Origin of the sequence: Aestuariivivens insulae (genome assembly GCF_022662195.1) — a bacterium.
Lineage (GTDB): Bacteria > Bacteroidota > Bacteroidia > Flavobacteriales > Flavobacteriaceae > Aestuariivivens > Aestuariivivens insulae.
In genome coordinates this window covers 115344-173014 of record NZ_JAKMCS010000001.1, presented here as the reverse complement: position 1 = coordinate 173014, position 57671 = coordinate 115344, and the positions used below count along the sequence as shown (strand labels likewise).

At 36.1% G+C, this 57671-nt stretch carries 47 protein-coding genes, 1 tRNA gene and 1 pseudogene (2 of these 49 cut by a window edge); 18 read left to right on the top strand and 31 right to left on the bottom strand.

Annotation, left to right across the window (positions count from 1 at the left end):
- The 5 genes from MR062_RS00655 to MR062_RS00635 form a co-directional block, all read right to left on the bottom strand.
- Nucleotides 1–1314: the 5' portion of an arylsulfatase gene (locus MR062_RS00655; RefSeq protein WP_242202122.1), read on the bottom strand. 276 nt of this gene lie to the left of the window's left edge; 1314 of the gene's 1590 nt are visible here — the first part of the coding sequence; the start codon lies at nt 1312–1314; its stop codon lies off the left edge, out of view.
- 285 nt (nt 1315–1599) lie between these two features.
- Nucleotides 1600–2583 (bottom strand): LamG-like jellyroll fold domain-containing protein, encoded by a 984-nt coding sequence (locus MR062_RS00650; RefSeq protein WP_242202121.1) that lies wholly within the window; start codon nt 2581–2583, stop codon nt 1600–1602.
- A gap of 28 nt (nt 2584–2611) precedes the next feature.
- Complete coding sequence (locus MR062_RS00645; protein WP_242202120.1) at nt 2612–4420, bottom strand: RagB/SusD family nutrient uptake outer membrane protein; 1809 nt, start codon at nt 4418–4420, stop codon at nt 2612–2614.
- Between the two features lie 12 nt (nt 4421–4432).
- Nucleotides 4433–7666, bottom strand: a complete 3234-nt coding sequence (locus tag MR062_RS00640) for a SusC/RagA family TonB-linked outer membrane protein (RefSeq protein ID WP_242202119.1) — start codon at nt 7664–7666, stop codon at nt 4433–4435.
- A gap of 49 nt (nt 7667–7715) precedes the next feature.
- Nucleotides 7716–9071, bottom strand: coding sequence for a Gfo/Idh/MocA family protein (locus tag MR062_RS00635; RefSeq protein WP_242202118.1), 1356 nt, complete (start codon nt 9069–9071; stop codon nt 7716–7718).
- A 320-nt stretch (nt 9072–9391) separates the two neighbouring features.
- Here MR062_RS00635 and MR062_RS00630 point away from each other — a divergent pair, with 320 nt between their 5' ends.
- Nucleotides 9392–13507: a two-component regulator propeller domain-containing protein gene (locus MR062_RS00630; RefSeq protein WP_242202117.1), complete on the top strand. Its 4116-nt coding sequence runs from the start codon at nt 9392–9394 to the stop codon at nt 13505–13507.
- Between the two features lie 390 nt (nt 13508–13897).
- Here the strand turns inward: MR062_RS00630 and MR062_RS00625 are convergent, their stop codons facing one another.
- From MR062_RS00625 to MR062_RS00615, 3 genes are all read right to left on the bottom strand, one after another.
- Nucleotides 13898–14203 carry a BfmA/BtgA family mobilization protein gene (locus MR062_RS00625; RefSeq protein WP_242202116.1) on the bottom strand — a complete coding sequence of 102 codons (306 nt, stop codon included), beginning with the start codon at nt 14201–14203 and terminating at the stop codon, nt 13898–13900.
- Between the two features lie 706 nt (nt 14204–14909).
- On the bottom strand, nt 14910–15245 hold the full coding sequence (locus MR062_RS00620; RefSeq protein ID WP_242202115.1) for a hypothetical protein: 336 nt from the start codon (nt 15243–15245) through the stop codon (nt 14910–14912).
- Nucleotides 15246–15264: 19 nt separating this feature from the next.
- Nucleotides 15265–16074: a hypothetical protein gene (locus MR062_RS00615; protein ID WP_242202114.1), complete on the bottom strand. Its 810-nt coding sequence runs from the start codon at nt 16072–16074 to the stop codon at nt 15265–15267.
- Nucleotides 16075–16263: 189 nt separating this feature from the next.
- Here MR062_RS00615 and MR062_RS00610 point away from each other — a divergent pair, with 189 nt between their 5' ends.
- Nucleotides 16264–16479: a helix-turn-helix transcriptional regulator gene (locus MR062_RS00610; protein ID WP_242202113.1), complete on the top strand. Its 216-nt coding sequence runs from the start codon at nt 16264–16266 to the stop codon at nt 16477–16479.
- An 85-nt stretch (nt 16480–16564) separates the two neighbouring features.
- On the opposite strand, the gene MR062_RS00605 is transcribed toward MR062_RS00610, so the two are convergent.
- Both MR062_RS00605 and MR062_RS00600 read right to left on the bottom strand, forming a co-directional pair.
- Nucleotides 16565–16795, bottom strand: coding sequence for a hypothetical protein (locus MR062_RS00605; protein ID WP_394800519.1), 231 nt, complete (start codon nt 16793–16795; stop codon nt 16565–16567).
- 178 nt (nt 16796–16973) lie between these two features.
- Nucleotides 16974–17055: transfer RNA gene (locus tag MR062_RS00600), tRNA-Leu, on the bottom strand.
- A gap of 175 nt (nt 17056–17230) precedes the next feature.
- Here MR062_RS00600 and MR062_RS00595 point away from each other — a divergent pair.
- Both MR062_RS00595 and MR062_RS00590 read left to right on the top strand, forming a co-directional pair.
- Nucleotides 17231–18619, top strand: a complete 1389-nt coding sequence (locus MR062_RS00595) for a dipeptidase (RefSeq protein WP_242202112.1) — start codon at nt 17231–17233, stop codon at nt 18617–18619.
- 149 nt (nt 18620–18768) lie between these two features.
- Nucleotides 18769–19647: a DMT family transporter gene (locus tag MR062_RS00590; RefSeq protein ID WP_242202111.1), complete on the top strand. Its 879-nt coding sequence runs from the start codon at nt 18769–18771 to the stop codon at nt 19645–19647.
- Between the two features lie 52 nt (nt 19648–19699).
- On the opposite strand, the gene MR062_RS00585 is transcribed toward MR062_RS00590, so the two are convergent.
- Nucleotides 19700–20902, bottom strand: coding sequence for an NAD(P)/FAD-dependent oxidoreductase (locus tag MR062_RS00585; RefSeq protein ID WP_242202110.1), 1203 nt, complete (start codon nt 20900–20902; stop codon nt 19700–19702).
- 209 nt (nt 20903–21111) lie between these two features.
- On the opposite strand from MR062_RS00585, the gene MR062_RS00580 reads away from it, so the two are divergent.
- Together MR062_RS00580 and MR062_RS00575 are read left to right on the top strand one after the other, a co-directional pair.
- The gene (locus tag MR062_RS00580; RefSeq protein ID WP_242202109.1) at nt 21112–22212 is read left to right on the top strand and encodes a DUF4407 domain-containing protein; all 1101 of its coding nucleotides are present in this window, start codon (nt 21112–21114) and stop codon (nt 22210–22212) included.
- A gap of 265 nt (nt 22213–22477) precedes the next feature.
- Nucleotides 22478–22906, top strand: a complete 429-nt coding sequence (locus tag MR062_RS00575) for a YybH family protein (protein WP_242202108.1) — start codon at nt 22478–22480, stop codon at nt 22904–22906.
- Nucleotides 22907–23069: 163 nt separating this feature from the next.
- On the opposite strand, the gene MR062_RS00570 is transcribed toward MR062_RS00575, so the two are convergent.
- From MR062_RS00570 to MR062_RS00525, 11 genes and pseudogenes are all read right to left on the bottom strand, one after another.
- Entirely contained in the window at nt 23070–23312 is a 243-nt protein-coding gene (locus MR062_RS00570; RefSeq protein ID WP_242202107.1) for a DUF1272 domain-containing protein, read from the bottom strand.
- Nucleotides 23313–23498: 186 nt separating this feature from the next.
- Nucleotides 23499–24077: a PhnA domain-containing protein gene (locus tag MR062_RS00565; protein ID WP_242202106.1), complete on the bottom strand. Its 579-nt coding sequence runs from the start codon at nt 24075–24077 to the stop codon at nt 23499–23501.
- Between the two features lie 129 nt (nt 24078–24206).
- Nucleotides 24207–25034, bottom strand: a complete 828-nt coding sequence (locus MR062_RS00560) for a hypothetical protein (RefSeq protein ID WP_242202105.1) — start codon at nt 25032–25034, stop codon at nt 24207–24209.
- Between the two features lie 90 nt (nt 25035–25124).
- Nucleotides 25125–25925 (bottom strand): hypothetical protein, encoded by an 801-nt coding sequence (locus tag MR062_RS00555; protein ID WP_242202104.1) that lies wholly within the window; start codon nt 25923–25925, stop codon nt 25125–25127.
- A 158-nt stretch (nt 25926–26083) separates the two neighbouring features.
- Nucleotides 26084–26452, bottom strand: coding sequence for an MmcQ/YjbR family DNA-binding protein (locus MR062_RS00550; protein WP_242202103.1), 369 nt, complete (start codon nt 26450–26452; stop codon nt 26084–26086).
- A 7-nt stretch (nt 26453–26459) separates the two neighbouring features.
- Complete coding sequence (locus tag MR062_RS00545; protein WP_242202102.1) at nt 26460–26810, bottom strand: DUF4260 domain-containing protein; 351 nt, start codon at nt 26808–26810, stop codon at nt 26460–26462.
- On the bottom strand, nt 26810–27559 hold the full coding sequence (locus tag MR062_RS00540) for a cyclase family protein (protein ID WP_242202101.1): 750 nt from the start codon (nt 27557–27559) through the stop codon (nt 26810–26812). The genes MR062_RS00545 and MR062_RS00540 overlap by 1 nt, the downstream gene beginning before the upstream one ends.
- A 38-nt stretch (nt 27560–27597) precedes the next feature.
- A pseudogene (locus tag MR062_RS17710) lies at nt 27598–27768 on the bottom strand (GIY-YIG nuclease family protein); the annotation flags it as partial.
- Nucleotides 27769–27937: 169 nt separating this feature from the next.
- Nucleotides 27938–29140, bottom strand: coding sequence for a radical SAM family heme chaperone HemW (gene hemW / locus MR062_RS00535; RefSeq protein WP_242202518.1), 1203 nt, complete (start codon nt 29138–29140; stop codon nt 27938–27940).
- Nucleotides 29141–29202: 62 nt separating this feature from the next.
- Nucleotides 29203–29802: a crossover junction endodeoxyribonuclease RuvC gene (gene ruvC / locus MR062_RS00530; RefSeq protein ID WP_242202100.1), complete on the bottom strand. Its 600-nt coding sequence runs from the start codon at nt 29800–29802 to the stop codon at nt 29203–29205.
- Nucleotides 29795–30439: an outer membrane beta-barrel protein gene (locus tag MR062_RS00525; protein ID WP_242202099.1), complete on the bottom strand. Its 645-nt coding sequence runs from the start codon at nt 30437–30439 to the stop codon at nt 29795–29797. The genes ruvC and MR062_RS00525 overlap by 8 nt, the downstream gene beginning before the upstream one ends.
- A gap of 167 nt (nt 30440–30606) precedes the next feature.
- Here MR062_RS00525 and MR062_RS00520 point away from each other — a divergent pair, with 167 nt between their 5' ends.
- Complete coding sequence (locus tag MR062_RS00520) at nt 30607–31728, top strand: glycosyltransferase family 2 protein (protein WP_242202098.1); 1122 nt, start codon at nt 30607–30609, stop codon at nt 31726–31728.
- A gap of 243 nt (nt 31729–31971) precedes the next feature.
- Nucleotides 31972–32841, top strand: coding sequence for a hypothetical protein (locus MR062_RS00515; protein WP_242202097.1), 870 nt, complete (start codon nt 31972–31974; stop codon nt 32839–32841).
- Nucleotides 32842–32843: 2 nt separating this feature from the next.
- On the opposite strand, the gene MR062_RS00510 is transcribed toward MR062_RS00515, so the two are convergent.
- The 4 genes from MR062_RS00510 to MR062_RS00495 all read right to left on the bottom strand — a co-directional run bounded on the left by MR062_RS00510 (nt 32844) and on the right by MR062_RS00495 (nt 36620).
- Nucleotides 32844–33320, bottom strand: coding sequence for a hypothetical protein (locus MR062_RS00510; protein WP_242202096.1), 477 nt, complete (start codon nt 33318–33320; stop codon nt 32844–32846).
- A gap of 188 nt (nt 33321–33508) precedes the next feature.
- The gene (locus MR062_RS00505; RefSeq protein WP_242202095.1) at nt 33509–34642 is read right to left on the bottom strand and encodes a tetratricopeptide repeat protein; all 1134 of its coding nucleotides are present in this window, start codon (nt 34640–34642) and stop codon (nt 33509–33511) included.
- Between the two features lie 2 nt (nt 34643–34644).
- Nucleotides 34645–36258, bottom strand: a complete 1614-nt coding sequence (locus MR062_RS00500) for a M56 family metallopeptidase (protein WP_242202094.1) — start codon at nt 36256–36258, stop codon at nt 34645–34647.
- Nucleotides 36259–36260: 2 nt separating this feature from the next.
- Nucleotides 36261–36620: a BlaI/MecI/CopY family transcriptional regulator gene (locus MR062_RS00495; protein WP_242202093.1), complete on the bottom strand. Its 360-nt coding sequence runs from the start codon at nt 36618–36620 to the stop codon at nt 36261–36263.
- 142 nt (nt 36621–36762) lie between these two features.
- Between MR062_RS00495 and MR062_RS00490 the strand changes: the two genes are divergently transcribed.
- Nucleotides 36763–37239, top strand: a complete 477-nt coding sequence (locus MR062_RS00490) for a DUF456 domain-containing protein (RefSeq protein WP_242202092.1) — start codon at nt 36763–36765, stop codon at nt 37237–37239.
- Between the two features lie 235 nt (nt 37240–37474).
- Here the strand turns inward: MR062_RS00490 and MR062_RS00485 are convergent, their stop codons facing one another.
- The 4 genes from MR062_RS00485 to MR062_RS00470 form a co-directional block, all read right to left on the bottom strand.
- Nucleotides 37475–38149 (bottom strand): helix-turn-helix domain-containing protein, encoded by a 675-nt coding sequence (locus MR062_RS00485; RefSeq protein ID WP_242202091.1) that lies wholly within the window; start codon nt 38147–38149, stop codon nt 37475–37477.
- A gap of 8 nt (nt 38150–38157) precedes the next feature.
- On the bottom strand, nt 38158–39987 hold the full coding sequence (locus MR062_RS00480; RefSeq protein ID WP_242202090.1) for an ATP-binding protein: 1830 nt from the start codon (nt 39985–39987) through the stop codon (nt 38158–38160).
- Nucleotides 39988–40104: 117 nt separating this feature from the next.
- Entirely contained in the window at nt 40105–40251 is a 147-nt protein-coding gene (locus MR062_RS00475; RefSeq protein WP_242202089.1) for a hypothetical protein, read from the bottom strand.
- Between the two features lie 349 nt (nt 40252–40600).
- Nucleotides 40601–41620, bottom strand: coding sequence for a LacI family DNA-binding transcriptional regulator (locus MR062_RS00470; RefSeq protein WP_242202088.1), 1020 nt, complete (start codon nt 41618–41620; stop codon nt 40601–40603).
- Nucleotides 41621–42157: 537 nt separating this feature from the next.
- Here MR062_RS00470 and MR062_RS00465 point away from each other — a divergent pair.
- The 3 genes from MR062_RS00465 to MR062_RS00455 all read left to right on the top strand — a co-directional run bounded on the left by MR062_RS00465 (nt 42158) and on the right by MR062_RS00455 (nt 48207).
- Complete coding sequence (locus tag MR062_RS00465) at nt 42158–45412, top strand: SusC/RagA family TonB-linked outer membrane protein (RefSeq protein WP_242202087.1); 3255 nt, start codon at nt 42158–42160, stop codon at nt 45410–45412.
- A gap of 10 nt (nt 45413–45422) precedes the next feature.
- On the top strand, nt 45423–46931 hold the full coding sequence (locus MR062_RS00460) for a RagB/SusD family nutrient uptake outer membrane protein (protein ID WP_242202086.1): 1509 nt from the start codon (nt 45423–45425) through the stop codon (nt 46929–46931).
- 373 nt (nt 46932–47304) lie between these two features.
- Nucleotides 47305–48207: a dihydrodipicolinate synthase family protein gene (locus MR062_RS00455; protein WP_242202085.1), complete on the top strand. Its 903-nt coding sequence runs from the start codon at nt 47305–47307 to the stop codon at nt 48205–48207.
- Nucleotides 48208–48287: 80 nt separating this feature from the next.
- On the opposite strand, the gene MR062_RS00450 is transcribed toward MR062_RS00455, so the two are convergent.
- Nucleotides 48288–49007 (bottom strand): FadR/GntR family transcriptional regulator, encoded by a 720-nt coding sequence (locus MR062_RS00450; protein ID WP_242202084.1) that lies wholly within the window; start codon nt 49005–49007, stop codon nt 48288–48290.
- Nucleotides 49008–49140: 133 nt separating this feature from the next.
- On the opposite strand from MR062_RS00450, the gene MR062_RS00445 reads away from it, so the two are divergent.
- The 6 genes from MR062_RS00445 to MR062_RS00420 form a co-directional block, all read left to right on the top strand.
- Nucleotides 49141–50295: an AGE family epimerase/isomerase gene (locus MR062_RS00445; protein ID WP_242202083.1), complete on the top strand. Its 1155-nt coding sequence runs from the start codon at nt 49141–49143 to the stop codon at nt 50293–50295.
- A 33-nt stretch (nt 50296–50328) separates the two neighbouring features.
- On the top strand, nt 50329–52410 hold the full coding sequence (locus MR062_RS00440) for a GDSL-type esterase/lipase family protein (RefSeq protein ID WP_242202082.1): 2082 nt from the start codon (nt 50329–50331) through the stop codon (nt 52408–52410).
- 23 nt (nt 52411–52433) lie between these two features.
- Nucleotides 52434–53567, top strand: coding sequence for a sialidase family protein (locus MR062_RS00435; protein WP_242202081.1), 1134 nt, complete (start codon nt 52434–52436; stop codon nt 53565–53567).
- A 179-nt stretch (nt 53568–53746) separates the two neighbouring features.
- Complete coding sequence (locus tag MR062_RS00430; RefSeq protein WP_242202080.1) at nt 53747–54403, top strand: GDSL-type esterase/lipase family protein; 657 nt, start codon at nt 53747–53749, stop codon at nt 54401–54403.
- A gap of 32 nt (nt 54404–54435) precedes the next feature.
- Nucleotides 54436–55209, top strand: a complete 774-nt coding sequence (locus tag MR062_RS00425) for a creatininase family protein (RefSeq protein ID WP_242202079.1) — start codon at nt 54436–54438, stop codon at nt 55207–55209.
- 135 nt (nt 55210–55344) lie between these two features.
- A protein-coding gene (locus MR062_RS00420) for a sodium:solute symporter family transporter (protein WP_242202078.1) crosses the window boundary here: on the top strand, nt 55345–57671 show its 5' portion. 355 nt of this gene lie beyond the right edge of the window; only the first 2327 of its 2682 coding nucleotides appear in the window; it begins with the start codon at nt 55345–55347; its stop codon lies off the right edge, out of view.

Here is a 57671-nt window from a genome sequence, read left to right as displayed (position 1 = left end):
ATCATGCTCTTTTTGGTTGTTATCTTCTCCTTTAAGGGTTGGCAAAAAGCTCAAACCATCGGTATCCTGAGGCGCATCAAAACCAACAATATCAGATAATGTTGCCATAACATCGTACTGAGCAGAAACTAAGTTACTGATAGTCCCTGGTTTAATATGCCCAGGCCAAGAGGTAATCATTGGCACACGGATTCCGCCTTCATAAACAAAACCTTTGGCTTTACCCATTTCTTCCCCGAAAACTCCCGAACTGTTAAAGAATTCACCATCTACACCACCAGCATAGGTTACACCATTATCAGAAGAAAACATAATCAATGTGTTGTCGTAAAGACCATTATCTTTTAGATATTGCACCAGCTTTCCAACATTTTCATCTAAATAAGATATCATTGCTGCATATCCTGCCCTTGGATTTTGATGTGGGTAATACCCCATTTGGCCTAGATAAGGTTCTTCTTCACCAAATTTCTTTTTATAATAATCTACCCATCTTTGAGGAGCTTGGATAGGCGTATGTGGTATTGGAGTTGCCCAATAAAAGAAAAAAGGATTTTCTTTTTCTCTATCAATAAACCCTAACATTTCATTGAACATGAGATCTGGTGTATATTCATTAAGCGTATAATCCTTATAGCTCTCAGAATCATTTGGATCAGCATCTTTTAATAATTTTCTTGATGGCCTAATAGTGTCGTTATTTAAATGTACCCGTTTTTCATTTTTATATAAATGAACGGGATAATAGGTATGTGCTTGTCGCTGACAATTATATCCAAAAAAGAAATCGAAACCCATTTTAGTTGGTATAGCTACTGTATTTGGCGCTCCTAAGCCCCACTTACCAACCATTCCTGTGGCATATCCACTTTCTTGTAGTTTTTTAGGGAATAATAAAGTATTTTTAGGTATTGGGCGTTGCCCCTCTAATGTTGAATCTAAAATGGCTTTTCGATAATTCCAAACTTCACCACGCTCGCTCCATTCATCATTTCCTCTTATATAGGCATGCCCAGAATGCTTTCCTGTTAACAACATGTACCTAGCAGGAGCGCAAACTGGAGCACTTGTGTAGTGCTGGGTGAAAAGCATACCACTTTTTGCTAAAGCATCGATGTTTGGTGTTTCTATTTTTTCCTGCCCATAGGCACCAAGTTCACCATAACCTAAATCATCTGCTAAAATATAGATGATATTAGGTTTTACCTGTGTTTTCTCCTCTTGTATATTTTGTTTTGGCTTGCAAGAGAAACTAAACACTAGCAATACAGCTATGGTTAAGATTTTAAAGAAATGTTGATTTTTATAATTCATGGAATATATTATTTACTTTACTAACTTAATATTTTTAAATCTAATATGGGTGTTTGTATTCGCTAATTTAAGGTTGGCTAATTCGTCAAAATAAACTCAATAAAACCAAACCTAGTTTCTAGATTTGGTATTTTTTTATCAGCACCTAATTGATTTACAAATTAAAAAAGATGCTTACCTTCTTACATTTGTAAATCGATAAACATCTTTTTATACTAACTCAAATAATTATTCTACAATTACCTAAAAAAGGACTGTGCTTTTTATGTATAGATAATAAGTTTATTATATCCCAGCTAACTCAGCTATTTCTGCAGTTGTTAAAGCTCTGTTATATATCAACACATTATCCATTGCGCCAGAATAAAAAAGTTTACCTAATTGAGACCCTATTTCCACTTCTGTTTCTCCTGCATTTCCTGTACCCCCTCTATTTGTAAAATAACCATTAGCTGCGTGTGTTGCATCTACTGCTCCATCTACATAAAGTGTGACTAAATTGTCCTTAATAGTGTATGCAATATGGTGCCATTGACCATCATTGATTTTTGTTGATCCTGTTATTCCTCCCCCAGCATACTCAAAACGCATATTATTTGGTGTCATCCTAAAGGTAGCTCTACTACCTAAACCACTTGCCCCCCAGTGGGCAACACAAGAATTTGCAGAGGCCGAGCTTTTTATCCAAACAGCAACTGTTCTATCTGCCGTACCGTTAATACCTGTATATCCAGGTATGGTAATACTATTGCTCCCATCAAACGTAAAGCCAAAATCATTAACCTTACCTGCTTCATAAGCTGGTGTGCCACCATAGCTTACTATTTGCTCTGAATATTCTTCAAATAAATTTTGTTCAAAATTCAAACGCACCCTTACAGCTGGGTCTAAAGGCTCACCTTCAACCGTAACATATCCCTCCTTAACTACTTCATTAGCGCCAAATTCATTTCTGATTTTTAATGAAACAGGATAAGTTCCTCTAACTGTGTACTTAACGGAAACATTAGGAACAGTACTAGAACCAGGGCTGCCACCAAAGAAAGTCCAGCTATATAAATCTCCTTCATTAGCAGTTGCTGAGGCAAAATCTATTGTTTCAAATTGAAAAATAGAAGTTGTTGAAGCACTAAAGTCTACTGAAGGTAGTAATTCTTCATTTATCTCTTTTTCAAGAGCAAAATCGCCATCAAACTTATCGCACGAGCTCAAATTTAAGGTTATAATCGCTGCAAATGCAATTATAGTGTATGTTTTAAATAACTTCATTTTTATGTTTTTTTTAAATTAATTGCTATTACCAACCTGGGTTTTGTTCTAAGTTAGGATTAATAAGTAACTCATCCGAAGGTAAAGGGAACAAATAATAGTGCTCTGGGAATGCTGGTGGTGTAGCAGGAATTAACTGTACATAACCAGATGCCGCTCCATTTTGAATTGGCAGTGTCACATTGTAATCTAATTGATTTACCCAACGCCCTAGTTTTACCTCGGTAGCATATTCCATTTTCTTCCAACGTCTTAAATCTTCTCGTCTAAAACCATCACCCATTAATTCGATAGCACGCTCTCTTCTTATTTCCCATAATACAGGATCAACAGAAGGGTCTCTATTAGGGTCCCAATCTGAAGTAATTGCAGCTACATCCATAGGAGCAACACCTCCACGAGCTCTTAACTTATTGATAGTGGCATCAGCATCAGCTTGAGTAAATTGACCTAATTCAAACTTTGCTTCAGCATTTATTAAGAATATTTCTCCCATTCTAAAGATAGGTTGGTCGTTAATATCTCGAGAAGATACTCTATCGTTAAGATCATTATAGATTTTCCAGAATCTATATCCATTTCCTGTTTGAGTTGGTGTTAATCTCTCAAAATTAGGAACTCTATCGGTAACACGTCCAGACCAGTTTCTATCTGGCAATTCCTTTGAAGGATACCCACCAGTTACTGCGGCCACTTTACCAAACCACTCAGCATCTGCAGGGTTCCCTGTATGCGTCCATGTTTGGGTTCCATTACCATTTATTTTATATGGTGGTGGTGTCATGGTTAAAATACGTGTATCTCTATTTCTAAACTCAGCATAATGGTCTTGATCTCCTTGAAATAAGGTGTTACTTGAATTGTAAATTGGTTTACCATCAACAGTTAAGAACATGTCTATACCTTTACGAGTTATATCATATTTGTTATTTGTAGAACGCGTATTAGTACTTCCCCAGTGTGTTAGTTCATCAATAACATAGTGCCTGTACAATAATATACCTGGCTCTCCAGCTAAGTCTAATGAATTATATACGGCATCATAGTTATCCATTATTGAAGGATACTTATTTACTAAAAAAGTAGAAGCATCAACAGCTGCTTGCAAATAGGTATTGGCATCACCTAAACTATGGTATTTACGCCAAGTACCTTCAAATAAAGCAAAACGCGCTAGTAAAGCTCTTGCTACGTCTGGGTTAATTGTATTTGGACCATCCCCATTAGTTTTGATAGTAGCTACGGCTTCATTTAGATCTCTTAAAATATTTGAGGCTACTAAATCTCTTGTATCCCTAGGTTTATTTAACTCTTCTAGATCTTGATCGGTTAATGAGTTTTCAATCCATGGTACACTTCCAAATATTTGTAGCATACCAAAATACTCGTGGGCTCTAAAAAACAAACCTACACCTCTCCAGTGTTCTTTATCTTCATCTAACAATTGTGAATCAGGGAGTGCATCTAACATAATATTAACGCGATTAATATTTACATAAGGCCCTACGGGAAGATCGTTGACTCGTCTAGTAGAGTATCTACTGTCTACAGTTGGTATATCATACTCTTGATTTAAGTAACCAGGGTTAACAGACGAGTTACCATTTTGCATTAAATCGGCTAGTAAATCGCGAGTAGCTGCCCAACTTGTTGAAGTGGGAAAACTTTCCAAAAAGTCATAAAACCCCCAAGCATATAACTTAATATTACTGTAAGTACTAAATATAGTAGCTTTAGAAAGCTCATCTTGAGGCGCTCTATCTAAGAAATCTTTATCACAAGATATCATAGTAACTAAAGCTACCAGTAAAAGTGAAATGTGTTTTAAATTTTTCATAATATCTTTTTTTTAGAATGACAGATTTAAACCAGCAGAAAACTGACGCATGATAGGGTATGCCCCATCTGAACCTTGGTCTGGATCTAAACCTTTAGGTAAATTATCGAAGGTAAACAAGTTGTTACCTGAAACAAATACTCTAAATTTATTAATTTTTAATCGCTTTAAAAAGTCGTTTGGCAAACTATATCCTAAAGTGATATTTTGAATTCTCAAATAACTTTCATCATGTAAGTATTTTGTTTGTACACGTCTGCTTCTTCCGTAGTTACTATCTAAGTTTCCTGCAGCAGCATTACCATAAATCCTTGGGAAATAAGCATCCTGATTGTCTGGTGTCCAATAATCCAATTGATACGCATAGATGTTATCGAATACAGATCGGTAAGGGAAAATTAAATCTGAATCTCTCCAGCCATCCTCTTTTCCAACACCGCTCAATACGAATGAAAAATCGAATCCTTTGTATTCAACATAACCATTAACACCAAATTGGTAACGTTTTCTACTATTACCTATTACTTTTCGGTCTCCAGGACCTGTATTAGGGATTATGTTACCATTAGCATCTACGTCGTAATCTGCTGTACTGTTACCATTAGTAATGATACCATCACCATCTAGATCTCTATACTTAATATCTCCAGGGTATGGGGTTGGTGCATTTTCAATATATGCTACTCCTGTCTTTAATTGTCTATTATCACCTGAAAGGTCTGCATTTAAAGTGCCATCTACAAAATCGTCTACTGTATAATACCCTTCGGTTACATAACCCCAAATATCACCTATAATTGCACCTTCAAAAAATTGTGAAAGGTTTTTTGATGGATTGTCAAATCGAGTAACTTCAGTTTGATTATCAAAGACATTCACATTGATGCCGTACGAAAAATCTCCTACTTTGTCATTCCAACCTAATTCAAATTCCCAACCGTCAGTACGAATGTCTCTAGCATTTTGTTCTGGAGGTAGTGCTCCTAACACAGAAGGTAATTGAACTCCGGGACCTAAGATATCTTCCGTATCTCTAATATAATAATCAAAAGATCCACTTAGTCTATTCTTAAAGAGACCGAAATCTATACCAATATTTTGAGTAACCACATTTTCCCATGTAAATCCAGCACTAATTAACTGAGCTGGACGAAATGTTAAATATCGTTGATCTGTGTCTAAATTAGTCCAACGAGTCGTATAATCTTCGTAACCTGGTATTGTTGGATAAAAATCTGGATGAGATTGATTTCCTATTACACCATAAGAAGCCCTTAATTTTAATAACGATATGAAATCTAGGTTGTCCATGAATGCCTCTTTGGTAACGTTCCAACCCGCAGAAGCAGATGGCAACCATACAAAACGATCTCCTTCAGCAAAACGAGAAGATCCATCGTAACGCAAATTTCCTTCTATAAAATACTTTTCTTTATAGTTGTAGTTAAATCTAGAAAAATAACCTACTACTGCCCAATCTTGAAACCCATCACCAACAGACACATTACTATCATCAAAGTTTAGGTTTAAAGAAGGCGTAACTACTGGATCAATTAGATCTCTAGCTGTAGCAAAGAAAAAGTCTTGTTTTTGTGATTCTCTGTTTAAACCTGCTAACAATTTAAAATTGTGGTTAGCTCCTAAAGTCAAATTATAATTAACATAGAGGTTAAGTGCATTATATATTCTATTTGTTTGATTTCTAGAAATACTCGTGCTACGTTGTGCATTATCTACAGATGTCGATGGGTTGAACCTAAATGTACTGTAATAACGTTGTCCCTCATCAATGTTTCTATTAGTAATATAATTCTTCTCAAATGTATACTCTCCAGTTAGTTTCAAATTTTTAACTGGGCTCCAATCTAACTTTTGGAACAATCTTAAGTTATCGTCCTCTCTCCTATTAGGAGTACTAAACTTAGCGTAATTAGCAGGAGAACCAAAAGGCAAAATAACACCAGAACCATCATCAAAATAACCTTCTGATGGGTCGAACATTCTAGCTCCTACTGCTTGTGAATATCTTGCATTGGGACGTGATTGAATACTTGAACGAAATAACACATTACTTGTTGATGTTAAATTATCTGAAATATCTGCAGATATATAGGCATTGACGTTATACTTTTTATAAGAGTCTTTATTGGTAACCATGACACCGTCTTGGTAACTATACCCCGTGTTTAATCGGTAAGCTACTTTTTCACCACCACCACTTACAGAAAAGTTATGGATTGTAGAATATCCGAATGTATCTATAAAATCACCAAAGTTATCACTGTCTGCCAATGGATAGTACTGCGCCCCATCAAAATGAATAGGGTAAGTAGCTCCTGTAACAGGATCTTTTACCAAATTTAATGCACTAGGATTGGTCTCGTACTGATTGATATAACCTAACCAGTCACTTACATTCTGACCAGCAAAATAGCTGTTTTCTCCCCAGAAATTTAACGATTGAACAAACTGCTTCGTCGTAGCTTTTACAGGCAAATCTGAAGGCGCAGAAATACTAGTTGTTATATTATAATCAAACTTAACTTTCTGGTTTTTCTTTCCTGTTTTTGTAGTAACTAAAATTACACCAAAAGCTGCTCTTGCACCATAAATAGATGATGCAGCCGCATCTTTTAATACAGAGATAGATTCAATATCTTGTGGGTTAACGTCATTAAGACTTCCTTGTACGTTGTTAATTAAAACTAAAGGAGAACCTCCATTTAAAGAATTAACACCACGAATATTTAAAGACACATTTTCAGAACCTGGCTGACCAGAACCTACAGTCACCTGCAAACCTGAAGCAACACCTTGTAATGCTTCAGCTGCATTGGTTATTGGTCTGTCTGCTATAATTGCATCCATTTTCACAAATGAATTAGCTCCAGTTACATTTGCTTTTTTTTGCGTACCAAAACCAACAACCACAACCTCATCCAGTTTAGAAACATCCTCCTGTAAGGTTACATTTATTGTGGTTTTTCCGGCCACAGATAATTCTTGGGTAACATACCCAACAAAAGATACTACAATAACCGCATTTTCATCTACAGTTAAGGAGTATTTCCCGTCAAAGTCTGCCGAAGCTCCCGTAGTTGTTCCTTTAACTACTACCGTAGCTCCCGCCAGTGGAAATCCTGTTTCGTCGGTCACCTTTCCTTCAACAGTTTTCTGTTGCGCATGTACCACTGTACTGAACAACATCAGAATCCCTAAAAGTTTTAATGTTAGTATTCTTTTCATAATTTAAAGATTGATTTAGTATTCATGTTTATTATTAATTAGTTCAATTTTAGTAACTGTCCTTAATCCAGTTATAAGGTTGGCGCTTAATCCACATGCCCCTTGTGAAATCTGGGAAGTCCTGTGGCTCGCCATTGTTCTCTATCGAAGCTTCAGACAGTGGGGTGATGGCACTCCATGCCGCTGCATCGTAGGCATCCAGTGGTGGGGCTATGTTTTGTTTGGCAGATTCAACAAATGCCTGTAGCACAAAAAAGTCCATACCGCCATGTCCCGCTCCTGTTGCCAGCTCACCGTATTTCTTCCATAACGGGTGGTCGTATTTCTCCAACCAGGCCTTCGACTCATCCCAATGGTGCGGTTTCGACTGGCCCTCTATATAGATCCTGTCACCGTCCTTTTCCCATAGGCCTTTGGTGCCCTGCACCCTAAACCCTAATGAATAAGGTCTTGGCAACGACACATCGTGGGTCACGATGATGGTCTCCCCATTGGCCGTTTCTATGGTAGAAGTGATCACATCGCCCATCTTAAAGTTCACCTTGGCATTGGGGTGGTCCTTACCGCCGTGGTCCACTATATAATTGTGAAGCCCCCTGCTCTTGGTGGCATGCGAGGTCAACGATAGAAAACGGTTCCCCCTGTTGATATCGCACATGGTGGCCATAGGGCCCACACCGTGCGTTGGGTAAACGTCGGCATTCCTTAACACAGAGTGTTGGGTGCGCCATACCGATTCCGATATGCCCTTCTCGCCAAACTCCACGCCCTCACCATAGGCCGTCTTACCATCGTTAAGCATCACGAAGCGCAGGTCGTGCTGATAGCCACATCTAAAGTGTACCAGTTCCCCAAACACATTTTGCTTAACCATATTAAGTACCGCCAGCACATCGCGACGGTAGTTTACGTTCTCCAGTATCATCATATGGGTGCCCGTATGCTCGTGCGTGTTCACCAGGTCCCAGCACTCTTCCAGGGTATTGGCCGCCGATACTTCAAGCCCGGCATATTTACCGGCCAGCATTGCGTCCTTGGCCATACGGGTATGCCATAGCCATGGGGTCGCGATAATGACCGCGTCCACGTTCTTAAGCTCCAAAAGGTTTCTGTAGTCCAGTTCGTTGCTACCAAAGACCTCAGGTTTCTTATGGCCCGCCTTCTCGATCTTGTCCAGGGCAATGCTTATCCTATTGGGGTCAATATCGCATATGGCCGTGATCTCCACATCTTTCCTGTGAAGGGCATTGTTTAAATGGTTCGTTCCCCTTAATCCAACCCCTATAAAGGCCAGTTTAAGTTTTTCTGCATTGGAACCCGATAAACCAAAAGTTAAATTGGGCAATGTAGCAATCCCTACTCCTGCAATTGCCGATTTTTTGATAAAACTCCTTCTTGTATTCATATTCAATAATATTTACAATTCAACCTTTAAGATTTTATATACTTAATTACATATTGAAGATCGAGTTACAAATTTGTTAATGTTTTAACATATTTAGCGTAGATTTTTTTACCTAAAACAGACGGTTTTTTACTCAATAATACCCTATTGATTAATATACCTACCCTTTTCGCTTATTTAACCCTCCATTTCGAAAAACAGGAGCTAACCCCTTGATTTCAAACAGAACTCTTGCGCAGTAATACCTAAATTTACTTTTTTTTAACATAAAAATCCATTAATTTTGGTATCATCTCACAACAAGAATCAACCTCTCAAACATGAATACGTCTTTAAGGCATTTTTGTTTTTTGTTTTTACTTAATTGCATATCTATATGCCATGCGCAAATAGAATCTAACTTTATTAAGTTAGACAAACCTTTTGTTAGCTATGCGCCGTTTACTGAAGATCATTTTGGCCATATGGTTTTTATTGCGGGAAATGGGATATACACCTACAATGGATATAATTTCATACACAAACCCTTAACTACTATTTTTGGGAATGACTTTACACGAGACTCCAATTTTTTCTTAACTAAAGACTCTAAAAACAACCTTTGGCTCTCCTCCTTTAAAGGCGAGTTAACACAAATTAGAACCAACGGCGAAAAGACCTCTTTTAAAGAAGCCCTTAAAACCAATGATACCTACACCCAAATAACCTATATAAAGACTAACGGTGATACTGTTTGGTTTGGATCGGTAAACGGTGTAGTTTATAAACACCTCTTAGGCAGCAATACTATAAAACCAATATTCTCATTACCCAAAATGGATAATACCGAACAATCTATTAAGACTATAGCCTTAACCAGTTCAAATGAATTATGGGTAAGCACTACAAGAGGTTATATTTATAAATACTCAATAATAACAAACTCTCTAGAATTCTTTGATAAACTCAAAACTAGGGGTGCACAAGGTATTTTAATTACTAACGACAATTTAGGACGTTTATGGATTGTAACAGAATTAGACGGGCTGCATTGTTATAACCCTAAAGACGATACCTTAAAGCAGTACGACATCACAAAAAACAATAAGACGTCACAATTTCATATGTTTAATTCTCTATTTTGCGATCGGGCTGGAACGATATGGGCCGGAACTGATGGTGATGGCCTATATAGTATTGACACAAAGAATGATGAACTCACTATTTTTAAGCATAATGAAAACGATGAATTTTCAATAAGCGACAATACCATTCTTTATATTACCGAAGACTCTAAAAACAATATTTGGGTAATGGCCAAAAAAGGGGTTATCAACATACTTCCCAAAAACACCAATAAAATAAAATACTATAATGGCCTGGAGCATGAGGGATCGACCACGGTACTATCCATCTTAAAATCCTCGGATGGCACATTATATTTGGGTACCGACGGCAAAGGCCTTAACAAAGTGTCCCCAAACCACAAGAAAACTCAGTATAGTCCATCCCAAAAAGGCGATAGATTTTTTAAAGGCCGTTACATCCAAACTATGGTAGAAGATGCCAATGGCAACATCTGGTTAGGCACCTACCAAAATGGGGTATGGATCTATAACCCCAAAACAAATCACTTCAACAAAATAGGCCCTGCCAACATATCTTCTCCAGACATAAGGATGATCTTTAAAGACTCTAAAAACAGAATATGGGTTGCCTTTGAAACGGCGCTATATGTATTTAACTCTAATCAAAAATTGTTAGCGACCTTTAATTTTAATGATAAAGGGTTATTTGGCAAAATATGTATGGCCATTAACGAAGATGAACATGGTTTTTTATGGATAGGTTTAAATCCGGCAAGAACAGGTTCAAGACCCAATTTATATAAACTCAATGAAGATGCTCAAGATCTTAACCAATCTTATTTCACAAAACACAATTACTTTACCTATAACCCTGAAGATGTTAGAAACTATAATATACACTCCATAAAACCAGATCAAAATGGCAATTTATGGATTTTATGCGCTTCTGGAATGCTCATCAAATACAACATAAACAACGATTCCTTTAAGTCATTTGCCAATAATAAACATTTGAGCAATACATATATTACTTCCCTTTTAATTGAAGACCCCAATAACTTATGGTTAAGCAGTTCAAATGGTATTCACCACTACAATTTAACATTAGACAAACTTAAATCTTACTATCGGATAGATGGCCTTCATAATACCAATTTTTATAGAAGAAGTGATTTTAAAGATCGTAATGGTATGTTATACTTTGGGGGAGATAATGGTGTCAATGCCTTTTTACCGTCTGAAATAGAAAAAAATGACACAGAGGCCAAACTTTTTATAAATGACATTGAAATTTTAAACAAACCTGCCAGTAATATCATTCCCGAACAAGTAAGCAATGGAAGTGAATATGTTAAAAATTTGAACTTAAATTATGATCAATCCTCATTTTCATTTCAGTTTTCAGCTTTAGGCAACTTAATAAACACCGATTACCATTATGCCTACCGACTTAATGGTTTTGATAAAGAATGGATTACCCCAAGAGAAGAAAGAACAGCCACCTATACCAATATCCCCTATGGTAATTACACTTTCGAAGTTAAGGCCGGTTCAAAAAGAGACGAATGGAATATAGATCCCATATCGATAAGCTTATTTATAAAACCACCTTGGTGGCACAGTACATGGGCTTACCTATTATATTTAGTTATAGGCTCCTTTGTCATTTACGGGTTTTGGCTATGGTTTAACTTAAAAAACAAGCTCATTAAAGAAACGTGGCAAAACAATAAAGAAAAAGAGCTTTATGCACTTAAAATGAACTTCTTCGCCAAAATGTCGCACGAAATCCAAACGCCTTTAACACTTATATTGGGGCCTATAGGTGATATGCTTAAGCGTGCTGGCGACAACGGCAATAAGCTATTACAGCAACGCTTGTTAATGATTAATAATAACGCCAACAGATTATCGAGAATTGCCATGGAGTTAATGACGGTAAGAAATAAAGAACTTGGTAAACTTCGTGTGTATGCTTCAAAAAATAACCTTATTAAAGACTTAAAGCGAATTGCCCTATCCTTTAGTGAACAAGCTAGGTTTAAAAACATTCATTTTATACAGCAATACCCAGAACAAACAGAGATTAATATTTGGTATGACAGTGACAAAATAGAGCATGTTATTTACAATTTATTGTCCAATGCTTTTAAGTTTACCCCTAAAGAAGGTACTATTTCACTCAAAGTAGCCATAAATGAACCTGAAGAATTGGTAGAAATATTAGTTAGGGATTCTGGCCCAGGCATTCCGAAAGAAGAACTTGAGGATATTTTCAAATTATTTTACCAATCCGATTTAGGAAAACACAACAAAGGTATTGGCGTAGGCCTTGCCCTTACCAAAGAACTTATTTCATTGCATAAAGGAGAAATAAATGTTAAGTCATCACCAGAAAATGGCACCTGCTTTTCGGTTAAGTTGTCTACTAAGGACACTATTTTTTCTGAAGATGAGAAAATTTTTGTTGAAGATTCCAATATGATATCCAACTCTATTGAAGACGAGTTTAAAGCTTTGGAAACTAATTACAGCATAAAAACAAATACTGAAGCCGATAAAAACCATACGCTCTTAATAGTGGAAGATAATATTGAGATGCAAATGTTTTTACGTGATGTTTTATCAAACGCCTATCATTTACTTATCGCCTCAAATGGCAAGGAAGGCATTGAACTTGCAGAAAAACATGTACCCGATTTAATTATAAGCGATATTATGATGCCCGTGGTAGATGGCTTCGAGATGTGCAAACTGCTTCAAAAGAAAAAGGTTACCGCCCATATCCCCATTATTCTTTTAACCGCTAAAAATTCGTCGTCCACAAAAATAAAAGGCTTACAAATTGGCGCTATAGAATACATAAAAAAACCGTTTAACTTTCACGAACTCCAACTCAAAATAAACAACATATTAAAAGCTAAAGAAAAAGCCATCTCAAAATATAAAACCGATTTAATTAGCAATCCAGAACATATTAAGGAACCTTCTAAAGATGAACTTTTTATGGAAAAACTTGTTAATGAATTAAACCAACAATTGGAAAATCCAGGTTTTAAATTAGAAGACCTAACAAAGGCCTTTAATATGAGCTATTCTGTAATCTTTAGAAAGTATCAAGATATCACTGGAAAAACCTTAATTGATCTCGTCAAGTCCTTAAGACTAAAGAAAGCGGCCCTATTGATCATTCAAAACGGCTACAGCATATCTGAAGCAGCCTATACAGTAGGCTATAAAGACGCCAAATATTTCACAAAGAGTTTTAAAGAAGAGTTTGGCATACCCCCTGCTTCATTTAAAAGAGAAAGCAAGGATATGGATTGGGAAGACTTAGCAAAAAAGTATAATATTGAATATCATAACTAATCTGGACGTAAATCAAAGGATTCTGAATAAGAAGAAATACCCCTTCTTGTACCAATTTCCCTTTTATTGTGACTATCAAAATTATTACATAGCCATTATTTATTTTCAATTCATTCATTAAAAATTTTTAATGCTCCGTTTATACTTTTCAATTTCTTCCAATGTTAATTCCATTTTCAAATATGGTTTTCCAAAACTGCTCCTGATCTCTTTCACTTTACTGAGAATATAACTGAAATCATCCTTAAGCTGGGCAATTCTTTCTTCCAATCGTTCATATATTATTTTGGGAACGGTGGTCTCTTCTAACCATTCCTCTTCCCTATCTACGCCATCAAATTTCTTCTCGACAAATTCAACATCGTCAAAAAAATAATCATTGTCATTTTCCTATTCTAATTGTGACTCAAACAGGGATTGAAGCATGGCGACCGTAGGTAGGGTCTGGCTTTGCTCTATACTTTTTAAAATAGCAATGGCATTGTTGATCCTTCGTTTGATCCTAATCTCAATGGCTCTTAGGCTACCATCTATAGAATCCATTGGGGACAGCTCATGGATCTCGAAAAAATCGAGCATGGCTTCCATAGTTTCTGTATTGGATAATGAAATTGCCTTAGAGAAAGCCCTAAACCGTATTGCAGTTTCTCTCTTGAAGTTGACACCTGAATAACCGTATTTTGAAAATTCACCCATGTTTTGCTGCAAATATTCACCTGTTTACTGGGGGTTTGAGCGTTTTTGCTGCAAATCACCATTTCAACAATTTTAACTGATCTTCCATAACTCCTTATATCCAGGGGCTTTGCGAAGCAAATGAAGTACGTAGCGCTGCGCCAGCACGCTACCCTCTTGCTTGTCATTTCACCATGCCATGCATTATGAAACTTTCCAACAACTGATTTTCTATCAGTTGCCCCCTTAGAAATTATTTTTACCTTATTAAGCTTGTTCAATTTTCTTATGTAAACAATTTTTGAGCATACCACAAACGGAAGACAAAATTTTGTTTCAAATTTTCAAGTGAAAAATTGGGGGAACCTTTGGGGGTGCCGATTTTATGCGCCAACAAATTTGAACACAAATATTTTGCGACGTTTACTTTTCGAAAATATTGGATTAATATATAGCTCTAAGATTATAAAAGTTTGAAAAAAAACTTATTATGGGCTCGACTTTATTTTGAAGTCCTGCACCAGCGAACTTAAGTTCAAAATGCCCCCTTTGCATTTTGGTCTTGTGTTCAAGGTTATGCAATGAAGCGCTTTTCCCGAAATGAAGTATACGACATGAAGGGTAATGTGCTGCAATGGAGTTTATTGTTCTTAATGCCGTTTTCCCATTCTGAAACCCTTAATCATTGCCGAGTAACAACATTCAGGATTTATCTAAAAATTCAAGCTTATAATTTCACCTTGTTTTTTAGGATTTCATCAATACGATCCAAACAGTGCATTTGCTCATGTGGTAATAGCTCCATAATAAGCTCAATAACTTTTGTTACACTGTGCTCGGCAATATTGCTTCTATATGCAGGTGACACCAATACCCCATTCCCATCCAAACAGTAATAGCAGACCTTCAAAAGTTCCTCTATGTAACTGGCGATATCCTCATTATTGGAAACTTCAATGTTTATTGTTTTTCGGGTTCGGTTTCCACATAGTTCGGTTTTCATTCCCGAATGGCTATCGAGAAAGTCTTTGATCTTTTTAAGTTTTTGGCCCTTTTGTTTCATGATAACTCAATTTTTAAGTTTATGAAGCCAAGGTGTTTTTACAATGCAATTTTTCAAGACTTTCCAAATGTCTATCTCCTAAACGCTTTGCTTCATCAAAGAACTGTATACATTTATTATAGACCTTATCGGCTTCATTATCGGAAAACTCGGTTTTGGATTTAAATCGCATTATATCGTGGGCATTGCAAAGCATATAGGATTTACGTTGTAGGCCATATGTTCTTTTTGGAAAAATGGTCTGAGGCAATTGCGTAAAATGACCACATAGATGGAAAAGATAAGACAGGGCATAATACTGTGGCCTAAATTCCCAAAATACATACAGAAGCCCCAAACAGACCTGTTCCATGGCACTTTGCATAATGGCCATCCTTGCCGTAACGTCTTCCATGGGCTCTACGCTGTCCAAAACATAGAGCAGATACCTTGCACGTCTCATTCGAACCGTCCAAGTTTCCCTTATTTCTTCATAAATGGTTGGATGGTAATATCTCCCGTAGTTTTTGAATCTTGACAAAGCATCATCTTTTAAATATAAACAAGGGACTTGAGGTATTATTGGGGTTAAAAAATTATCACCAAGGTCCAATAACTTAACTGTTTTGGACAATGTATAATTGATTAAATAAACCCTACATCGCTGTTGCATCTTATGGTATATTTCATCCATAAGATCGCCTAAATCCTTTGCTATGGGTTTATAGGTGATTATTAGCAGCGTATATGTTGCCTGATTTTGGGAATTAACGCAATTTGGCGTATGATATACGGTTTGTTTTTGTTTCTCTTCTAATGCACTTATAACATATATGGAATGCAAAGACATGATTCCTTTTAATAATTTTAATAGCTCCTTTTTCAAAGGGTACCATATTCGAGTTTTAGATTTATCATTCATAACTGCTATCACTTAAAATTAAACTGTCATACTTTTATATGATAAATATAATGAAAAATATCGTTTGTCATATTATTATATGACATAAAAACAACTAAATAGTATGAAATTTGTTACATGACAAAAGATCAATTAAGTAAAAAGATCGGAAAAAAGATTATAGAAATTAGATCCAAAAAGGGGCTAAGTCAATCTGATTTAGCTCGGGCTTGTGGAAAAGACCGTCAAGCAATTGAAAAAATAGAAAATGGGAAGGTTAACTCAACCTCTTATTCATTATATCAAATTTCAAAGGCTTTAGAGGTTCCTCTTTATGAACTGTTTATATTTTAATTAAGTTATTTTATTACCAAATTCCCTTTCAATATACTCCCGTTAATCTGTGAGGAGCATATTGAAAGGGAATTCTTTTTTGGCCTTAAAAAATATTGGTTTGGGTTTGTTTGCCCTCAAGTTGTTCTTTACTCTCAAACCGATTTAATAGGTTTTGAATATCCTCACTAATTTTTGTCTCAATAACCCTGGCATAAATTTGAGTAGTTGACAACTTAGTGTGTCCCAAAAGCTTTGATACAGTCTCTATAGGAACACTATTAAATTGCATAAAAATCATTATAAAGGTATACCTGACCACATTTATGTATACCATAGGTTTTGTTATATCCTTCGAATAGATTTTAGCCTTTTAATTGAAACTAAAAGAAATCGAATGGGATCAATAAAAATTAAAAGAGAAAAAATAAAAATGTTGTACCTATGTTGTACCTAAACAAAAAAAGCCTCTCAAAATTGAGAAGCTTTTTATTAAAAATATCTAAGTGAAAAAGTGCGGGCGGGGAGACTCGAACTCCCACACCTCGCGGCACCAGATCCTAAGTCTGGCGTGTCTACCAATTCCACCACGCCCGCTTTTTCAAAATTTTAAGAACTTTTATTTGGTTAAATCCTAAGTCTAGCGTGTCTACCAATTCCACCACGCCCGCTAAAGGACTGCAAATATAAACAAGATTTTTAAATTGCAAACCTTCAACCCCTAAAAACATTTCTTTTTTTATACTTTTGAAAAGAACTTTATATATGATCCATGGATACTGTACAAGCTTATATTAAAACCCATAAAGACCGTTTTTTAAACGAACTCATCGAATTACTTAAAATCCCGTCTATAAGTGCCGATTCTGCTTATAAAAACGACGTTTTAAAAGCAGCCGAAGCCGTAAAAACCAGTTTGGAAAATGCAGGGTGCGATACTGTTGAAATCTGCAAAACCGATGGGTACCCCATCGTTTATGGTGAAAAAACTATTGATCCAAACTTACCAACCGTATTAGTGTACGGCCATTACGATGTGCAACCACCAGACCCATTGGATTTATGGCATTCGCCTCCGTTTGAACCCGTTATTAAAACAACAAACAAACACCCAGAAGGGGCCATTTTTGCTCGTGGTGCTTGCGACGACAAAGGGCAAATGTATATGCATGTTAAGGCTATGGAGTTTATGACCTCAACTAACCAGCTGCCCTGTAACGTTAAGTTTATGATTGAAGGCGAAGAAGAAGTTGGCAGCCCCAACCTAGCCATTTTTGTAAAAAACAATCAGGATAAATTAAAAAACGATGTTATCCTTATTTCAGATACAGGCATGATTGCCAATGACACCCCTTCCATAACCACAGGGTTACGTGGTTTAAGCTATGTTGAAGTGGAGGTTACCGGGCCAAACCGCGATTTGCATTCGGGATTATATGGTGGTGCTGTGGCCAACCCTATCAATGTATTAACTAAAATGATTGCCTCTTTGCACGATGAGAACAACCACATCACCATCCCTGGGTTTTATGATAAGGTAGAGGTACTATCAGACGAAGAACGTGCCGAAATGGCCAAAGCCCCTTTCAATTTAGACAACTATAAAAATGCTTTAGACATAGCCGATGTATATGGTGAAACAGGTTATTCCACCAACGAACGCACATCCATTAGGCCTACTTTGGATGTAAATGGTATTTGGGGTGGTTACACTGGTGAAGGTGCCAAAACCGTAATTGCCAGTAAGGCCTATGCCAAAATATCCATGCGCTTGGTTCCCCATCAAGATTGGGAAGAAATTACCCAGTTATTCCAAACCCATTTCGAAAGCATCGCGCCTAAAGCGGTAAAAGTTAAGGTAACGCCCCATCATGGCGGGCAAGGTTATGTTACGCCTATAGATAGTATTGGCTACCAGGCTGCCAGTAAAGCCTATCAAGACGCCTTTGGCAAAACTCCAATCCCACAGCGTAGTGGCGGAAGTATCCCCATTGTATCACTCTTTGAACAGGAGCTAAAGAGCAAAACCATTTTAATGGGCTTTGGTCTGGATAGCGATGCCATACATTCCCCTAACGAGCATTTTGGCGTCTGGAACTACCTCAAAGGCATAGAGACCATTCCGTTGTTTTATAAGTACTTTACAGAGCTATCCAAATAACAAATTCAACACAAATAATTTGGGTGTTCCCCTGGCGTTTGGGCCAGGGGCGCGCTTTCGGTAGTCGCTTTTATCGGGGCGAGGCTCTCGAAGCCCCTTATAAAGAGCTCCAACAATACCTCAATCGCTAACACATTGGCTATTCAATTATGCAAAGCAACCATTTAAACCATCTTGCTCTCCTTTTATTGGCAACATTATTCATAAGCACATCGGGAGCTTTAGGCAAATTTATAGACATGCCCGTACCTGTAATTATTTGGTGGCGTTCCATAATGGCCGCTTTTATATTATATGCGTTTTGTAGGTATAAAAAGATAAGTCTAAAACTAAAAACGAAAAAAGACCTTTTGCTTTTTATTATTAGCGGTCTGTTTTTAGCTACCCATTGGATTACCTATTTTTATGCCTTAAAATTATCCAATGTCGCTATTGGTATGCTATCGTTATTTGTGTACCCCATAATTACTGCTTTAATCGAGCCTTTATTCATTAAGGTGAAATTCGATTACATATACATCCTTTTGGGCATCATGGTCTTGATTGGCATTTATATTCTAGCACCGGAATTTAACTTGGAAAGCTCTCATGTACAAGGCGCCTTACTGGGATTGCTTTCGGCCTTGTTTTATGCCATTCGCAATATCATTTCCAAACTAATGATTCCCCAATACAATAGCACCTCGATAATGCTATATCAAATAGGGGTTATTAGTATGGTGTTGTTGCCAACATTATTCATTATGGATGGTTCGGGAATGGTTACACAATATCCCTATGTTATCCTTTTGGCAGTCGTGACTACCGCTATAGGCCACACCATGCTGGTCAATAGCCTAAAGCATTTCACCGTAAGCACAGCAAGTATTATTAGTAGCATTCAGCCTATTTTAGGCATTCTTATTGCTTTTATTTTTTTAGGTGAAATCCCTACTTGGAATACCTTCTTTGGAGGACTCATTATCCTTTCAACAGTGGTTATAGAAAGCATACGATCTAATAGGAAAAACAAGGGACTCTCTAAATAACAACGCTACAATAATTTAAGCCCCTTGTTTCCAATCAAATCAAACCAAACCACTATGGTAATTGAGAGTAGCCATGCTTTGTTTTCCAAAGGAAGTATTTTTCAAACAACACTTTGGAGAAATCGAATATTACGTTTGGTATCATAATGGCAAAGCTGCGGGGTTTAAATAGGTTATTACTTAAAATAATAACTTCTTTTTTACCAGCGTCCATCACGCAAATGCCTGGTATTTTGCCCCATGCTTTTTGTTTTAGTTTTGTTTTGCCTTGGGAGGTCCTATAAATATTTTCGGCTACAATTTTTCCAGTTTCATCAGAGGGATATCCTGTTTTGGGTGTAGAAAAAGGCACCTTACCCGGTGTAAAGGGCAGCTTAACATCTACAGCTATTCCTGCAGCCCATACATTAGGAAGTTCGGTATGTCTGTAATCATCATTTACAGGAATATAACCCACAGGCGTCGCTTTTAGGCCTTCAGATTTTGTCACAAAATCGACTCCCACAAACGGTGGCATAAGCATGGTAAACTTACTATTAATCACTTCACCTGTGCTTAAAATCACTTTGTCCTTTTGCACCTCTTTTACTCCTACTTCTGTTCTATAGTGAATATTGAACATTTTCATAAACGATTTAAGCATGGTTTCACCGCCAGTCATGCCATCAATTCCAAAGTGTCCCAAAAAGGTTTCTGGGGTAATCCAATACAAGTTTACTTTTTTTCTAATATGCTGTTCACGTAGCCATTTTTCAACATTAAACAAAAATTCGTAAGCCGCTCCCATACATCCGGCATTTTGGGTAGCCCCAATAACTATATCGCCGGGTTCTTTTTTAAAGGCTTCTAAAGCAGCCCTGGTTTTCAAAGCGCCATTGGGCGTACCAATATAATGGGCATATTCCTTAACTCCCGGAGCCACATCGTATTTTACTTTGGGGCCCGTAGCAATCACTAAATGATCGTAGTTAACCTCACCCTTATCGGTAAAGACAACTTGCATTTTGGTATCTACGCGTAAAGCTTCGGCATGCATGAATTCGACCCCTTTCTTTTTTAGAATGGTATCTTTTCTAAAAGAAATGTCTTTTATTTCACGCCTTCCAAAAGGCACCCATATTAATGACGGTATGAACAAAAACAACGGCGACTTATCTACCATGATAACTCTGTGTTCTTGTTTTCCTTTTCGCTTTAGCTCTAGGGCTGCAGTCATTCCTGCGAAGTTCCCTCCAATTACTACTGTTGTGGTCATGATTTCTTGTTTTATACCATTAAAATTAGTCCATTCAACCCACATGGAATGTTATAAATGTTACATAACGATGTTGTCATTAATCGATGCCCATAAACGAATACTTCAAATTAACTTCACATAATAAATCCTCTAGTATCAAGGGAATTAATGTAACATTTCATCACTTTTTACGTTCTAATACATAATCAATCAAAATCGAACACATCATGTTAAAACGCTTTTTTATTATCTGCTCGGGCAGTGATGCCCAAATTTTAGAGGATTGCCCACAAGGTGAACAAAACAAATATGCCGGTATTGGCGCTACCGTTTTCTTTACCGCTCTTATGGCTTTTATAGCTGCCAGCTATGCCCTTTATACGGTTTTCGACAACCTGTTTACTGCTATCTGTTTTGGTTTTATTTGGGGTTTGCTCATCTTTAACTTAGACCGATATATTGTATCGACCATCAAAAAAACAGGTAATATTGTTGACGAACTCATTCAAGCTTCACCTCGAATTATTTTAGCAGTCATAATTGCTGTGGTAATATCCAAACCTTTGGAATTAAAAATATTTGAAAAAGAAATTGATCAAGTGCTTTTAACTGAAAAAAATGACATGACCCTTGCCAATAAAAACCAGATTGAAGCACAGTTTGCTCCAAATATAACAACGCTCAAAAACGATATTACAGCGTTACAAAATGAAATAAACACAAAAGAAGCAGAAGTTAATGCGTTGTACGACACTTACATTGCCGAAGCCGAAGGCCGTGAAGGCACTAAGCTTTTAGGCAAAGGCCCCGTATATAAAGAGAAAAGAGAAAAACACGATGCCGCCCTGGCTGAATTACAGCAACTTAAAGCTGATAATAAAGCAAAAATCAAGACGCTTGAAAATCAAATAGCACAATTGCAAGGCGATTTCGAAACCCAAATTACAAGCACCCAACCCATCATCAATAACTTCGATGGATTAATGGCCCGTGTTAATGCTTTGGGGAAACTGCCTTGGCTACCTTCATTTTTTATATTTCTTTTGTTTTTAGCTATAGAAACGGCCCCAATTTTTGCTAAACTATTATCCCCAAAAGGCTCATACGATTTTAAACTAGAAGACCAAGAAATGGCAGTTAAAACCATTGTGCTCCAAAACAACAAACAAAGGGATGTCATGCTTAAAGCAGATTATGCGCTTAATGACCGTATTTATACTGATATTGAAAGCGAAGAGGAGCTGTATCAATACAAACGTAAAAAAGCCAGGGAGTTGTTGCAATTGCAAGCCGATGCCTTTTTTAACAAACAGAAAAGTGCTTTGTAGGTTTATTACTGAGCTATTAAGTTATTAGGTTATTGGGCTAACCTACTATGAATTTTGATAAAATTTTAGTCTGTGAAATTGTTCTCGATACGTCCCGCCTTTGGCGGACACTCGAACTGACAATTGGAACTAGTTTGACACAAAACTCATAACGGGTTAAGTTATTGAACTATTAGGTTATTAAGATATTTCCTAACTGCATACTGAGACCATGACCATAAGTTCCCTATTTTGTATATTTAAAATCATTTATAACGTTACAACCATGAGAATATTAGTATTGAGCATTTGTATGTTTACCTGTTTTAACTTCTATGCCCAAACCGAACAAGACGATATAAAAGCGATTAAAAAAGTAATTGAAGACCAAAGAATAGCTTGGAATAATTATGACATGGAAGGCTTTATGGAAGGCTACTGGAAAAGTGATTCCCTCAAATTTTATGGTTCCAGTGGTGTTACTTATGGCTGGAAAAACACTTTAGACAGGTACAAAAAAGGCTATCCAACTAAAGCCCATACTGGCATATTGACCTTTAAAATTAATAGTGTTTCCCCTATTGAGGACCATTCGTATTACGTGATGGGCGAATTCTTTTTAAAACGTGAGGTTGGTGATGCCAATGGTATTTTTATGATTATTCTCAAAAAAATAGATGGTGAATGGAAGATTATTGCAGATACGTCTTGTTAGATAAACCTATACAATAATGGTCAAGTTTATGTCATTGCGAAAAATCGATTAATATCGATTTTGTGGCAATCCCTACCTATACTGATTAAAGACTGCCACGAAAACTTTATTTCATTTCGTTTTCTCGCAGTGAAGCTCTTATAATTCTTAACCCTTAACTATTCTACTCTTTGGCGTTTACGGGCTTATAAACAATTTTAGTAGATGGTGGATATTTATCCAATAAGTGTGCTGGACGAATAGGGCGTTTTTCAAATCCACCTCCACAATTAGGACAAATGTGATTTAAAACGGTATCGACACAATCTTTACAAAAGGTACATTCAAAAGTGCAAATCATGGCCTCATTTGAATCAAAGGGTAACGATTTATTGCAATTTTCGCATGTAGGTCTAATCTCTAACATTTTAGTTATATTTTCAACATTGAAATTAGTGAATTATTTTTGCAAAATGAATTATACCCTTAAAATTGTACTTATGATACTATTAGCCGGCATCACCATTTATGGCATAGTCACCGGCAAATACCTGTTTCTTCTATTGATATTTCCTTTTGGTTTTGGTCTATTTAAAAAAAAGGATAAGGAAAACTAGTTTTTCTTAACGTAATCGGTAATGATAACAATTTGTTGGGCACCAACTTTACCTTCAATATATTTTTCGTTATCGCGGTCTAAACGAATGTTCCTTACTACTGTACCTTGTTTGGCCACCATGCTGGAGCCTTTTACTTTTAAATCTTTTATTAAGACCACGGCATCCCCAGCTTTTAATTCTACACCATTAGAATCTCTATGGATAATTTTTTCACTAGCGTCTTTGTCTTCTCCTGTAGCACGTGCCAATGCCAAAGCTTCGTCGTCCAGATACATCATATCCAACAAATCTTTTGGCCAACCTTCGTTGCGAATCCTTTGCAACATTCTCCAAGCCATTATTTGAACGGCAACATGTTCACTCCACATACTATCATTTAAACAACGCCAATGGTTTGGATCCATTTCTGTATTGCCTTCAATCTGACTTTTGCAGGTATGGCATACCAGCACATCGTTATCTACATTTTCGTTTAACGACGGCGGAATAGTATATTGTTTTAAATCTTCTGTAGCTCCACATAACTCACACGAGTTATTACTTCGTTCCTTTAAAGTTTGTAAAACGCTCATGGCTTATACTTTTAATTTTTGCAATAATACACCTATTTTAAAGGTCTTACAATGGTAATAATTGTTTTTTACTGAAAAATTAAAAGATGCCTGTAAGGGCATCTTTTAATTATAATAAAACTTCCGTTTCTATTTTGAAAGTTCATGCACAGACTGGTAAATATAATCGCCATGCACCCCTGTAAAATATTTACCTACTTTCTTTCCTCTTGCTTTACGGGCTTCTTCTTCTGGCCAAGCCTCTTTACTTAACTCTTGATTTCTCTCAAACATTTTATCCAAATCGGCTAAAGACTCTACCACAAAAGCTTCAACGGCCTCTGTTCTATCTGCGCCCCAGGCATGCACGTGAGGATAATAAGCCTTTATATATTCATTTTTCATGATTAAATTATCAATATATCCTTTGTTTAGCTCTTCAAACTCTTCTCTTGAGCCATCTTCGGGAAATGCAAAATGGTTAACCCTTACATAAGTTATCATATCTTTATCTGGTTTAGCCCCCATAAGCTTTGCACCAGGCATCGTTGCATAAATTTCATCGGAATGTTCGTTAGCATAGTAAGCCATGCGCTTTTTCATGAATGCTTTTCTGTCATCCTCATTTGGCCATGCTTCTTTTTCCAATTCTCCATTTCTATCTGAAGCTTTGTCTATATCCTCCCAAGAAGCAAACACTTGAACATATTTGATTTCGGTATTATCGGCCGTAAACATGTGCAAATGGAAGGACATTCCCATGATATATTCATTTTTCATGGTTACTTTATCCAAGTATTCCTTTTCTACAGCTTTCCATTCATCCATATTAAAATCTTCATTATCCATATTCCAATGCATTGTTGTTACAGTAACGTACTGTGGTCGCTTAGAATCTTCTTGTGCTAAAGTACATATTGGCAGAGCCAGTAAAAGCATGATTAGCATTGCCGAAAAAAATTGATTAGTTGTTTTCATAGTTTATAAATTTAAAGTTAGTATAGTGTTGAAACAAAAACCAAGAAAGGATGCTTTAAGGCATCCTTTCTAAAATTAGAATTTTGATTGTTATAGTTTAAGAGGTGAATAAAGATAATCGCCATGGCTTTTAAAGTACTTACCAAAAGCTTTACGCTCATCATCTGTAAGTGCTTCTTTCATTAATTCTTGATATTTATCAAACATTCTTTCTAAATCACACATCGAATCCAAATAAATAATTTCATTAAAATCCCTTCTGTCTGAACCCCAAGCATGTCTTTCAGGGTAATATGCTTTAATATATTCGTTTTTGTAGATTGCATTTTCAAGCACCTTTTTCTGTAAGGTTTGCCATTCTTCCCAAGTACCATCCTCTGGGAATGCCATTTTATTTTGGCGCACATACAATACCATATCGTCGGTTACTTCACCTTCCATTTGTTTTGCTCCTGGCATGGTGGCGAATATTTCATCTGAATGAAAATGCGAATAGGCCGACCCCAATTTCTCCAAAAAGGCCTTACGCGCTTCTTCATCTGGCCAGGCTTCTTTTTCCAATTCTGAATTTCTAGCTGAAGCTTTATCTATGGCCTCCCAATTAGGATAAGTTTGGGCATAAATAACCTCGTTGCTATTTTCTGTGAAAAGGTGCATAAAATATCCAGCCCAAGTGACATATTCATTTTTCTTGGTAACCTTCTCCATATATTCCTTTTCTGCAGCTTTCCATTCATCTGGGGTCCCTTTATAGTCTTTATTCCAATACGATTTGGTTACAGTAACATACATTGGCCGTTTTGGTTCTTCATCTTGGGCCAAAGCACATAAAGGCATTGCTAGCAAAAGTATGATTACCATTGCTGAAAAAAATTGATTAGTTGTTTTCATAATCTGTTAAAATTAAAGTTAGTATAATGTAAAAATTAAAAACTTTGTTATTAGATTATGGGGAAGTTTTGCCTTATTGTGCCCATAGACACATTAACGCGCTGAAATCAATTAATCTGGAAAGAGAACTTAAATATACAATAAATTTTCGAATTATCTTAGGTATCATGCAAGGTGTCCCGTAGTTTTTTGGTCATACCCTTTATCACCATATTATAGGAATGGTCTATTAAATCTAAAATGAATTGAGGCTGTAGTTCTCCTTTATAAATCGCAATAGTATTCCAATGTTTGTTGCTCACATAAGGTCCCGCATAGACAGTTTCATATTGTTCACGTAGTTCTATGGTATAATCGGGATCGCATTTTAAGGTAATTGAAGCTTCTCCCTTTTCCCATTGGCGCAATGGTGCAATAACAAACATCTTCCCCAACACTTTAAAGACCAAGGTGTCTTCATCAAAAGGAAATGCTTCGGTGACTGCTTTTTTATTTAAACAATAATGTCTTAGCTGTTCTATATTCATAGCTAAATTATTTACCTATTTCACCCAAATGTGTATGCTTAAAACCAGTGAAATACTTTAATCCATATCCAAACACTCGGTCTAATGAGGCATGGGAAAACAACATAATGCCTATAAGTTGGGCATTTTGATTTTGCATATAGATGCCTATAAAATAAATTACAATGGCTATACCTTTATGATGAAACAGGTTATAGGTTATGGCTCCAACTTTTGAATTCACCACATACCCTAACATCCCAATATCTGGAGCCAGTATGAGTGCAAAAAACCACCACCAACTAAAATCCAATTGGCTAAAACCAAAAACACCCAAAAGGAACATGGCCAATTCCTCTATTTTTAAAGATAGTCGCATCAGCTTTCAATTTTATATAATACAGGTTTACTGGGCGACGCATCATTTTCAAAAGGGGCTATTTGTAAATTCAGTATATATGCTCCATCATCGATGGTATTAGGTACATAAATAAATTCTGTAATGGTAGCATTCAATCGAAGTTTTCCGCTAGTATTCCAAAAGGCATTGTGCCCCAACAATTCGCCGCCATCCTTTTCTTTGTCTATACTTGGCTGATCGATTAACAAGTGTTTAACTCCTTTTTTTACCAAATATTTTACAGCCTCTTCGGTTAGGTAAGGCCAATTGGAATTGGAGTATTGCCTAGATAATTTTTCCTTGGTATTGGGAATGGTTCGTATTATTACCGCTTCTCTTTTTTTATTACCCAAAGCAAATTGTATTTGCTTTTTAGAAATGACCTCATCTCCATTTAAGCGTTCAGGCGCTACGGTAATAACCTCTGCCAAAAAGAAAAACCGTTTTAGCTTTTTGTTTATAGAGTAAACCCTTTCTGTAATATGCCCAGCACACTCTGTATGCGTCCCATGGGCATGCGGATTAAAATAAATATTATTAAAATTAATACTGGCCCCTTCGCTCACTGCTGCTGTCCAATCACCTGCCCTTACGGGTTCAATTTTTGGTTCATCGATATACCATGCATTTACATTGTCCTTTGACGCCTCTAATGGTATTGAAATATCTAAAGGTTTGGTTAAATCTATTTTTAATTTTCTGGAATTGTATTGTATTGTTGCAATCATTTATGCTGAATTTATTTCAGTATCTTTTTATTATATCGTTAAATATTTAAATATAAGTTTTTTAATTTTGGGTTTCTGGTTTTTATTAAATGCCATTTCCTTTTCCAATTCTTTAATTGTTTTTCTCTTTTAAAAGCATCGTGAAAATCTGAATATTCTTCAAAAAACAATAGTTCATTAACATTATACTTTTTAGTGAATTTAGTGTCTTTCCTGCTACATGTAGCGCAATCCTTTCTTTTAAATGCTTTGTGGCACCAATATAAAGTACTGTTCTATTCTTTATTTGATAATATATACAAATAACCTTTACTCACAAATAAAACTAAATTTAGATTGAACCCATCTTAAATTTACTGAATTTATAAGATCTTGAAACTAGTTCAAAATAAATAGTTCTGAAGCTATCCCATCAACCAAAAACTTACCTTTTGGTGTGGCTTTAAGAATATAATTATGCGACTTCTCGTCGCTTTGCTCTGTTGAAATGACAAGGAGTCCTCTTTCTACAATCTTTTTTGACAACATTTTTAAATGCTGCACATAGTCTTGACCAAAATGGTTCGCTATCTTTTTAAAGGACACGCCCCAAATGGTACGCAAGCCCGTCATGATATATTCATTATACCGGTCATTTAATGTTAAATGTTCAACAGTATTTGGGAGCTCTTCTTTTTGAATGGCTTGAATGTACTTGGTGTTGTTAGCAATATTCCAACTGCGCTGGACCCCATTAAAAGAATGCGCCGAAGGGCCTATCCCCAAATACGGTTTCCATTGCCAATAACTGATATTATGCTTTGAAAAATAATTGGGTTTTCCAAAGTTTGAAATTTCGTAATGTACAAAACCTTCTTTCGCAGTTCGTTCTACCAAATGGTTAAAATGTTGTAAGGCCAAATGGTCATCTAAAGGCGGGTAGGTTCCTTTCTTAATAAAATTATCCAATGCCGTTTTAGGCTCAACGGTTAAGGCATAACTAGAAATATGGTTAACCCCAAAACTAAAGGCCATTTCTAAATTGGCATTCCACTTTTCCAAATCCATATTCGGGATGCCGTAAATAAGGTCGATGGTAATATTATCAAAGTATTTGGTAGCTTCTTCCAGGCATTGCTTTGCTTCTAAAGCATTGTGCGCCCGATTCATTATTTTTAAATCATCCTCGAAAAAAGACTGAACACCAATGCTAAGCCTGTTTATGCCTATGGCTTTATAGTCTTTGAAAATGAGACCTCTCGACTGCGCTCGAGGTGACATCGAGTTTCGGTTCCGATCAGGCACCAAATCATCTGGATTGGCTTCCAAAGTAATTTCGGGATGTTCTGTAACGGTATAGTTGTTGTAAACTGTATCAATCAAAAATTGTAACTCTTCAATGGTTAATAGAGATGGTGTACCGCCACCAAGATAAATGGTTTCAACGGTTTGGTCTTGAAACTCATCTTTCCTTAGTTTTAACTCTTTGGCTAAGGCCATTACAAGTTCCTCCTTCTTCTTAAGTGATGTAGAAAAATGAAAGTCACAATAGTAACAAGCTTGCTTGCAAAACGGAATATGGATGTAGATAGCCCCACCTATCCTCCCCAAAGGGGAGGTATTTCCCTTATTAGAACTATATTTTTTTTCTATCAAACTAAAAACTAATTTTTCTTTTTTCGTAAGTCTACAACGGTTGTCTTTGTTTCCCCTTTGGAGGTTAGGGGGCTATTCTGCTTAACAAAAGCCGTCCAACCACTATAGCTTTTACCCACATTCACTTTTCCTGAGTTGTAAAAATGACATACTGCTGCCGCCAAGCCATCGGTGGCATCTAGGTTTTTAGGTAACGTTTTTAAATTCAGTAGCCCTTGAAGCATTTTAGCTACTTGCTCTTTACTGGCATTTCCGTTACCGGTAATGGCCATTTTTATTTTTTTGGGAAGGTATTCGGTAATGGGGATTTCCCTGCTCAACCCTGCTGCCATAGCCACTCCCTGGGCACGTCCCAATTTAAGCATACTTTGCACATTCTTTCCATAAAAAGGTGCCTCTATAGCAATTTCGTCGGGGTTATGGGTATCTATAAGTTCTATGGTACGCTCAAAAATGAGCTTTAGTTTTAAATAATGGTCATCGTATTTTTTTAAGTCCAGTTCATTAAGTTGCATAAACTGCATATTTTTTCCCACTACTTTTATAAGGCCGAAGCCCATAATGGTCGTACCGGGGTCTATTCCTAAAATAATACGTTCGTTAGTCATTTTGTTCACAATAATAACATCCGCTTAATGAAATGGAAACACCTACCGTTAAGGTTAACACATCGCCGTTAAACGATCCATAACCTTCAGAAACAGGGTTAAAATCTTTACTAAACCCTTTAATATAGGACGCATCAAAAAACACAGACAGTTTATCTGAAACTCCATAATGAAACTCCATTCCTGCCATGGCATTGAGATAGGAGGTATCATTTTGCGTATAATTACCCAATGGTTTAACCATAGAAAACCCTGGGCCAGCATGGGCAAAAGTCCCTATTCGGGATGGCAAAAAACTAAAAATTCGTGAAGCATCGTAAACCAGCTGTACATTAACACGGGAATAATTCAGTTTAAATTCTTGTGTATTATCTTGATTAGACATCCTACTAAATCCGTAATCCAACTTAGCCCCAAACGGTTGGGAAAACATATATTGCAGTCCTAAATTCACGGTTGGAAAGTTATACGGCTTGGCTTCAAAACCTTGTACAAATCCACTATTGGAAGGGTTATTAACTCCTAAAGCCACTTGAGCCTTAAAGGTACTCTTGTCTTGAGCAAGTCCATTGTATCCAACGGCCATCACTACAAATAAAAATAATTGAAGTTTGAAAAACTTAAAATTTGAGGTCATACTATATAATTAGTTTATTTTGCACCAACTATGGATATGCAACCCTACAAAGCTAAACAATTCTTTTTTGTGCCCATTAAATTAGGCCCTGTAAAGCATATAGCTTTTTGCTTATACAAAAAAGAAACTCCAATTATTAACAAAATTACCTTATAACCTCATCTGCCATGATATACATTGCTCTAATAATTACCATATCCTACCTTGCTTTGATAGGGCTTTTTATTTGGGGCTTTGATAATGTAAATGATTTTAGACTTCAGGATATTAGGCCTGAAACAACTTTTTCGGTAGTTGTTCCATTTAGAAATGAAGCCCATAATTTACCTTCCTTATTACAATCTATTGAAACGTTAGTTTACCCAAAACATTTGTTTGAAATTATTTTTGTTGATGATGATTCCTTGGACGAATCGGTTGAAATTATACAGAGGTCCCTTGCAACCAGTAGAAATAACATCAGGATCATTAAAAATAAACGCACTACAAATTCACCTAAAAAAGATGCCATAACCACAGCCATAAAACAAGCTAAACACCACTGGATTATCACCTCAGATGCCGATTGCATCTTGCCAAAATACTGGTTGGATAGTTTTGATGCCTTTATACAACAAACTGGTAGTAAATGTGTCGTGGCCCCTGTTAAATATAATACCGACCATACGTTTTTAAACCAATTTCAAGCCTTGGACCTGCTTAGCTTACAAGGCGTCACCATTGGTGGGTTTGGCATCAAAAAACCGTTGTTGTGCAATGGCGCTAATTTAGGATATGAAAAGGCATTATTCCTAAAGCTTAAAGGCTTTGATGGCAATTCGAATATTGCGAGTGGCGACGATATTTTCTTTTTGGAAAAGGCGATTAAGCATAATCCGGTGCATGTAAATTATTTAAAATGTGAAAAATCTACCGTAAGTACTTCCCCTGAAGTATCATGGCGTTTATATATTCAACAACGTGTTCGATGGGCTTCAAAAACAAGAGCTTATAACAACCTCTTTGGAAAGCTTGCTGGTCTCGTGGTTCTTTTAATGAACTCGCTAGTTATTGGTTTACTGGTTCTTTCCTGCTTGGAACTGTTCAATATTAAATTACTATTGTATGTGCTTATTATAAAGTTCAATATCGACTTGTTTTTGATTTATAAATCAGCCTCGTTTTTTGACCAGAAAGTACACTTGAAAGGCTATTGGCTAAGCTTTATTATCTATCCTTTAGTGAGTACTTATATTGGCTTAATAGCTATGTTTGGGTCTTATACATGGAAAGACAGAACCTTTAAATAGTAACTGTTCTCGTTTATTTTTATTATTTTTAATCTGTTGTGCATTTTGAATTAAAACAGTAATAATATGTCAATTCGAGTGATTTTGAGGAACGAAAAATTGTATCGAGAACAATTTTAAAGACTAAAATTCCTATTCTCGATACAAATTTCACTCATTTTAATCGTGAAATTCACTCGAATTGACAGAATTTTGTCAAAATGCACAACAAATTATTTCAATGAAGTTCAACGGCCCTACAAAATGAAAAAGCGGTGTCTCTTACTTACCTTTTTTTTAATATCCTCCCTACAGGTAATTGCCCAACAAAACTATACCGTTAACGGCGAAACTTTATTTTTGGACATAGAGGTTGAAGGCGATTTAGATTTATTGACCTTAAAATTATACAAAGGTTATCGGTTTTTTGTTAAAGACACTAATGACAACATCCATGAGCTTATCAATACAAAAGATATTGACGGCACCTATTTTAACGAGTTTAGGTACACTTTACAGGAGTTGACTAAAGGCTCCAACATGTCTACTGAATTAGTTGCCTTTGGTAAATATAGCTTAAAACAATTCATTAAGGCTTACAATAAAAAAGGAAACAGACGCTATGCTTATACCAACGAAAAGGTAGAAACCCAAATCAGGCTTGGAGGTTTTGTAGGCCTTACCAACCATCCGCTGGTAGAGAATTACAACAATAGAACAACCAGCTATTTTGGTGCAGAACTGGAGCTTTTAGAAAAAAAAGAACGCCCTTGGCAATCTGGGTTTTTAAGTGTTGAGCGCACCCTAAAAAGTAACGATTTTAAATACACTTCAACCATATTGGCTTTGGGGTATCGCTTTCGGTTTATTAATCCACCCAGCTCCAATATTTATATAAACCTGCAACTGGCAACCTTTACTTTTTCTAAGGAAACAACATTGGTAGGCACCAAAGAAATAACTGAGAAAAACCATGCTTTTAGGATACCCTTTATTTTTGGGTTGGGTAGCGACATTAAGATATCGGACACCAGTTACATTACCTTAATTTATAATGAAATTATTGCTGTACTCGCAAAAAATAAAGGGCATTTTCCAATAAATTTTTTGGTTGGTTATAAGTTTAGTTTATAGCTCTAGTTCACATGAATAATAATAGGCAGCTTAAACTCCGTTTTAACATTCTGGTTTCGTTTTATTGCAGGAAAAACTTTTGGTAGGGAATCTAAACTTTTATAGAGTAAGGCTTTAATATTTGGAATTTCACTTAAGGTAATGGAATCCATTTCGATGTCTTGAAGTGTTACCTCTCCATGTTCAGATACTTTGAATTCAAGGCTCAAAGTATCGTTAATGTCTTGGGTTACCACAATAATTTCCTTTTGTAAATTAGCCATAATATGCTCCCTTAAAACGCGCTCGAAGCATTGTTTTTGGGCTTGCTTAGGCAAGGAAGCATCACAAACTTTAAAGCTGGGGTAGGTATCGACCTCTTCCCAATTAAAAGTTTTTAACTCTTCCTGTAAGATAGCTTCCGGTGATGTTTTTTTCACGTTAAAATACTCACACGAAAACAGTGCAAGCCCTATCAAAAACACACAGAATTTATTCATGTGGTCACCATTATTGATTTTTAAGTGGTCACACTTCGACTATGCTCAGTGCGAGCATGTAACCTTATCTGTTTAAAATAACTATTCGTTTAAATCTTAATGGTTATTTTAAACATAACGGTTTCATGGATTAATATATACCCGAAAAATACGATTTTTTGGTTTTTAATCCGAATTATGTATCCTAATTAATTAGCTTTTTCAAATTTTTCCTTTTTTAATTCATTTAACCTATAGTTAACTTGGTTTAAATAAAAACTCTTTGGAAACTTCTCTTTGAAGCTTTCATACAGATTTATTCTCGTGTCAATATCTTCATAATATGCATCCTTTGTGTGTACCAAAAAAAAGTGCACGCGCTCGTTGTTTGGGTTTTCTTTTAAGGCTTTTTGATAAACTTCTATGGCTTCTTTATATTTTTTTTGCCAATTAAGTACAATTCCCAATTGCATGTACTCTGCATCTAACGGTTTATCCAAAATGGCCAAAGCTTCTTTAATATAGGTTTCAGCCTTATCGTATTCTTGAAGTTTTTCATATAGTTTTCCAAGGATATAGAGGTTTGTTGCATTTTGTGGGTCGTACCTTAATGCCAACTCCTGAAACTTGATAGCTTTTTCATACTCATAAATGGAAGCATAACAAAAGCTTAATTTTTCATATATAAATTGTGATGCTTCATTTAAATCGAGGAGTTTTTCAAACCAAGGTATCGCTTTGTCGTAATACTCTTGCCAGTAATAATTTTGTGCCTTTATACTAATTAATTCTTTATTATTGGCATACGATTTCAACCCTATATCAACAAAATAGTTTACCGTATCATGGGCTCTTTTAACAAGATGGTATTTTGCTATTTTAAATATGGCTTTTTGATGTGTTTTATCTAGCTGAAAGGTTTTATTAAAATAATATTGCGTTGTGGAATCTCTAGTTTGTTCCTTAACTAAGCCAAGCTCATAATAATAATTTGGATTTAGGGAATCTAACTGTATTAATGCTTCAAACAATTTGGAAGATGCTTGATAATTCTTGGTTTTAGAAAGTAATTTGGCATATTCATACTTTTGTAGTGCATTGTTGGAATCTAACCTTACACCTATTTCGTATTGGTTTAGGGCTTCGTCGTAATTACCAATAGCGATATAGGCCTTTGCCAGTTTACTATATACTTCCTGTTGATTTTCACATAACTTATAGTGTTCTATAGCTTTGGAGTAATTACCATGTACAAATAAACTATCTGCAATGTTTAAAACCGAAGTTTGGGCTTCGGTTTTAAATTGCAGTAGTACTATAACTAAAAGCGTTAGTCTATACATATCTAATCTTGTACTTGGAAGATTATGGGTAATGAATAGGGTACCGTTACTTTTTTGCCATTATTTTCTCCTGGAATCATATTGGGCAATGCTTTGATAACCCTAATGGCTTCATCTTCTAAAACCTTGTGTGGTGCTCTTGATCTAACATCTATAATACGTCCCTGAGTATCTATTTTAAAAATAACATTGATTCGTTGTCTTCCCTCTAAACCTAATGAATCTGCCAAGTCTGTATTGAAGTTTTTGTTTACAAATTCAGCAATCTTCCTTGATAAGTAACTCTTACGTTCTTGATTAGACTCCAGATATTCCCCGCCTGGAAATAATGGAACTTCATCAATCATAACTAAAGGAACCTCTAATGAATCTTTATATTTCTCTTTTAACTTTAAAAGTTCTTCTTCTCTTTCCTTTTTTTCCGCTTCAGTAAGCTCTCTTGGAGGTGATGGTGGAGTACCCCAATTAAAATAGGCCATATACGATGACCCATCTGGAAAACTTAATTCGCTTTTCGAAAAACCTTCAGGCACTTTTTCACTAACTGGGTGGACACTATAATTCACTACATTATTTTTGCTATCCATATGTGTCCAACTCACATAGTCGTTATTATTAGCCTTAAGAAAGGCTTCATATTTCTCATGTATTATCTGCTTCGCTCCTTCTAGTTTTTCTCCTTTTTTTAATGAATAACTAAATTGACTTAAGTTAGCTTCTTCATTGAGAGTACGTTCACTTTGTTTTTCGCATGATGTATATAGTACCATGGCAAACACCATTGGAACTAATAAAACATACTTTAAAAGATTGATTTGTTTGGATTTTGATTTTTGTAACATAACGATTCGTTTTTTGATTAATGATTGTTTAAAAAATGGATTGATGAATGATATCTTTTGGGTTTCAAAAACTTGGGCCAATAGGTTTTGGTAATATTTCGATTTGCTTTCGTGTTTCACCGCTTCGGCATCGGCTATAAATTCATGCAGTGCGGTAATTCTGTTTTGGTACATGTATATTAACGGATTAAACCAAAAGGCAATACGAAATAATTCAAAAAGCAATAAATCTAAGCTGTGCATCTGTTTAACATGAACCACCTCATGCTTCAAAATGGATTGCTTTTCTTCTTCCTTTAGCAATTCACCTAAAAACACATATTTAAAAAAGGAAAAAGCGGCATTGCTATTTAACAGCTTAACTAAAGTCAACCTACCAAAATTGACTTTGGAATTTTTCAGGATTAATAGTAGTATCCTAAATACTTTTACAAGAAAGATGAATGTTGCTAAGCCCATGCCCATATAACATATAATTCCCCAGTAGGACATGGATTCACTACCTTGAATTACCACAGCATCCAATAAATTTGGATTACCTGTACTTATGGGAGATTGTCCTAAAATAACTTCGGGCAATGAATAGGCATACTCAGGTGGCACTACCTTTTTTAAGCTTTCCAACTTTATAAATGGCAATACTATGGACAATACAGCCGTAATAATAAGATAAAACCGATTCCAATTAAAAAAGGTCTCTCCTTTTAAAAAAAGATCATAAATCAATAAGAAAAACAACTGAAAGGCGATAGTTTCAATAATATAATGTATCATAATTAGTCTTTTTTGTTGATGTCTTTTAAAATCGATTCCAATTCTTTTAGGCTAATATCATTTTTCTTCACAAAAAAGGACACCATACTTTTAAAAGAACCTTGAAAATAGTTATCCACCAACTTGTTTAAGGATTGGTTACTATAATCCTGTTGTTTTACAAGTGGAAAATAGACATGTCCTTTCCCTTCCTTTTCATAATCTACAAAACCTTTACTCTCTAATATTCTCACAATGGTAGACACCGTATTATATGCTGGTTTAGGGTCTGGAAAATGTTTTATTATGGCTTTAACATTAGCTTTTTCCAACTGCCATAATATTTGCATAATCTCCTCTTCTGCCTTGGTAAGTTGTTTCATTTTTATAACTTTTAAAACATTGAACTAAAAAATTAGTTCATCAAATATAACTAAAATATTAGTTTGAACTAATTTTTTAGTTTAAAAATGTAACATTTAACTTGAGAATGCGTCTTACCTATTGTAAAATTTGAGTTTATCAATGGATATTATTTTAGTTACAGTTGCTTCTTTATTTATGGTTCTTGGTATTATAGGAAGTGTTTTACCCATTCTTCCCGGGCCACTTACCAGTTGGTTGGGCTTGCTTATTGTTCATTTTACGGATATCGTTAAAATGGACAAACCATTCTTGATTATAACCTTATTGATTGCCATTCTCATTTGGGTATTGGACTATATCATTCCTGCTATGGGCACCAAACGTTTTGGTGGTAGTAGGTGGGGTATGCTAGGGACCACCATTGGGCTAATTATTGGACTATTGTCCCCTATTCCGGGTGGTATTATAATTGGCCCTTTTATTGGGGCATTAATAGGCGAACTCATCAATAAAAACGATTCCAAAATAGCTTTTAAAGCTGCTTTCGGTTCCTTTATTGGCTTTTTAACGTCAACCTTTATTAAGTTTATCGTAGCAGTAATTTATTTGGGGCTCTTTATTGGAATACTCGCATAGCATCACAGAAGTAGATTTAGTACATAAAAAAGAAGAACCCTGTGGTCTCTCACCTCCACAGGGCTAATGTAAATTGCTATTATCAACAATAAATTTTGAGGGATTAATTAAAATGTAGTGTTGATATTCCAAACTTAAACATAATTTTAAACTTTTTATTACGGAAAAACCGTAACCCTATTACGGATTAACTGTAAAACATAGTGGTAGTCTAGGTTTGCGACCAAAAAAAGTTTTAAACAAATCCTTGTTTTCTGGCTTCATCCAAAAGCGTTTCATCCTCGCCATCTTCTACGCAAAATAATTCCTTCAGATGTTTTTTTCTTTTTTCTACAGCACTCAAAGACATATCTAAATGCGATGCCAAATTTTTGGTTTTAACCCCTTGCGACAATAGGTGCAGTATCTTTCTGTTTTTATCGTCAATTACAATATCGCTGGTTATCGTTTTTCTAATATGGCTGTTTACGGTACCACTATAAAATGGCGGGTTATATAGCACCGCCTGAAAGGCACTGGCCAGTTCGCTGGAAGTCAAGTCGCTTTTAATAAGAAAGCCTTCAGGGTTTATAGTTTTTATAATATTATGGATCCTAAAGGATTCGTTAAACATGGTTAAAATAATAATCTTGGCCAAGGGTAAAATTTTGCGCGCATATTCGGCCAAATCCTCTCCAGAACTCATGGTTCCATCGGAAGAAGGTGGTAAACTTATATCTACAAACAAGACATTATATGGGGTATTGTTTGCTACGGATTTATCCATAAACCTAACGGCTTCATCACAATTATTGGCTATGTCTATGAATAATTCTTGATGTTCAGCTTTTGTAAACTGTAATGTGTTTTGATAACCTTCAATAATCATGGGATGGTCATCAATCATTAATATTTTTATTTTTTCGGTCATAATTATCGCTAAGGTATGGGGACTTCTAAGCTTACTCTGGTACCTTTTCCTGGTTCCGATTCAATATTTATTTTTCCTTCAATCTCATTAATTCTGGATGTCATATTCTTTAGGCCTATTCCAGATTTGGCTTTATTAACATCAAAACCAGAACCATCGTCTTTTACGGTTAGGCAAATTACATTATTTTTTAATTTAAAACTAATATATACATTTTTAGCATTGGCATGTTTATATATGTTGTGCAATGTTTCCTGCACAATTCTATACATATGTATTTTCTTTTTATTGGGTACAGCATCCCAATTTATAACTTCATCGTAATCTAATTTACAGGTTAATTTATAGGCCAAAGACTGTGTCTCTACCAAAGTTTTTAAGATATCAATAAATCCGCTACCAGACACAAAATCGGTATTCAACTCGTGGGATACTTTTCTAATATCTTCCTCTATAGTCTTAAGTGCCTCTATATACTGACCCCTGTTTTTTATGGCCTCAATACTTGTGGCCATATTTAAACTATCCAAGCTTAACCTCGTACCAAATAGCCTTCCCAAAACCCCATCGTGCAATTCTTGGGATATGCGCTTTTTTTCCATCACCCTGGCCTCTTCAATACTTTCGTTTTGGGATAACATAAGGTTGTAGATTTCTTCATTGGCCTCTTGTTGCTGTTGGATAAACTTTAATTCCTTGTTCTTGTTACGTTGTGTTATAATTATATATACTAAAAGTAGCCCTACTGCCAATCCAATGGAGAGCACTATAAGCCACATACGCTCTCTAGCGATACGGATATTATCTTGTTCTACACGTTGTGTATCGAAGCGTATTCTAGCAAATTTATCGCGAATGGCACGTTCTGTTTTTTGAATACTATCATTAAGCTTAACATACTCTTTTAAAAATGTAATGGCTTTATCCTTCTCCTCTATTTTTGAAAGAATTAATAATGACTTTAGCAGGTCATCATTATTATATTTTTCTGAAATGTCCTTGGCCTTGTAGGCATAATATAATGCCGAATCTCTTTGGTTTTTATAGCTATAATACTCTGCTAAATGTTGGTGAATAATAATGGAATGGTATTCCTGGTTTGTACTATCGCAAATTTTTAATGCTTTTAGGTAGAGCTCTGGCAATTGTTCAAACTCTTTTAAAAGAAATAATGTATGGGCATAATTACCTAATGCCAATAGATGTATGGAAGAGTAATCATCTATTAACTCTTTGTTTTTCAAAATTTTTTCAAATTGTGCTTTAGCCAATTCATATTTCCCAAATTGTTTATAGGTATAACCCAAATTATTTTCAGTTGTAGCAATACTTCCTTCAAAATTGCCATTCAAACTTTTTTTAAGTTCAAGAGACCTATTATAATACATTACGGATTCTTCAAACTGCCCAAGCTCATTAAAAACAGCTCCCAAATTATTATAGTTATAGGCTTTATACTTATTAACTTCGATACTTTCTTCTAATTCACCCAAAAAGGTTAGGGATTCTATAGAAGTCACCTCACTTCCCGTAAAATCCTTGTTATTCCTTTGGCAAACAGCTATACCATAAAGTGTTTGAGCAGTTTCTAACCTATAATTATTTGTTCTAAATACCTTTTCGGCTATTTGATAATAATAGTAGGCCGTATCACTTAATAAAGATTTTCGATACAGCTCTCCAATTTTATAATATTCTTTGGCTATAAAAACCGAATCGGTAGCTTCGCTATTTATTATATGGCCACGAATAGAATCAACCCTTTGTATATTTTGTTCTATTTGGGCATGTATAACAACACCAAAAAATAGGACGATATAGTGTAGTTTAAATTTCAATTAAAGCGATTTACCTTCTTTTCACCCAAATGTATCCATAATTTTTGTAAAATCATTCTAAAACAAAAAATCCCATACAAATTTGTACGGGATTAATAAATCTATTAAAACGTAATTTTAGTCATCTCCAACACCACCGGTATCTAAAATTTGGTCGACTGTTGGAACCAATAACACATCATCCTCGTTTAAGTCTTGTTTAGTACATGATGTAAAGGCTGCAAATAACACAGCTACTAGTAATGTAAGTTTTAGGGCTTTCATAAATATTCGATTTTAAGGTTAAACTCTTTTTTCTATTGTTTTAAAAAATTTTAAACACTACTTGATAAAGCCTTTGGCAAACCAAAACCTTTAACGAGGGAAAAAATGGATAATTAACTTTAAAATCGAACGCACAAAAGCGAACCGATTTTTACTTTATAAATTTTGAGGGAAATATGACTATACCGTCATAAAAAATGGATTAATTTTTCTTAGCGCACTGAGGGGATTGTGCTTTTATCGCTAAGAGTGAACTAAACTAGGATAAAGTGATCATAAAAAACAACAAAAATCGATGAAATACATTTTTTATCGATAAAATGCATTTCATCGATAAACGAAATAAGACTTATATTATTTTGTTTAGAGTGGATTGATTGTTCACTAAACTTGTTTTAACAATTGTTGTTTTAAACTCCAATTCTTCATCATGCCTTTTCTCAAGTCGTTTAATCAACAAGTCTGCAGCGCTAGCACCAATTTGTTTAGCATGTTGTCTTATGGTCGTTAGCTTTGGTATGGAATGTTGTGATACCGATTGACTTGCAAAACCTATTACCGATATATCTTCGGGCACCCTTAAACCTAAATGCAATGCAGTGTTTACAGCAATTATCCCAGAAGCACTATCGGCTGCCAAGACGCCATCGATATTTTTATTAGCCTTGAAAAAAGCCTCTATCTTCTCTTGATAATCGTCTTCCTTTTTTACTTTAAGCAGTAAAATATCTTGGTTCGCATCTTCTAAAATGGCTTTTTTATAACCATGCTCCCTAAGTTTTCCAACACTTAAATCATCAATACTGCTAAAGAAAGCTATTTTTTTTCTGTTTTCGGACAGTAATCTTTTAGTTGCGCTATAAGTTGCATCAAAATCGTCTACAATTACCTTGTCGCAAAACACATCGTGGGCGACCCTATCGAACATCACAATGGGCAATCCTTGGCTCATCGTTTTTTTGAAATGATTTACCTCATTTTTTATTTGGGTTTCTTCAGCTACACATAAAATAAACCCATCTACACTCCCATTTGCCAAGACCTCTAGTGCTTTTTTTTCTTTTTCTAACGATTCGTTAGAAATGCATGTCATGATATTATAGCCCCTTTGGGTTGCTTCGCGCTCAATACCAAATAATACTTTCGCTAAAAAATGATTTAGAATATCTGGGATGATGACCCCAATAGTTTTGGTTCGGTTTTGTTTTAAGCTTAAGGCTACTTTATTAGGTGTATAATTGTATAATTCGGCAAGTTCCTTCACACGTCTAACGGTTTCCTCTCCAATTTCCTCACTATTATTTAAAGCCTTAGAAACTGTGGAGATAGAAACGTTTAACTCTTTTGCTAATTGTTTTAAAGTAACCATATAAAATAATGCACTATTTTAATCGATGCAATTTACAAAAATACTGCTTGTATTAGTGCAATAATATAAAAATATAGCTGCTCTATTTAATCGCCAATATAGGTTTAAGTATAATATACTACCATATTAACCATAACAACAAAAAATCTAGATACACAGATTATTGGTTTTCACTTTAGATATTAGACAACTTAAACAAATGCCTATGAACACTTAAGCATGATGATTGTAAAAGGTATATATCTTAAGTCTTCATAAAAACCAAAATCATTGTTATTCGATAATGTAAAACACACATAAATACAAAAACTTCAGCTAAGCACGTCGCTACAACAAATACCCAAACTATACCTAAATTAACTCCGGTTTCTCTATACCTTCTTTCTTTTTTAAGTGTATTAATCAATTGATTCGTAGCTTCTTTAATTGTTAAAACCTTCAAATTGTTTTGAAAAAATAAAATATTATCATAATATTGCATTATGTATTACATAATACTTAATATTTTATTAACTGAATTAATCTAACGCAATCAAAATGAGAAAAAAGAACTTTATTACCACTTATCTGGTACTGATAGTATTCTTTTGCCTGTCCGCACTAAGTTATGGACAGACAAAATCAATTACGGGAATTGTCGTTTCTTCTGGAGACAATTTGCCTCTGGCAGGCGCTACCGTTCTAGTGAAAGGAACCAGCACAGGAACAACAACCGACTTTGATGGCAACTACGCCATTAATGCCAATACAGGCGATGTTCTGGTGTTTAGCTATGTGGGATATGCAACTGCTGAAATTACTATAACAAATAACACCGTAATTAACGTGTCTTTAAATGAAGACACTTCTATATTAGATGAAGTGGTTATTACGGGTTACGGTAAACAAACCCGGGCCACATTAACAACCTCGGTTTCTAAATTGGACACACAGATTTTAGAAACTTCAACACGATCTAATGTTGCTACGGCCTTACAGGGTACCATAGCCGGTTTACGAGTAACCAACACAACCGGGCAACCAGGATCTACACCACAAATAGTATTACGTGGGGGTACAAACTTCGACGGATCTGGATCACCTTTAATATTAATTGATGGTATTCCCGGCTCCTTTTATGCTTTAAATGCCGATGATATTGAATCCATTGAAGTATTAAAGGATGCTGCGGCCACAGCCATTTATGGAGCCAGATCTGCTAATGGTGTTATTTTAGTAACAACCAAAACCGGAAAAACAGGAAAATCTTCCATCAATTACAAATACAAATACAGTATTAATAATGAAAGGAATGATCAAAAATACCTAGGAGCAAAAGATCATATAAACTATAATAGGCAATCTATTGCCTGGTTTCGAGAAGTGGTTAACAACCCAGGAAGTTTTGGTGCTTTTTTAAATGGAAACCACAGTGCTGCCATTGGCAATAACACTACGAACGATCCTTTTACAACCCAGCTTTTAACAGCGAACAACCAATACTTATTAAACCAACCCGGATGGATGTCTATTCCGGATATTTTAGATCCAAGCCAAGAAATTCTTTTTTATGACAATAAAGGCGTTGGTGATAGAATTTATCAAGATAGTGCCTCCAAAGACCATTATTTATCATTTGATGGTGGTAACGAAAAGGGATCTTACTATTTAGGGTTAGGTCTTTTAGATAATGAAGGATTGGTTTTAGGCTCTAGATTCAAAAGATATTCAGGAAAATTTAGCGGATCGTATCAGGTAACAGATAGAGTAAAAGTAAATTCAAATATTTTATACTCACATTCAAACTTAAACCGAAGTCCTTTAGGTAACGACGATACCGTTTTTAGAAGATTCCAAGGACAAGCATCAACCTCAAGAACCTACGACAGCAATCCAGATGGCACTTGGTCTGACCAATATGCTGTAGGACAAAACCAAGGCTTCGGTAACCCATTATACTATCAAGATAAATTTGTTAGAAAAAACCTGGAACAACGTTTATCTGCTTCTGTTGGTATTAATTGGGATATTATTGATGATTTAACTTTATCTATAAACGGAAGTCATTTTACCATAAATAACCACAACGAAAGTTTTAACAAAGCTTATAGAGTAGGTAGCAATACTGGACCACTGCGTACAGGTCGTGAAGCTGCCGTAAGCTTAGGAAGAACCCTAAGAAACCAATTAACAGGAACCTTAAATTATACCAAAAAAATTGGTAACCATAACATAAATGCATTACTAGGCGCAGAGTATTTTAAAGATAATTTATTTTCTACTTCAGCAGGAACTAGAAATTCGCCAACAGACCTAATAGAAACTCTTAATGCTGGTGCTGAAGCCAACGGAATACCATCTAGCTTTGAAACAGAATATGTTATCACCTCTACTTTTGGTAGACTTCTATACGATTATAATGATAAATATTTGCTAGGTTTTACGTTTAGAAATGATGGTTCGTCACGATTAGGAAATAATAAGTTTGACTTTTTCCCTGGTGTTTCTTTTGGTTGGAATGCCCATAATGAAGCATTCTTTGAAAATTCTTCATTAAGCAATACCATTTCCAGGCTTAAGCCCAGATTAAGCTATGGTGTTAATGGTAACCAAGATGTTTTAAGCAATTATGGCGTTTATGGTTCGTATGGAGAACAAGGGGTTTACAACGGGCAAACAGGGTATGCTAACTCTGGTCTACCCACGCTAGATCTTCTCTGGGAAAAATCAACCACCTTTAATGCCGGATTGGACATTTCATTCTTTGATAACAGATTGTCATTCATCACAGATATTTATACAAGAGATATTAAAGACAAACTAGCAAACCTAACTTTACCTTTCTATACAGGGTTTAGTAGCATATTAACCAATAATGGTACCATTAGAAATAAAGGGTTTGAATTACAGGTAAATGCTGACATTATTAGAAATAATGATTTAACTTGGAATGTTTCTGCAACGTTTACCAGTAACAGAAATTATGTGGTAAAACTTCCTGACAATGATAATGATTTAAACAGACAGGGCGGTACATTAATTTGGAACCCAAAAACAGGACAGGAAGAATGGGTAGGTGGATTCCAGGAAGGGCGTCGATCTGGTCATGACCTAGTAGTTGCTTTCGAACAAACTGGTATCTATGCCACACAAGCGGAGGCCGATGCAGATAATAGTATAACGGATGAATATATGCCAGGCGCTAGCCGCAATAAGCGCTGGGCAGGTGATGTAAAGTGGGTCGACCAAAACAATGATGGGATAATTAATGGACTCGATAGAAAAGTCATTGGACGTACAACGCCAGACTTTGTTGGAGGTTTAACTACAAACCTTAAGTACAAAAACTTTAATCTTTTTGTTAAAACAGATTTTGCCACCGGGCATTTAGTGTGGAACCATATTAGAAATAAAGGTTACGGACAAACCCAGGGTAATTTGGCACAGCCTATTGAAGTTTTAGACTCTTGGACACCAACTAATACAGATACTGATTGGCCACGCTTTGTTTTTGTTAACGGCGCAAAGAATGTTTGGAGAGGTAATGAGTCTTCGGGTAGCCTGCAAAATTATGGTAATGCCAAATTTTGGGAAAAAGGCGATTATTTGGCATTACGCGAAATAACACTTAGTTATGATGTACCCACACAATACTTTAAAGATGTGATTAAAAGATTAAGCATATACTTAACAGGCACTAACCTCCATTATTTTAAGAGTATGAGCGGAGACACGCCCGAAATTGGTGGCGTACAATATGGAGCATTTCCCGTTCCAAAAACATTTACAATCGGACTTAATGTAACATTTTAAATTTAAAAAAATGAAAAGATATATATACTTACTAATGGCACTGGTAACACTAAGTGCTTGTGAGAATGAACTGGAATTAACTAGCCCCAGTCAATTGACAGCAGCAGGTTTTTGGGATTCTGAAGAAGGTGCATTAACAGCACATACCGGATTGTATACCAATTTAAGATCATCTGCAGGAACACTTTGGTTATTAGGAGAAATAAGAAGTGATATATGGGGTGGACGCACTTACGAGTCGCCTGCCAACGAAAGCCTTATAGAATCAAATATTACTGTAGCTACAGCACCCTTTGGTGGTTGGGCTGGCTTATACACTAGAATTCACAGGCTAAATGACTTTTTGGTAAACCTACCCAATGTAACTTTTAACAAGGAGTCAGATAAGAATCACTTATTAGGACAAGCTTACGGGTTAAGAGCCCTTTATTATTACACCCTATTAAAAACCTGGGGAGACGCACCCATCATCCTCGAACCATTTACAGATATCGATCCGGCCGGATTAAGTAGAGCAAGATCGCCCCAAAGTGAGGTTATGGCTCAAATAAAATCTGATATTGCCGCTTCATTAAGCGCTTTTGGTTCAGATAGTAGCTATTGGGAAGGCAGCCGGGTATTTTGGTCTAGAACTGCTACATTGGCCCTTAAAGGCGATGTATACATCTGGTCTGGCAACGTACTTGGCGGTGGCAGTGCGGATTTTACGGAAGCCAAAACCGCTTTACAACAAATTGGCTCTTTGGGAGTTAGTTTGGAATCAAGCATCTCCGATTTATGGGGTGTGCCTAACGAAACCAATAACGAGTTTATTTTTGCCATACAATATAAACGAGACGAAGCATCCAACATATATAATAGCTTAACCGGTAGAAGTACAGAAATCAACCCTCAGTATAATGATGCAGGTGAATCGATGAGCGACTTTATTATTTCGGGGGCGAACAGGTATGGCCAATCGGAGAAAACCATACTATTGTTGGATGATAATGATGATGCTAGAAAAGATGCCACCTTTATTAGATTATACACAGATAACAATGGTGGTGCTGGATATGCATCTTATAACGAGCCAACTTATTTTGGATCCATCTTTAAAAAGTTCTTAGGACGTGTAGATGGTTCGGAGCGTATTTTTGAAAACGATGTGCCGCTTTACAGATATGCCGATGTTATCCTTTTATTAGCAGAGGCCAAAAACTTGTTAGGAGAAGATCCTTCAGGTGAAATTAACCAAATACGTCAACGGGCTTATGGGACTAATTACGTACCTGCAACCCATGCCTATGTTAACAGTACACAAACCAATAATGCCAACGCTATTTTAAACGAGCGGTATAAAGAATTTATTGGAGAAGGTAAACGTTGGTGGGACTTAAGAAGGGCAGGAAATAGTTTTGTAATTAACGAAGTAAGCTTCCTAAATCCTGGTGATGAATACAAGCTATTGCTACCAATTACAATCGATATGATTGGTAGAAACCCACTATTGGAACAAACACCAGGTTACACCAATTAATGTTAACCCGTTGTTTATTTAGGGGAAACTCATTTCAAAAATGTCAGTTCGAGTGATTTTTTATTAAAAAAATCGTATCGAGAACAATTTCAAAAACTAAAATTCTTTTTCTCGATACAAATTTTACTCATTTCAATCGTAAAATTCACTCGAACTGACAGAATTTCACCAAAATGCACAATGGGTTTAAGTTAAATAGTTTGTTTTGAGTTAGTTTGATTGAGAGTGTTGGGGAAAAACGTTGAAACCTAAAAGTAAATGCTTTTCTTCAGCACTTAATCCTTAGTGAAACAATAAAAAACAAATATTTTATAAATTGAACACAATTAAACCATCTCCATTTAATTATAAAAAAGCATAAATATCATAACTAATGGTAAAAAACCTAATAGCAGCAACTTATGCACCTATGCATAAAGACGGTTCGTTAAATACAGAATGTATTAAGGATTATAGCCCTTTTTTAATACGGAATAATGTTTCGGGGGTATTCATGAACGGATCAACCGGAGATTTTACCTCTTTAACCATTGAAGAACGCAAAGCCATAACTTTGGCCTGGTCTGAAAATAAATCCAAAGACCTCTATCTAATAGATCATGTTGGTGACCCCAGTCTTAAAGTAGCTAAAGACCTTGCCCAATATGCTTCCGACAAAGTAGATGCTATAGCTGCAATAGCACCATTTTACTTTAGGTTGAACAGTATTGACAAACTCATAGACTACTGCAAAGAAATTGCAGCTTGCGCCCCCAATTTACCTTTTTATTATTACCATATACCAGTATTGTCGGGAGCCCATTTAAACATGGTCTCATTTCTGGAACAAGCCAAAGACAAGATTCCTAATTTGGCCGGTATCAAGTTCACAAATAATAACTTGATAGACTATGGGCATTGTAAGACTAAGGCTAACAGTAAATATAATGTTCTATTTGGTTACGATGAACTGTTTATAAACAGTCTGCCACTGGGAGCCACCGGATGGGTAGGTAGCACCTATAACCATTTGGCCCCATTATATTATAAGATTAAAGAACTATTTGAAAATGGTGAAATGGAAGCGGCCGCCAATTTACAGACCAAAGCCATTAAGTTTGTAGAACTATTAGATAGCAAAGGCGGTTTTAATGGCGTTGCCAAAGGCTTCATGAAAGTATTGGGTATAGATTGTGGCCCTAGTAGGTTTCCACATACCACCTTAAACGATAAGGACTATGTTGAAATTAAAGAAACACTGGATAATATGGGTTTAAAACCATGGTTTAGCAAATAAGTATCATTGTTAGTTAAAAGAAAGCCTGCTTAAAAAGCAGGTTTCTTTTTTTTATTACGAGATGACCTAAACTTATTGGCCTATTTTGCCATGTGCAATACTTTTTCTAAATGCGGTTCCAAATGGTTTCTCATAGCTTCTCTAAAACGTTCCGGTGTACCCGTCTTTAAAATGTTTAACAAATCTCTATGCGTTACGAAAGTCCCTTTGGAATATTTAAAATTCTTGGCTTCGGGAGACATATTATCATGTACATAACTAAATACTGGCAAGAGCAAATCCTGAAAACGTTGCAATGTTGTATTATTGGACATTTCATACAGCTTACCATGAAAAGCAATTTCATGTTCCAAGCTAAAAATACTGGTATTGACCTCTTCCTTTTCCTGCTCGGCAACAATGGTATCTAAATCTTCTATATCTTCTTTGGTCATTCTTGCAAATAAGAGGTCGGCCATCCCCATTTCTAAAATTAAACGGAGTTCGAAGATATCGGTTAACGTTTGTTCTCCCAACAAATTATATTCAATGGCCTTTTCAAAATTCTGAATAATATCGGGCTGTGTAAGGACCATGCCCTTTCGTTTTTTAGATTCTATAACCCCAATGGTACGCAGTCGTAAAAGCGCCTCCCGAATAACCGTTCTGCTAACACCCAATGCTTCAGCAAATTCCAACTCCTTTGGTATGGAATCGCCTATCTTTAAATTATTCTCCCTAAAGTACTCCTTTAACCTGTTTTCTACCTTATCAACTAAGGATAAATTCTCTAACGGGGTAATATTTCTAAGCTTTTTCATTGTTACATCCTAATTATTAAAATATTAATGCTAAAATAAATATATTTTTATATTTTTGTATTATGTCATACATATAAAGATATAATATATTATTTAATAACCAAAGCGAATATATAAAATATTACTATAGTATATGAAATATTCAAGTCTCTATAAAGACACACTACTTAACAATGTGGTCCCCTTTTGGGAAAAACATTCAATCGATACCGTAAACGGAGGCTACTTTACATGCCTGGATCCTAAAGGAAACGTTTACGATACCGATAAATTTATATGGCTTCAGGGAAGGCAAGCCTGGACTTTTTCAATGCTCTATAATAAGGTTGAAAAAAATGAAAACTGGTTAGCCATTGCAAAAAGTGGTATTGATTTCTTAAAAAAATATGGGATGGACAACAATGGGGATTTCTACTTCTCTGTTACCGACAGCGGACAACCGTTGGTTAAAGCCTATAACATTTTTTCGGATTGTTTTGCCGCTATGGCCTTTAGCCAATATGCCAAAGCTTCGGGTGATGAAGCTATTAAAGCTCTGGCCATTAAAACCTATTACAATATTCTAAAACGTAAAGACCATCCCAAAGGCCCGTATGAAAAGAACACCAATGCAAGACCCTTAATTGGTTTTTCGCTCCCCATGATTTTATCCAATCTCGTGTTAGAACTGGAAAACATCCTGGAACCGGAAGAAATAGAAAAAACGATTGACTATAGCGTGCATCAGGTTATGAACATCTTTTTAGATAAAAAGACGGGGCTAATCTTTGAAAACGTCTTACCAGACGGAACCCATCACGACAGCTTTAACGGTCGCTTATTAAATCCTGGGCACGGCATTGAAGCCATGTGGTTTATGATTGACATAGGTGTACGCAGAAATGACCAAGCCTTAATAGATAAAGCCTCCCAGACCATTATTAATATTTTGGAATACAGTTGGGACACCACTTATGGCGGTCTATTTTACTTTATGGACATAAAAGGTAACCCACCCCAGCAATTGGAATGGGACCAAAAACTATGGTGGGTACATTTAGAAACCCTAGTAGCCTTAACAAAAGCCTACCAGTATACCAATAATGAAGTACTTCTAAAATGGTACCATAAAGTACATAAATACGCATGGTCTCATTTTCATGACCCCGAACATGGTGAATGGTATGGCTACTTAAACCGCCAAGGTGAAGTGTTGCTACATTTAAAAGGCGGCAAATGGAAAGGCTGTTTCCATGTCCCCAGAGCGATGTACCAATGCTGGAAAGCATTTGAAAACATAAATCTTTAAACTAATTGGAGCCTTTTGATTTCCTATTTCAATATGTACCAGATAAAACACTATAGCATTCTAATTATTACATTGCTTACCGCCTATTACATTCAGGCTCAAAAAATAAAAGTAGCCTGTATTGGAGATAGTGTAACCTTTGGCTTAGGAATTGAGGACAGAAACCACAACGCCTACCCCGCCCAGTTGCAGGAACTGTTGGGCTCTACTTCTTACCAAGTTTCCAACTTTGGGCACTCTGGGGCGACCCTGTTTAAACAAGGCCATAAACCGTATTGGAATACCGAAAGCTATAAAAAATCATTAGAGTTTACTCCAGACATTGTTATTATTCACTTAGGATTAAACGACCAGGGCAACAACAATTGGCCACAACATAAAGAAGAGTTTGTTACCGATTATCTGGAACTGATTACTATATATAAGAACCTTCCCAGTAAACCCCAAGTTATGATCTGCAAGATGACACCAACGTTCTCTGGACACCATTGGTTTGAAGAAGGCATGCGAGAGAGCTTCTTGGAAATTCAACACAACATTGAGCACATTGCCAAAACGGCCCATGTCGCATTGATAAATTTGCACGAACCCCTATATCGTTTTCCAGAATATTTCCCCGATAATTTGCATCCAACAAAGGAAGGTACTGCCATAATTGCCCAAAAAATATACAGCGCCATAACAGGTGATTACGGCGGGCTGAAATTGCCTATCCTGTATGGCGAACAAATGGTATTACAAAGAAATAAAACCATAAATTTTAATGGTACTGCCAATTATAATGATACCATAACCGTAGAATTTAACAAGCAAATCAAACATACAACTGCGCAATTCGATGGCACCTGGGACATTCCTTTTAATGCCATGAAAGCTGGAGATCCCTATCCTCTAAAAATCTACACAAAAGACAGCTCGATTTTTATAAACAAAGTCTATATTGGAGAAGTATGGTTAGCTTCTGGGCAATCGAATATGGCATTTAAAGTAAGCCAAACGGAACATGCTTCGAATGTTTTAAAGGATTCCTTAAATGATGATGTCTTTATTTTTTCCATGAATGGTAAGGCATTGTCCGATAAACAATTCACACCTACCGAACTGGGACATTGCAATGCAGGCGACTATTTTCAAAATACTGGCTGGCAATCGGCTACAAAAGAGCACCTCGGTAATTTTTCGGCTGTGGCTTATGCGTTTGCATATAACCTTCAAAAGCAACTACAAATTCCTATTGGCATCATTTGCAATGCTGTTGGTGGCTCGCCAACCCAAAGTTGGGTAAGCCGGGAAACTATGGAACAAACACATGAAACGATAGATTTGCTTAACGACACCCATTTAAACCCTATGGTAGATACTTGGGTTTCACAGCGGATTCATAAAAATTTGAATGGCATCACAAAAGCTATTAAAGCAAGACATCCTTACCAACCAACCTTTTTATTTGATGCAGGCATTCGCCCCCTTACCAACTATCCCATAAATGGTGTAATTTGGTACCAAGGCGAATCGAATGCAGAACATGTGCAGTTGCACTCAAAATTGTTCAACAGGTTAGTAAGCGATTGGCGACACCATTGGAATCTCCCCGAACTCCCCTTCTATTATGTTCAACTAAGCAGTATTAACAGGCCCACTTGGGGCATTTTTAGAAATTCACAAAGACAGCTAATGGAAATTCCCTATACAGGAATGGCCGTAACCCTAGATGTGGGACACCCAACAAATGTACATCCCAATAAAAAATGGGTTGTAGGCACACGACTATCATATATCGCATTGGCTAAAACTTATAATATAAATAGACCCTATTCTGGGCCTTTGTTTGATTATATCAATATAAATAACAGTAAATTAGAAGTGCATTTTACCTTTTCGGAAGGCTTGAAAACCAACGACGGAAACCCGGTTAGGGATATTCAGATTGCTGGAAAAGACAAACGGTTTGTAGAGGCAAAAGCACAAATTAGAAACAATGTTTTGATAGTATGGTCGGAAAAGATAAAGGACCCACGCTTTGTAAAATATGCCTGTTCTCCTTATTCCCAAGGGAATTTGGTGAACCAACACGATCTACCTGCTTCAACATTTACAACTATTAACAACGAATAAAAATAGCATTAAAAACAGCACTCATGAAACATGTAATTGTATTTTTTTTAGGATTGATAACCTTAGGCTGCACCGCCCAAAACCAAACATTTCAGATAGCAAAAGGCGTAAAGGCTCACAAAGATTTGTTTAATGCTTCAACAAACAGTAATGTCCATTGTTATCGTATTCCTGCCATTGTAACCGCCCCTAATGGCGATCTTATAGCCGCTATTGATGAACGCGTCCCATCCTGTGCCGATTTAAGAGGTAGCAAAGACATTAATATCGTTATTAGAAGAAGTCAAAACAACGGAAAGACCTGGACATCAGTTGAAACTGTTGTTGACTTCCCTTTGGGGCAATCGGCTTCAGACCCCTCTATGATTGTTGATAATATTACAGGTGATATCTTTTTATTCTACAATTACATGGATTTAGATAAAGAAAAAGATATTTACTACCTCCATGTTGTGAAAAGTTCCGATAATGGCAAAACATGGAGCTCTCCAGATGATATAACCTCCCAAATTGCAAAACCAGAATGGCACAAGGACTTTAAGTTTATTACTTCCGGACGCGGTGTACAAACCCGATCTGGTAAATTATTACATACAATGGTAAACCTAAATAAGGGCTTATATGTTTTTGGAAGTAACGACCATGGCAAAACCTGGTTTTATAAAGATGTATCCATTACCCCAGCCGATGAGTCTAAAATTATAGAACTAGCCGATTGCACGTTAATGATCAACTCCAGAGTTAATACCAAAGAAGGGATACGCTATGTTCACACTTCAACAGACCAGGGAGAGACTTGGCATACAAGACCAGAACCCAATCTTATTGACCCTGCTTGTAATGCCAGTATTATTAGATATTCCAGTATTGAAGATGGTTATCAAAAAAACCGAATCCTTTTTTCAAATGCCAAATCAGATAAAGGACGCACCAACTTAACGGTTCGTGTAAGTTATGATGAAGGCAAAACCTGGACCGAAGGCAAAACCATTTACGAAGGCCCTTCAGGCTATTCGTCACTAACCGTTTTAAAAAATGGGGACATCGGTGTGTTTTTTGAAAAAGACGAGTACACCGAAAATGCCTTCGTAAGCTTTTCACTTAAATGGCTAACCGATGGCAAGGACAGCTATAAAGTTCCCGTAAAACATCAATAAACAACAGCTAATAGATGTAACCATAAAGTATAACTTGCCTTCTTAAGGCAAGAAAGGAATCTCTTTATTATAAATGAGGTTTAGCTAAACTTCTCAAATTTATAGAAACAAATTAATTTCAATGCTACCTACCTGTCGATAGGTAGGTTGCAGGCTTTTAACCTATAATTAAATAACAAATGAACAAAGTTATAGCCATCGCTCTGGTTTTAACAACCATAAGTGTATGTCATGCGCAACCTTCCTTTTCAAAATATTACTACGAAAGGAAAGCAGTATTCGACAATACTCCAGACACTAAGGATGAGATCATATTTTTAGGGAACAGTATCACCGAAGGAGGTAAATGGGAACAACATTTTCCTAAAAAAAATGTAAGGAACAGAGGTATAAGTGGCGATGTTTCAGATGGCATTTTATATCGGCTACCCGAAATTACCGCATCGTTCCCCAAAAAGGTCTTTATTATGATTGGCACCAACGATCTTGCCAAAGGCAAAAGTGTATCGTATATTATTGAACGTTATGAAGACATAGTAAAGCAAATCCAAAACCATTCAAAAGAAACCATCATATATATACAAAGTGTTCTTCCAGTAAACCCCAAGGTAGGCAATCGCTTTTCCGGCCACAAAAGCAAACAAGAAGCTATTCTTGAACTTAATAGGAAGTTGCAAATGCTATCTAAAAGATTTAATTTAGAATATATTAACTTACACAAAGCATTTTGTAATAGATCGGGAGCATTAAAACCTAGCTTTACCCATGATGGTCTCCACCTCACTAAAAAAGGCTATAAAAAATGGAGACGCCACATTAAAGATCTTATGAATTAAATAACGGCTAAGTGTTAAAACCATCAAGCATCATGAACACGACACCAAGACCCTATGTTTTAGCAGAATCTAACTGGAAACAGATTAAAGATGAGCAGTATACCGTTGCCATTTTGCCCTGGGGTGCAACCGAAGCCCACAATTATCATTTACCGTACGCCACAGATAATATTCTTGCCGAATCGGTAGCCATTGAAGCAGCTCGAAAAGCATGGAAACAACAGGCAAAGGTTATTGTACTTCCCACCATTCCATTTGGTGTAAATACTGGTCAGATGGATGTTCCCCTATGCATAAACATGAATCCAAGCACACAATTAGCAATTTTAAAGGACATAGGATTTGTTCTAAACAAACACAAGGTTACTAAGTTAGTTATTGTTAACGCCCATGGGGGCAATCATTTTAAACAAATGATTCGAGAACTTTCAATAATCTATCCAGATGTATTTATTTGTGCTTTGGATTGGTGGAAAGTTACCAATGCAAGCTCATTTTTTAATGAGCCAGGAGATCATGCTGGTGAATTGGAAACAGCGGTAGTAATGTATTTAACACCAGGCCTTGTTTTACCAATGGAATTTGCAGGAGATGGTGCAGCCAAACAATTTAAACTAACTGGTCTAAAAGAAGGGTGGGTTACTGCCCAACGTAAATGGATTGATGTTACACATGATACAGGAGTAGGAAACCCTTATAGAGCAACCAAAGAAGATGGGAAGAAATTCTTTGATGCCGTAACCGATAAAATGGCGGCGTTCTTTAATGAATTACACCTAGCCGACTTAAATAATATGTACGAATAAATAGGCCTTTGTCTGATTTTCAAATGTAAATCAAACAATAATTCAAAATAATATGTCATACATAATACATTTTTGTTATATTTGTGTTTTTCAACATCTTATTAAATGACCATACCAATGAGCCATTTCAAATTAATGACATATCTATTATTCAGTCTATTTTCCATAACAATGGGTTACACACAAAACAATAATGTATTTACTGTTTCATATGAAAAGAACATTCCAAATGATAAAGGTATAAACGGTGCATTTGTGGGAGTTCATAAAGACGCCCTTATTATTGCAGGAGGCACAAATTTTCCAGACTCTCCTGTGTGGGAAGGTGGCAATAAAAAATGGTACGATACCATATACATACTAGAAAAACAAGGCGAATCTTCCGTTTGGTATCAACCCACTGCCATAAAACTTCCCAAACCCCTTGCTAATGGTGTTAGTATTAGCACTCCTAAAGGGCTTCTGTGCATTGGGGGCGATAACGAAGAAGGCGTATTTAAGGATGTTTTTCTTTTACAATGGAATACAAGCAATAAAACCATAAGCATCCAAAATCTTCCTGCAATGCCCATTCCCTTATCTAATATGGGCGGCTCCATTGTTGGGGACATGGTTTACCTTGTTGGTGGACAGCAGGAAAAAGGAGGCAAATCGACTTCTTCTTTTTTATCCTTTAATTTAACGGCTTCTCTAACCAGAAACCTTTACACTTGGAAACAACTGCCTAACTTCCCAGGGAAGAACAGGTTACAACCTGTGGTTGTAGGCCAAAGCAATGGTCATCAAGATTGTTTATATGTGTTTAGTGGGTTATCATACAATCCAGACACCACATCTAATTACGAGATGTTGTCGGATGTATATGAATACGACCCCCATAAAGTTAAATGGACAAAGAAAAACCCAATTCCAAATAACAATACACCAGGTATTAAGGGCGGGTACTTAGCCGCGGCCCCAGCTATAAAAAAAGGCGATTCCCATATTTTGATTTTTGGAGGTGCTGGTGGTGAAAAGCAATATTTAGCAGAACGATTGGCCATAGCAAATACCTTAGAAACTTTGAAAAACCAATCGGCAATAAACGACTCCCTAAACGCTGAAATTAACCGTCTGGAAAACAAATCAAAAGACCTTTTAAAAGCCTCCTCCTTTTCTAATACCATATGGGCCTACCACACCATAACCGGTACCTGGACAACGGAAGGCTCATTTAAAGAGGACTCCCAAATAGTGACCAATGCCGTTGAATGGGGCAAAGATATTGTTATTCCTGGTGGTGAAATTAGTCCTGGCGTACGCACCAACAAGATCAAGGTGCTTAGCTTAAAACCTTACGAGGCTAGTTTTGGCCTGATAAATTATATCACTCTAATCGTGTACCTATTACTAATGGTCTTTATGGGTTGGTACTTTTCACGACGTAACAAATCTACTAACGATTACTTTCTTGGCGGTGGACGGATTCCATGGTGGGCGGCCGGACTTAGTATCTACGCCACCATGTTAAGTGCTATTACTTATCTTTCCCAACCAGCGCTAGCTTATGCTTTCGATTGGCAAGCTTATCTGGGTTATTTTTCCATTCTATTAATTGCGCCATTGGTTATAGCATTCTACCTGCCCTTTTTTAGAAAATTAAAGCTCACTACTGCTTACGAATATTTAGAAAAACGATTTAACATCACCATACGACTGTTTAGTAGCATTTCCTTTACTCTGTTTCAATTGGTTAGAATGGGCATTGTTGTATATCTGCCTGCATTGGCTTTGTCTACCGTTATGGGTTTGGACATTTATCTGGCTATAGTAGTCATGGGAATTTTGGCCATCTTGTATACCTATATGGGCGGTATTGAAGCGGTTATTTGGACCGATGTGATACAGGTTGTTGTTTTAATTTTGGGATTAGTCGCCGGATTAGTATTTATAGGCATCGAAATTGGTAATGTTGGTTATATTTTTGATACTGCTATAACCGATGGTAAACTTCAAATGCTCGATCTAAGATTTAGCTTTACCGAAGTTGTTACCTGGTCGTTGTTTTTAGGCTCCTTTGCTTTAAACTTTGCTTCATACACCACCGACCAGGCCGTTATACAACGCTACATGACCACTTCGAACGAAAAAGAAGCCAGAAAAAGCATTTGGTTGAATGGTATTATAGCTATTCCATTCGGGATATTGATCTTTATGATGGGTACCTTCTTATATGTGTATTTTAAAGAACACCCCGAATTTTTAACCGTAGGCATGCAAAACGATAGTGTTTTCCCTTTATTTATCACCAATCATTTACCACCAGGTATTGCGGGTCTTGTAATAGCAGGTATTTTTTCAGCTTCCATGTCCAGTTTAGATAGTAGTATGCATAGTGTCTCGACTGTTGTTACGGTAGATTATTACCAACGCTTTTATAAATCCTACACAGATATGAAAGGGCTTAAGTTGGCCAGATGGAC

Bases quoted from the DNA above. Each gene is read 5' to 3' on its own strand.
- MR062_RS00490 (WP_242202092.1), top strand. From the start codon at position 36,763: ATGGATATTATTTTAGTTACAGTTGCTTCTTTATTTATGGTTCTTGGT.
- MR062_RS00555 (WP_242202104.1), bottom strand. From the start codon at position 25,925: ATGAAAACAACTAATCAATTTTTTTCAGCAATGGTAATCATACTTTTG.
- MR062_RS00565 (WP_242202106.1), bottom strand. From the start codon at position 24,077: ATGAGCGTTTTACAAACTTTAAAGGAACGAAGTAATAACTCGTGTGAG.
- MR062_RS00475 (WP_242202089.1), bottom strand. From the start codon at position 40,251: ATGAAAGCCCTAAAACTTACATTACTAGTAGCTGTGTTATTTGCAGCC.
- MR062_RS00460 (WP_242202086.1), top strand. From the start codon at position 45,423: ATGAAAAGATATATATACTTACTAATGGCACTGGTAACACTAAGTGCT.
- MR062_RS00615 (WP_242202114.1), bottom strand. From the start codon at position 16,074: ATGTCTTTGCATTCCATATATGTTATAAGTGCATTAGAAGAGAAACAA.
- MR062_RS00570 (WP_242202107.1), bottom strand. From the start codon at position 23,312: ATGTTAGAGATTAGACCTACATGCGAAAATTGCAATAAATCGTTACCC.
- MR062_RS00545 (WP_242202102.1), bottom strand. From the start codon at position 26,810: ATGCGACTATCTTTAAAAATAGAGGAATTGGCCATGTTCCTTTTGGGT.
- MR062_RS00500 (WP_242202094.1), bottom strand. From the start codon at position 36,258: ATGATACATTATATTATTGAAACTATCGCCTTTCAGTTGTTTTTCTTA.
- MR062_RS00560 (WP_242202105.1), bottom strand. From the start codon at position 25,034: ATGAAAACAACTAATCAATTTTTTTCGGCAATGCTAATCATGCTTTTA.
- MR062_RS00435 (WP_242202081.1), top strand. From the start codon at position 52,434: ATGAAACATGTAATTGTATTTTTTTTAGGATTGATAACCTTAGGCTGC.
- MR062_RS00425 (WP_242202079.1), top strand. From the start codon at position 54,436: ATGAACACGACACCAAGACCCTATGTTTTAGCAGAATCTAACTGGAAA.
- MR062_RS00580 (WP_242202109.1), top strand. From the start codon at position 21,112: ATGTTAAAACGCTTTTTTATTATCTGCTCGGGCAGTGATGCCCAAATT.
- MR062_RS00635 (WP_242202118.1), bottom strand. From the start codon at position 9,071: ATGAATACAAGAAGGAGTTTTATCAAAAAATCGGCAATTGCAGGAGTA.
- MR062_RS00520 (WP_242202098.1), top strand. From the start codon at position 30,607: ATGATATACATTGCTCTAATAATTACCATATCCTACCTTGCTTTGATA.
- MR062_RS00590 (WP_242202111.1), top strand. From the start codon at position 18,769: ATGCAAAGCAACCATTTAAACCATCTTGCTCTCCTTTTATTGGCAACA.
- MR062_RS00595 (WP_242202112.1), top strand. From the start codon at position 17,231: ATGGATACTGTACAAGCTTATATTAAAACCCATAAAGACCGTTTTTTA.
- MR062_RS00430 (WP_242202080.1), top strand. From the start codon at position 53,747: ATGAACAAAGTTATAGCCATCGCTCTGGTTTTAACAACCATAAGTGTA.
- MR062_RS00540 (WP_242202101.1), bottom strand. From the start codon at position 27,559: ATGATTGCAACAATACAATACAATTCCAGAAAATTAAAAATAGATTTA.
- MR062_RS00495 (WP_242202093.1), bottom strand. From the start codon at position 36,620: ATGAAACAACTTACCAAGGCAGAAGAGGAGATTATGCAAATATTATGG.
- MR062_RS00505 (WP_242202095.1), bottom strand. From the start codon at position 34,642: ATGTATAGACTAACGCTTTTAGTTATAGTACTACTGCAATTTAAAACC.
- MR062_RS00445 (WP_242202083.1), top strand. From the start codon at position 49,141: ATGAAATATTCAAGTCTCTATAAAGACACACTACTTAACAATGTGGTC.
- MR062_RS00510 (WP_242202096.1), bottom strand. From the start codon at position 33,320: ATGAATAAATTCTGTGTGTTTTTGATAGGGCTTGCACTGTTTTCGTGT.
- MR062_RS00585 (WP_242202110.1), bottom strand. From the start codon at position 20,902: ATGACCACAACAGTAGTAATTGGAGGGAACTTCGCAGGAATGACTGCA.
- MR062_RS00550 (WP_242202103.1), bottom strand. From the start codon at position 26,452: ATGAATATAGAACAGCTAAGACATTATTGTTTAAATAAAAAAGCAGTC.
- MR062_RS00625 (WP_242202116.1), bottom strand. From the start codon at position 14,203: ATGGGTGAATTTTCAAAATACGGTTATTCAGGTGTCAACTTCAAGAGA.
- MR062_RS00645 (WP_242202120.1), bottom strand. From the start codon at position 4,420: ATGAAAAATTTAAAACACATTTCACTTTTACTGGTAGCTTTAGTTACT.
- MR062_RS00610 (WP_242202113.1), top strand. From the start codon at position 16,264: ATGACAAAAGATCAATTAAGTAAAAAGATCGGAAAAAAGATTATAGAA.
- MR062_RS00575 (WP_242202108.1), top strand. From the start codon at position 22,478: ATGAGAATATTAGTATTGAGCATTTGTATGTTTACCTGTTTTAACTTC.
- MR062_RS00450 (WP_242202084.1), bottom strand. From the start codon at position 49,007: ATGAAAAAGCTTAGAAATATTACCCCGTTAGAGAATTTATCCTTAGTT.
- MR062_RS00470 (WP_242202088.1), bottom strand. From the start codon at position 41,620: ATGGTTACTTTAAAACAATTAGCAAAAGAGTTAAACGTTTCTATCTCC.
- MR062_RS00465 (WP_242202087.1), top strand. From the start codon at position 42,158: ATGAGAAAAAAGAACTTTATTACCACTTATCTGGTACTGATAGTATTC.
- MR062_RS00620 (WP_242202115.1), bottom strand. From the start codon at position 15,245: ATGAAACAAAAGGGCCAAAAACTTAAAAAGATCAAAGACTTTCTCGAT.
- MR062_RS00455 (WP_242202085.1), top strand. From the start codon at position 47,305: ATGGTAAAAAACCTAATAGCAGCAACTTATGCACCTATGCATAAAGAC.
- MR062_RS00605 (WP_394800519.1), bottom strand. From the start codon at position 16,795: ATGGTATACATAAATGTGGTCAGGTATACCTTTATAATGATTTTTATG.
- MR062_RS00515 (WP_242202097.1), top strand. From the start codon at position 31,972: ATGAAAAAGCGGTGTCTCTTACTTACCTTTTTTTTAATATCCTCCCTA.
- MR062_RS00640 (WP_242202119.1), bottom strand. From the start codon at position 7,666: ATGAAAAGAATACTAACATTAAAACTTTTAGGGATTCTGATGTTGTTC.
- MR062_RS00650 (WP_242202121.1), bottom strand. From the start codon at position 2,583: ATGAAGTTATTTAAAACATACACTATAATTGCATTTGCAGCGATTATA.
- MR062_RS00525 (WP_242202099.1), bottom strand. From the start codon at position 30,439: ATGACCTCAAATTTTAAGTTTTTCAAACTTCAATTATTTTTATTTGTA.
- MR062_RS00630 (WP_242202117.1), top strand. From the start codon at position 9,392: ATGAATACGTCTTTAAGGCATTTTTGTTTTTTGTTTTTACTTAATTGC.
- ruvC (WP_242202100.1), bottom strand. From the start codon at position 29,802: ATGACTAACGAACGTATTATTTTAGGAATAGACCCCGGTACGACCATT.
- MR062_RS00440 (WP_242202082.1), top strand. From the start codon at position 50,329: ATGTACCAGATAAAACACTATAGCATTCTAATTATTACATTGCTTACC.
- MR062_RS00485 (WP_242202091.1), bottom strand. From the start codon at position 38,149: ATGACCGAAAAAATAAAAATATTAATGATTGATGACCATCCCATGATT.